Origin of the sequence: Iodobacter arcticus, assembly GCF_042664895.1 — a bacterium.
In the GTDB taxonomy this organism is placed as follows: domain Bacteria; phylum Pseudomonadota; class Gammaproteobacteria; order Burkholderiales; family Chitinibacteraceae; genus Iodobacter; species Iodobacter arcticus.
In genome coordinates this window covers 1,647-59,317 of the sequence record NZ_JBHTBQ010000047.1, presented here as the reverse complement: position 1 = coordinate 59,317, position 57,671 = coordinate 1,647, and the positions used below count along the sequence as shown (strand labels likewise).

45 protein-coding genes and 1 riboswitch are annotated in these 57,671 nt (G+C 49.6%); of the genes, 30 read left to right on the top strand and 15 right to left on the bottom strand.

All coding sequences use genetic code 11. From position 1 onward, the window contains the following. The first annotated feature begins 453 nt into the window (after positions 1 to 453). Entirely contained in the window at positions 454 to 2,169 is a 1,716-nt protein-coding gene (locus tag ACFQNF_RS20745; protein WP_380190312.1) for a glycoside hydrolase family 19 protein, read from the top strand. A gap of 139 nt (positions 2,170 to 2,308) precedes the next feature. Here ACFQNF_RS20745 and ACFQNF_RS20740 read toward each other — a convergent pair whose 3' ends face one another. Next, positions 2,309 to 3,934 carry a methyl-accepting chemotaxis protein gene (locus ACFQNF_RS20740; RefSeq protein ID WP_380190310.1) on the bottom strand — a complete coding sequence of 542 codons (1,626 nt, stop codon included), beginning with the start codon at positions 3,932 to 3,934 and terminating at the stop codon, positions 2,309 to 2,311. Positions 3,935 to 5,005: 1,071 nt separating this feature from the next. On the opposite strand from ACFQNF_RS20740, the gene ACFQNF_RS20735 reads away from it, so the two are divergent. Continuing rightward, on the top strand, positions 5,006 to 7,462 hold the full coding sequence (locus ACFQNF_RS20735) for an adenosylcobalamin-dependent ribonucleoside-diphosphate reductase (RefSeq protein WP_380190308.1): 2,457 nt from the start codon (positions 5,006 to 5,008) through the stop codon (positions 7,460 to 7,462). Between the two features lie 673 nt (positions 7,463 to 8,135). Here ACFQNF_RS20735 and ACFQNF_RS20730 read toward each other — a convergent pair. From ACFQNF_RS20730 to ACFQNF_RS20720, 3 genes are all read right to left on the bottom strand, one after another. Continuing rightward, positions 8,136 to 8,732, bottom strand: a complete 597-nt coding sequence (locus tag ACFQNF_RS20730) for a hypothetical protein (protein WP_380190306.1) — start codon at positions 8,730 to 8,732, stop codon at positions 8,136 to 8,138. Between the two features lie 134 nt (positions 8,733 to 8,866). Continuing rightward, positions 8,867 to 11,104 carry a PhoX family protein gene (locus ACFQNF_RS20725; protein WP_380190304.1) on the bottom strand — a complete coding sequence of 746 codons (2,238 nt, stop codon included), beginning with the start codon at positions 11,102 to 11,104 and terminating at the stop codon, positions 8,867 to 8,869. Between the two features lie 472 nt (positions 11,105 to 11,576). Continuing rightward, a complete protein-coding gene (locus ACFQNF_RS20720) occupies positions 11,577 to 12,356 on the bottom strand; it encodes a hypothetical protein (protein WP_380190302.1) in 780 nt (259 codons plus the stop codon). A 285-nt stretch (positions 12,357 to 12,641) separates the two neighbouring features. Between ACFQNF_RS20720 and ACFQNF_RS20715 the strand changes: the two genes are divergently transcribed. From ACFQNF_RS20715 to ACFQNF_RS20705, 3 genes are all read left to right on the top strand, one after another. Next, entirely contained in the window at positions 12,642 to 12,986 is a 345-nt protein-coding gene (locus ACFQNF_RS20715; protein WP_380190300.1) for a YnfA family protein, read from the top strand. 134 nt (positions 12,987 to 13,120) lie between these two features. Then, positions 13,121 to 14,536 (top strand): aspartate ammonia-lyase, encoded by a 1,416-nt coding sequence (aspA, locus tag ACFQNF_RS20710; protein WP_380190298.1) that lies wholly within the window; start codon positions 13,121 to 13,123, stop codon positions 14,534 to 14,536. A gap of 216 nt (positions 14,537 to 14,752) precedes the next feature. Next, on the top strand, positions 14,753 to 15,139 hold the full coding sequence (locus ACFQNF_RS20705; protein WP_380190296.1) for a VOC family protein: 387 nt from the start codon (positions 14,753 to 14,755) through the stop codon (positions 15,137 to 15,139). Between the two features lie 174 nt (positions 15,140 to 15,313). Here the strand turns inward: ACFQNF_RS20705 and ACFQNF_RS20700 are convergent, their stop codons facing one another. After that, a complete protein-coding gene (locus tag ACFQNF_RS20700) occupies positions 15,314 to 17,356 on the bottom strand; it encodes a S46 family peptidase (protein ID WP_380190294.1) in 2,043 nt (680 codons plus the stop codon). Positions 17,357 to 18,033: 677 nt separating this feature from the next. Here ACFQNF_RS20700 and ACFQNF_RS20695 point away from each other — a divergent pair. Then, positions 18,034 to 18,567 (top strand): DUF2087 domain-containing protein, encoded by a 534-nt coding sequence (locus ACFQNF_RS20695; RefSeq protein WP_380190292.1) that lies wholly within the window; start codon positions 18,034 to 18,036, stop codon positions 18,565 to 18,567. 296 nt (positions 18,568 to 18,863) lie between these two features. On the opposite strand, the gene ACFQNF_RS20690 is transcribed toward ACFQNF_RS20695, so the two are convergent. The 3 genes from ACFQNF_RS20690 to ACFQNF_RS20680 form a co-directional block, all read right to left on the bottom strand. Continuing rightward, on the bottom strand, positions 18,864 to 19,046 hold the full coding sequence (locus ACFQNF_RS20690; RefSeq protein ID WP_380190290.1) for a hypothetical protein: 183 nt from the start codon (positions 19,044 to 19,046) through the stop codon (positions 18,864 to 18,866). A gap of 58 nt (positions 19,047 to 19,104) precedes the next feature. Continuing rightward, on the bottom strand, positions 19,105 to 20,505 hold the full coding sequence (locus ACFQNF_RS20685; protein WP_380190337.1) for an L-serine ammonia-lyase: 1,401 nt from the start codon (positions 20,503 to 20,505) through the stop codon (positions 19,105 to 19,107). 372 nt (positions 20,506 to 20,877) lie between these two features. Further along, positions 20,878 to 20,962, bottom strand: a riboswitch (glycine riboswitch). Positions 20,963 to 21,132: 170 nt separating this feature from the next. Beyond that, positions 21,133 to 21,570 (bottom strand): nuclear transport factor 2 family protein, encoded by a 438-nt coding sequence (locus ACFQNF_RS20680; RefSeq protein WP_380190288.1) that lies wholly within the window; start codon positions 21,568 to 21,570, stop codon positions 21,133 to 21,135. Between the two features lie 354 nt (positions 21,571 to 21,924). Here ACFQNF_RS20680 and gspG point away from each other — a divergent pair, with 354 nt between their 5' ends. The 13 genes from gspG to ACFQNF_RS20615 all read left to right on the top strand — a co-directional run bounded on the left by gspG (position 21,925) and on the right by ACFQNF_RS20615 (position 33,984). Then, a complete protein-coding gene (gspG, locus tag ACFQNF_RS20675; RefSeq protein ID WP_380190286.1) occupies positions 21,925 to 22,341 on the top strand; it encodes a type II secretion system major pseudopilin GspG in 417 nt (138 codons plus the stop codon). Positions 22,342 to 22,439: 98 nt separating this feature from the next. Continuing rightward, entirely contained in the window at positions 22,440 to 23,612 is a 1,173-nt protein-coding gene (locus tag ACFQNF_RS20670) for a type II secretion system F family protein (protein ID WP_380190284.1), read from the top strand. After that, on the top strand, positions 23,609 to 25,309 hold the full coding sequence (locus ACFQNF_RS20665) for a GspE/PulE family protein (RefSeq protein WP_380190282.1): 1,701 nt from the start codon (positions 23,609 to 23,611) through the stop codon (positions 25,307 to 25,309). Before ACFQNF_RS20670 ends, ACFQNF_RS20665 begins: the two co-directional genes overlap by 4 nt. 528 nt (positions 25,310 to 25,837) lie before the next feature. Next, positions 25,838 to 26,620 carry a hypothetical protein gene (locus ACFQNF_RS20660; RefSeq protein ID WP_380190280.1) on the top strand — a complete coding sequence of 261 codons (783 nt, stop codon included), beginning with the start codon at positions 25,838 to 25,840 and terminating at the stop codon, positions 26,618 to 26,620. A 76-nt stretch (positions 26,621 to 26,696) separates the two neighbouring features. Beyond that, on the top strand, positions 26,697 to 27,221 hold the full coding sequence (locus ACFQNF_RS20655; RefSeq protein ID WP_380190278.1) for a hypothetical protein: 525 nt from the start codon (positions 26,697 to 26,699) through the stop codon (positions 27,219 to 27,221). After that, positions 27,218 to 27,763 (top strand): hypothetical protein, encoded by a 546-nt coding sequence (locus ACFQNF_RS20650; protein WP_380190276.1) that lies wholly within the window; start codon positions 27,218 to 27,220, stop codon positions 27,761 to 27,763. Before ACFQNF_RS20655 ends, ACFQNF_RS20650 begins: the two co-directional genes overlap by 4 nt. After that, positions 27,760 to 28,293: a hypothetical protein gene (locus ACFQNF_RS20645; RefSeq protein ID WP_380190274.1), complete on the top strand. Its 534-nt coding sequence runs from the start codon at positions 27,760 to 27,762 to the stop codon at positions 28,291 to 28,293. Before ACFQNF_RS20650 ends, ACFQNF_RS20645 begins: the two co-directional genes overlap by 4 nt. A gap of 106 nt (positions 28,294 to 28,399) precedes the next feature. Further along, positions 28,400 to 30,352 (top strand): secretin N-terminal domain-containing protein, encoded by a 1,953-nt coding sequence (locus tag ACFQNF_RS20640; protein WP_380190272.1) that lies wholly within the window; start codon positions 28,400 to 28,402, stop codon positions 30,350 to 30,352. Between the two features lie 2 nt (positions 30,353 to 30,354). Beyond that, positions 30,355 to 30,849, top strand: a complete 495-nt coding sequence (locus ACFQNF_RS20635) for a type II secretion system protein (RefSeq protein WP_380190270.1) — start codon at positions 30,355 to 30,357, stop codon at positions 30,847 to 30,849. A gap of 194 nt (positions 30,850 to 31,043) precedes the next feature. Next, positions 31,044 to 31,424, top strand: coding sequence for a type II secretion system protein (locus tag ACFQNF_RS20630; protein ID WP_380190268.1), 381 nt, complete (start codon positions 31,044 to 31,046; stop codon positions 31,422 to 31,424). Positions 31,425 to 31,558: 134 nt separating this feature from the next. Then, entirely contained in the window at positions 31,559 to 32,038 is a 480-nt protein-coding gene (locus tag ACFQNF_RS20625) for a type II secretion system protein (protein ID WP_380190266.1), read from the top strand. Positions 32,039 to 32,213: 175 nt separating this feature from the next. Continuing rightward, complete coding sequence (locus ACFQNF_RS20620; RefSeq protein WP_380190264.1) at positions 32,214 to 32,858, top strand: glutathione S-transferase; 645 nt, start codon at positions 32,214 to 32,216, stop codon at positions 32,856 to 32,858. 76 nt (positions 32,859 to 32,934) lie between these two features. After that, entirely contained in the window at positions 32,935 to 33,984 is a 1,050-nt protein-coding gene (locus ACFQNF_RS20615; RefSeq protein WP_380190262.1) for a LacI family DNA-binding transcriptional regulator, read from the top strand. A gap of 348 nt (positions 33,985 to 34,332) precedes the next feature. On the opposite strand, the gene ACFQNF_RS20610 is transcribed toward ACFQNF_RS20615, so the two are convergent. Together ACFQNF_RS20610 and ACFQNF_RS20605 are read right to left on the bottom strand one after the other, a co-directional pair. Further along, positions 34,333 to 34,962, bottom strand: coding sequence for a glutathione S-transferase N-terminal domain-containing protein (locus ACFQNF_RS20610; RefSeq protein ID WP_380190260.1), 630 nt, complete (start codon positions 34,960 to 34,962; stop codon positions 34,333 to 34,335). 125 nt (positions 34,963 to 35,087) lie between these two features. Then, entirely contained in the window at positions 35,088 to 35,297 is a 210-nt protein-coding gene (locus ACFQNF_RS20605) for a tautomerase family protein (RefSeq protein ID WP_380190258.1), read from the bottom strand. 189 nt (positions 35,298 to 35,486) lie between these two features. On the opposite strand from ACFQNF_RS20605, the gene mutL reads away from it, so the two are divergent. The 5 genes from mutL to miaA all read left to right on the top strand — a co-directional run bounded on the left by mutL (position 35,487) and on the right by miaA (position 40,320). Continuing rightward, positions 35,487 to 37,436: a DNA mismatch repair endonuclease MutL gene (gene mutL, locus ACFQNF_RS20600; RefSeq protein WP_380190256.1), complete on the top strand. Its 1,950-nt coding sequence runs from the start codon at positions 35,487 to 35,489 to the stop codon at positions 37,434 to 37,436. A 247-nt stretch (positions 37,437 to 37,683) separates the two neighbouring features. Then, complete coding sequence (locus tag ACFQNF_RS20595) at positions 37,684 to 37,929, top strand: AbrB/MazE/SpoVT family DNA-binding domain-containing protein (protein WP_380190254.1); 246 nt, start codon at positions 37,684 to 37,686, stop codon at positions 37,927 to 37,929. Further along, positions 37,930 to 38,268: a type II toxin-antitoxin system PemK/MazF family toxin gene (locus tag ACFQNF_RS20590; RefSeq protein WP_380190252.1), complete on the top strand. Its 339-nt coding sequence runs from the start codon at positions 37,930 to 37,932 to the stop codon at positions 38,266 to 38,268. It abuts the gene before it with no gap. A gap of 115 nt (positions 38,269 to 38,383) precedes the next feature. After that, complete coding sequence (locus ACFQNF_RS20585) at positions 38,384 to 39,151, top strand: hypothetical protein (protein WP_380190251.1); 768 nt, start codon at positions 38,384 to 38,386, stop codon at positions 39,149 to 39,151. Positions 39,152 to 39,384: 233 nt separating this feature from the next. Further along, positions 39,385 to 40,320 carry a tRNA (adenosine(37)-N6)-dimethylallyltransferase MiaA gene (miaA, locus tag ACFQNF_RS20580; RefSeq protein WP_380190249.1) on the top strand — a complete coding sequence of 312 codons (936 nt, stop codon included), beginning with the start codon at positions 39,385 to 39,387 and terminating at the stop codon, positions 40,318 to 40,320. Here the strand turns inward: miaA and ACFQNF_RS20575 are convergent. The 3 genes from ACFQNF_RS20575 to ACFQNF_RS20565 all read right to left on the bottom strand — a co-directional run bounded on the left by ACFQNF_RS20575 (position 40,317) and on the right by ACFQNF_RS20565 (position 42,836). Next, positions 40,317 to 40,778, bottom strand: a complete 462-nt coding sequence (locus ACFQNF_RS20575; RefSeq protein WP_380190247.1) for an MgtC/SapB family protein — start codon at positions 40,776 to 40,778, stop codon at positions 40,317 to 40,319. The two genes, miaA and ACFQNF_RS20575, sit on opposite strands and share 4 nt — an antisense overlap. 56 nt (positions 40,779 to 40,834) lie before the next feature. Then, positions 40,835 to 41,509, bottom strand: a complete 675-nt coding sequence (locus ACFQNF_RS20570; protein WP_380190245.1) for a MarC family NAAT transporter — start codon at positions 41,507 to 41,509, stop codon at positions 40,835 to 40,837. Between the two features lie 76 nt (positions 41,510 to 41,585). After that, complete coding sequence (locus ACFQNF_RS20565) at positions 41,586 to 42,836, bottom strand: 6-phosphofructokinase (protein WP_380190244.1); 1,251 nt, start codon at positions 42,834 to 42,836, stop codon at positions 41,586 to 41,588. A 226-nt stretch (positions 42,837 to 43,062) separates the two neighbouring features. Here ACFQNF_RS20565 and ACFQNF_RS20560 point away from each other — a divergent pair, with 226 nt between their 5' ends. The 5 genes from ACFQNF_RS20560 to ACFQNF_RS20540 all read left to right on the top strand — a co-directional run bounded on the left by ACFQNF_RS20560 (position 43,063) and on the right by ACFQNF_RS20540 (position 52,275). Continuing rightward, on the top strand, positions 43,063 to 44,157 hold the full coding sequence (locus ACFQNF_RS20560; protein WP_380190242.1) for an HD domain-containing phosphohydrolase: 1,095 nt from the start codon (positions 43,063 to 43,065) through the stop codon (positions 44,155 to 44,157). A 9-nt stretch (positions 44,158 to 44,166) separates the two neighbouring features. Next, a complete protein-coding gene (locus ACFQNF_RS20555) occupies positions 44,167 to 46,296 on the top strand; it encodes a PAS domain-containing protein (RefSeq protein WP_380190240.1) in 2,130 nt (709 codons plus the stop codon). Beyond that, the gene (locus ACFQNF_RS20550) at positions 46,293 to 50,204 is read left to right on the top strand and encodes a PAS domain S-box protein (RefSeq protein WP_380190238.1); all 3,912 of its coding nucleotides are present in this window, start codon (positions 46,293 to 46,295) and stop codon (positions 50,202 to 50,204) included. The genes ACFQNF_RS20555 and ACFQNF_RS20550 overlap by 4 nt, the downstream gene beginning before the upstream one ends. Positions 50,205 to 50,769: 565 nt before the next feature. Continuing rightward, positions 50,770 to 51,327, top strand: coding sequence for a hypothetical protein (locus ACFQNF_RS20545; RefSeq protein ID WP_380190236.1), 558 nt, complete (start codon positions 50,770 to 50,772; stop codon positions 51,325 to 51,327). A gap of 105 nt (positions 51,328 to 51,432) precedes the next feature. Beyond that, positions 51,433 to 52,275, top strand: coding sequence for a GIY-YIG nuclease family protein (locus ACFQNF_RS20540; RefSeq protein ID WP_380190235.1), 843 nt, complete (start codon positions 51,433 to 51,435; stop codon positions 52,273 to 52,275). Positions 52,276 to 52,617: 342 nt separating this feature from the next. Here the strand turns inward: ACFQNF_RS20540 and ACFQNF_RS20535 are convergent, their stop codons facing one another. Beyond that, on the bottom strand, positions 52,618 to 54,231 hold the full coding sequence (locus ACFQNF_RS20535) for a methyl-accepting chemotaxis protein (RefSeq protein WP_380190233.1): 1,614 nt from the start codon (positions 54,229 to 54,231) through the stop codon (positions 52,618 to 52,620). A gap of 235 nt (positions 54,232 to 54,466) precedes the next feature. After that, positions 54,467 to 55,930, bottom strand: coding sequence for an amino acid permease (locus tag ACFQNF_RS20530; protein ID WP_380190231.1), 1,464 nt, complete (start codon positions 55,928 to 55,930; stop codon positions 54,467 to 54,469). Positions 55,931 to 56,156: 226 nt separating this feature from the next. Here ACFQNF_RS20530 and ACFQNF_RS20525 point away from each other — a divergent pair, with 226 nt between their 5' ends. Further along, positions 56,157 to 57,470 (top strand): Na+/H+ antiporter family protein, encoded by a 1,314-nt coding sequence (locus tag ACFQNF_RS20525; RefSeq protein ID WP_380190229.1) that lies wholly within the window; start codon positions 56,157 to 56,159, stop codon positions 57,468 to 57,470. Positions 57,471 to 57,671 lie beyond the last annotated feature (201 nt).

Below are 57,671 nucleotides of genomic sequence, written 5' to 3'. Positions count from 1 at the left end.
CCAAGAGCTAGTGCTGCTCAGAAGTAAAAAAGGACCACAATTACGCTAAAAACAATACCACTTTACCCGCAGCAGGCGAAGGTATTCACCTTATCAGGGCAAAAACAAAATGCTTGCTCCGCACTTTTTTACACAGCCAAATCCAAGCTTAACCTTTTTTATCTATGTCTTTTAAAACAATATATTAGCGATTATTGGCATAAAATTGTGCTCGCAATCGCTATGCCATCAAAATAAAACAAAGGCAAAGTTAATCATCAAATACATGCGCGTAGTCATTGACATGACAACTACAGCTGCTACTATCCGCAAACCTTACAACTACAAATGAAGATACCACTTCATAGCAAAACAGATAGGCGAAAAGCCTGCAAACCTCTCTAAACCTGATCTGTACTGATGCTTATCCCAAGCATCAGGCCACAGACTTTATTTTGGATGGAGCAAGAGACAATGAAAGCAAAGATCCGAATCACGGCCCTATTGGCCGCGATGCTGATGAGCGCCTCCCTGATGGCAGCCGACTGGAGCGCCAGCAGCACTTACACAGCTGGCGTCACCGCAAGCTATAAAGGCCAGACTTGGAAAGCCAAGTGGTGGACACAAGGTAATGTGCCCGGCGCAGAACAATGGGGGCCTTGGCAATTAGTCAATGGCACGGCACCTGTACCTACCGCCGTGCCAAGCCCTGTTCCGACACCCGCTCCTACTCCCGCCCCAACAAAAGTACCCACACCGGCCCCTACTCCCGTTCCAACAAAAGTACCAGCGCCTGTGCCAACAGCCGTTCCAACACCGGCTCCTACCCCTCTGCCTACACCCGCGCCAACGCCAGTGCCTACTGCCGTTCCAACTCCGGCTCCGGGCACAAACACCTGCAAAGCAGCATGGGTATCCAGCAGCAGCTACACAGGGGGCAGCGTTGTAAGCTATGCCAACCACAACTACACCGCAAAATGGTGGGTCAACGCAGCTGAAGAACCTAGCAAGAGCGCTACATGGGCCGATAGCGGCGTATGTAGCGGTGGCAGCACAGGCAGTGGCGCAACACCACCCCCTACGCCTAGCGATGGTGTGCCTACCCTTAGCCAAGCCTTAACCCGTGAAGCCGACCTCACTAATAACGACTTTTTCCGCAAGGTAAAAGCATCGGTGCGCACCGCCAGCAACACCATTGTGGATGCGGTTGCTCCCGGAAAAAGCGATAACCCGCTGAACGTAAAACGGGTTGAAGCACTCGTTTCCGAGCAAAAGTTTCAGTACTATTTCTCGGCACGTCATCCTAGCTACACCTATCAGCGCTTCTTGCAAGCCATCGCCAAATTCCCCGGCATTTGTGATGACTACAGCGATGGCCGCAACGCAGACCAGATCTGCCGCCGCTCACTCGCTACCATGTTTGCTCACTTTGCCCAAGAAACCGGTGGCCACAGCGTCACACAGTACGGCATAGATGAATGGCGTCAGGCGCTGGTGCATGTGCGTGAAATGGGTTGCAACGAAACCGGTACAGGCTGCGGCTACAACACCGAATGTACCGACCCGGTGTTTAACGGCGTATGGACCTGCGGTAAGAACGCGGATGGCAGCTTTAAAAAGTACTTTGGCCGTGGCGCTAAGCAGCTTTCATACAACTACAACTATGGCCCGTTCTCGCAAGTGATGTTTAGTGGCGACCAAACCAAGCTACTTAACGAGCCTGATCTGATTGCTGAAAGCTGGTTGAATATGGCTTCTGCCACCTTCTTCTTTGTGTATCCGCAACCACCAAAGCCATCGATGCTGCATGTGATCGACGGAACATGGGTGCCTAATGCACAAGATAAGGCGCGTGGCTTGGGTAATGACTTCCCAACTACGATTCAAATTATCAATGCCGAGTGCCAGGACGCAACTCTTAAACCAGCAGCTAAAAATCGCATCGACTACTACACCGAGTTTGCGCGTGATTTAGGCTGGGATATCAAGCAAGAATCGATGAAGTGCACCGGCATGCAGCGCTTCGAAAAAGGCAGCTCCGCCGCCTACCCTATTTTCTGGGAAAAAACCTGGAATGCAGGGCAGGATAATCAGTGCCAGTTGGTCGATTATCAAACCCCATACAACGCGCTGATCGAAGGCAATTACGTGAAGTGCGTAGAAAAAAACTGGAATGTAAAGCTGAAATAAACACCACCGTTTTACTCCATACATTCATTCAAGCTTAAATTTTAAAGCCCCTGCGTCTTATCAGCAGGGGCTTTTTTTGTGAGGCTCATTAAGGATCAGGCTTAACGGACAGAGCTTGATCAAGCAACAATCAGCAAGCCTAAAGCTTAAATTTTGCAGCCGCGAGGGTAAGCTCACGCGCAAGCTCGTCAAGGCTGCGTACCTGTTCATGGGCAGCTTGCACAGAAGCATCGGATTCTTCCACCATCTGCGCGATCCGCTCCACATTGCCTGCAATACTATTACTCACCTGGCTTTGCTCCTGAGTTGCATTTGCCACATCACGGGTTTTCTCTAAAGTGGCACGTGTCACTGTATTGATCTCACGTAAGGCTAAAGCCGCTTTTTCTACCAGATCAACACCCAGTGCGACCTGAGTTTGCACGCCATCCATTGAGCCTGCAGCAATATCTGTATCCTCCTGCACAGCACGAATCGTACGGGTAATATCTTGTGTTGCACCGCTTGTACGCTCTGCTAATTTACGCACTTCATCGGCCACCACAGCAAACCCCCGGCCCTGCTCGCCAGCCCGTGCAGCCTCAATAGCGGCATTCAAAGCAAGTAAGTTGGTTTGATCGGCAATTTCTTTAATCACCGCACTCATACTATCAATTTCGCGAGAGCGCTCAACCAAACCACGAATCAAACCCGCTGCAGAGCTAATGTCACCTGAAATACGGCGGATCTCATCCGCGGCATGCTGCGCCATTTTTTCCCCCTCAGTAGCCAGCTCCGCAGCCTGCTGCGAATTAACTTCTGTTTCTCTGGCACTAGATGAAATATGGCTAATACTCACCGTCATTTCTTCAATTGCCGCAGCAGTGGAAGACGTAGCCTCCGAAGTCATCTGACTGCCTCGGCTGATTTGCTCCGTTTCTTTATTCAACTGCTGGGATGCATTAGACAAAGTGGACGACGCCTGATTAAAACGCTGCACCATATCATGTAAACCCTGCTGCATAGAGCGCATAGAGCCCATTAAGCTATCGCTACCTGCCTGTGTTTCAATCTGCCGGGATAAATCACCATTTGCAATGCCCTGCGCAATATCCGCTGCATCTTGAGGCTCCCCACCCAGTTGCCCTAAAATACTGCGCATCGTACCCAATGCCAGCATCCCCATCACAGCAAGAATCACCAAGCCTGCCACCAGCATTTTTATTGCACTATTCCAAAACAAACGGTCAATATCATCTAGATAAAACCCAGTACCAGGAATCCAGCCCCAAGGCTCAAATTGAATCACGCCGTTTAGTTTTGGATATACCGTTTTATCCTCGCTTCCTGGCCGTGCAACATAAGTTAAAGCAAACGCTTTTCCGTCTTTACTTTCAGCTAGGCCATCACGAATCACCTGCACTGCAGTTCTGCCATCCGGTGATTTTGCCCCCGGATCAGGCTTGCCCATACGCTTGGGATTAATATGAAATACAAAAGTATCATCTGTCATGCTACGAATAAAGAAATAAGTACTGCCCGCTCTTTGCGCAGCCAATGCCTCTTTAGCGCGGCTTTGCGCCTCTTCACGGCTCAGCTTTCCAGTGACCTCTAACTCCTGAAAGTGCGTTAATTGCGCTTTCGCCAAATCCAGCAGCTGAATAATTTGCGCCCGGCGTTCCTGCATCATGCTTTGACGCAGCTGGAATAAACTGCCAACGCTCACAATGATAATGCCCAAAAATGCGGCAATCACAATGATCCAAATCCGTGTTCTAAGTTTCATTTTTCGCGCATCCATCGGTGAAAATCATACATGCTAAAAAAAACAGCTTAAGATCAAACACAAAAAGACAATCAATATAACAATAGCCAAAATAAGGCAGCGTGCTTATCTTTTTTACGCAATACGAGAAGAGCCTAATTACCTTTATAAAAAATAATTTAGAACATACCCAAGGTCACGCCCTCTATTTAAATGCCGCAAAAAACAACAAAAGAACGACATACGCAAAATATCTTACCAAGCAGTAGTGTAATACTACCGCCTCAACGTCAAGGCCTTTATCCTTCGATATAAAACCACTCACCTGATATTTTTAGTAAAATAAACAAACCAGCATCATTAAAATACACCATATAAAAACACATCATTTATTATATATTTTTAATTATTAATCGTTAAAAAAACAAGCAGGTTATCGAAATTTATATTGTGTTTTTAGCGTGAGCAGCCGCATATCGCAGGGCTTTAAATCAGTAAATTTAACCTGATTATGCCGCTTGCTCAACAACATTATAAATATCGTAGGGCGGGTGAAACCCGCGTATTTATTCGGCATCGCTCGCGGGTTTCACCCGCCCTACAAATTCAAAAACTAAATCCCGCACTCAATAAATTCATCTACGTAGAGTCCATTGAGCAAGAGCCATAATCAGTAAATTTAAACTTAAAAAATTAGTTTTTTTAATAAATTAAATATGCAAAAAACACCTAATTAATTCAATGACCAATGTATTTATAAAAACCAGAAAAATTAATTACTATTTAACCAATAGAGTAGAATAAGCATAATGTCAGCAATACCAAAAAAAAGCACAAGCACTAATCAAGCTCAGCTAAAAGTCGTAATATATGCAGAACAAGCAACAAATAAACGATATTGGTACAAATCACACCGCCATCATGCCATCTGGCAAGAGCACAATTGAAAAGATCTCTATCTTGTTACACTGATCGGATATTGTTTTTGAGCAACATAAAATACAAAAAAATCTGCTATATTGCCCCGCCCCCAAGAACCATGATGCAGTACGCATGACACCGAATACGATCAATTATTTAGGAAATACCGACATGGCTCCGCAAGAAATTTCTCTGGATGTATTACTAGAAAAGTACGCCAAGGGCGAAGAAGCCTCGATTAGCGACGTACAGGCGCGGGTCGCCAGCGCTTTGGCCAGCGTAGAGCAGCCAGATTTTAAAGCGTACTTCGAAGAGAAGTTTTTGTGGGCGCAGCAAAATGGTTTTGTACCGGCAGGCCGGATTAACTCTGCCGCCGGTATGGATTTACGCGCTACGCTGATCAACTGCTTTGTGCAGCCAGTGGGCGATTCGGTTTCGGGCAGCACCGATGGCAAGCCAAGTATTTATACCGCGCTTTCTGATGCAGCAGAAACCATGCGCCGTGGTGGCGGTGTGGGCTACGATTTCTCGACCATTCGCCCTAAAGACTCCTTGGTGCGCGGCACACGCTCGCGCGCTTCTGGCCCGGTTTCATTTATGCAGGTGTTTAATGCATCATGCTCGACTGTTGAATCGGCCGGTGCACGGCGCGGCGCGCAAATGGGCGTGTTGCGTGGCGATCATCCGGATATTCTGGAATTTATCCGCTCAAAAGATCAGGGCGGGCTGACTAATTTTAATATCTCGATCGGCGTGACCGACGAGTTTATGGAAGCCGTCAACCAAGACAAAGACTTCTGCCTCGTGCACAAGGCCGAGCCTTGCGAAGAGAAGATCACAGCGGGCGCTTATCAGCGTGAAGACGGCCTGTGGGTGCACCAAACCATCCGCGCGCGCGCGTTGTGGGAAGAGGTGATGAAATCCACTTACGATCACGCCGAGCCGGGCATCTTATTTTTGTCGCGTATGAATGCAGATAACAATCTGTATTACTGCGAAACCATCGAAGCCACCAACCCCTGCGCCGAGCAGCCTTTGCCCGATTACGGCTGCTGCTGCCTAGGCTCGATCAACCTCACCCGCTTTGTGACGTCGCCGTTTAGCAAAGAGGTGAGTTTTGATTTTGAAGGCTTCCAAGCCGTGGTCAGCATCGCCATTCGCATGTTGGACAATGTATTGGAAGCCACCGCTTGGCCGCTGCCTCAGCAAAAAGCCGAAGCCATGTCTAAGCGCCGCATTGGTCTGGGCTATTTAGGCCTGGGTAGCACGCTGGTGATGATGGGCCTGCGTTACGATTCTGATGCTGGGCGTGCGCTAGCACAAAAAATCTCGGAAGTGATGCGCGATACGGCCTACCTTGCATCGGTAGATTTAGCCAAGGAAAAAGGCGCGTTTACCCTGTTTGATAGCACTCAATATCTAGCGGGCAACTTTGCCAAACGCCTGCCTAAAACAATTCGTGCGGCGATTGCCAAGCATGGCTTGCGTAACTCTCACCTCTTGTCCATCGCCCCAACCGGCACCATTACACTGGCCTTTGCGGACAATGCGTCTAACGGTATCGAGCCTGCGTTCTCTTGGGTGTATAACCGCAAAAAACGCATGCAGGACGGCTCAACGCAAACTTATGAAGTGGCCGATCACGCTTGGCGTTTGTATCGCCATATGGGCCACGATGTATCAGACGACAGCAAATTGCCTGAGCCTTTTGTCACCGCGCTCAATATGTCGGCTAGCGATCATATGAAGATGCTGGAAGTCGTGCAGCCCTTTGTGGATTCGGCGATTTCTAAAACAGTGAATGTGCCTGCCGATTATCCTTACGCAGATTTCCAAAACCTCTATATGGATGCATGGCGTGCAGGGCTAAAAGGCCTAGCGACTTACCGCCCGAATAGCATTTTGGGCAGCGTGTTGTCGGTCGCTGAAGCGCCGGTTGCTGTGGTAGAAGAAGAGCTAATCCCAGATGATGATTTGCTGCGCAAGCAGTTTGATCGCCGCCCGAATGGCGATCTGGAGTCGGTGACTTCTAAAGTGGCTTATATGACGTACGAAGGTAAAAAAGTGGTTTACCTGACCGTCAGCTTTATCCATATCACCGGCATGGTCGGCGGCGAGTTGGTCACGATTGAGCGCCCATTTGAATTCTTTATGCCTGCCAGCCAAAAAAGCGAAGATCAGCAGTGGATCACCGCCAGCATGCGCCTTTTATCCATGGCGGCACGCTCAGGCGGCTCGATCGCTAAATCGCTGGCCGATATGCGCGAAGTAAGCTGGGGCAAGGGCACGGTTCGTTGCGGCATGATTAATAAGGAAGACGGCTCGCAAGCGCCTTTATTCCACGAATCTGAAGTGGCCGCGATTGGCTATGCCTTGCAGCAAATCCTTACCAAACGTGGCTTCTTAGATGCGTCCGGCAATCAAGTGCCTACCAAACTACTCGCCACACGCTTTAAAAATAAGCATATGGCCTATGTGATAGACGATAGCCAGTATGAAGCCCCTTTGGCCCCAGTAAACCCCATCGCCACCGGCAAAAAATGCCCAGAATGCGGCGCTTACGCCTTGCAAAAAATCGACGGCTGCAGCCGCTGTGTGTCCTGCGGCTTTGTTGGAGCTTGTGGTTGATCTAGATAGTCTGTAAGCATAAAAGGCCCGCTATTTGCCAAGTAATTGGTTAAATAGCGGGCCTTTTTTGTGCCCTATTTTTAGATTTAGGGGATGTTGGGGAGGAAAAACCCCAGCCCCATCAATTTAAGCGACCTATTTTCGTAGGGCGGGTGAAACCCGCCGAGCCATGCTGAAAAAGACGCGGGTTTCACCCCATGTGCGCTAACCAAATTGGTTTTCCTTAGCAAACAGCGAAAAAAATAAGAACCTTGCTCTTCGCATAGGGCTTAAAAACCCCCTTGAAGCACGCCGAAGCGAGGAATAAGCGGCTCGGGGTTTCGGAAAAGGGGTAGCGAGGCAGCGAGCGAGCAGCCTTTTTCGCCGAGCCGATTATCCGCAGTGAGGGGCCTTCGTGCTGGTCGGGGCGGCCTTCTTTGGCTTCGTTTCTTGGCCGCGCAAGAAAGGAAGGTCCAGCGGGACGCCCGCACCTAAATCAACGTGCCGAAGGCACTAAAAAGATCTTTTTGACTTTGGTTAGCGCCTATAGGGTGAAACCCGCCGAGCAATGCGCTGAAATACGAAAACGGCGGGTTTCACCCGCCCTACAAAAGATGCAATACATGCCAATACATCGCTTTATACCTATAAAACCACCTTTTCTCTCGATCAAACCTTCGGTCATCACGTAACTCTAAGCACAAGCCAGCTCAAAAACGGGGGCGAGCGTAGATAAGACGGCTTCCATTGCGACGGTGGTTTTATCGCACAGCGCATCCAGCGACTCGGCCTCTTGTGCCAAAAAATCATGACTTAAAACAGGCAACTCATCGCCTAGCGCCTTGCGGGCCTTTTTATGCTTGGCTTCAATGGCTGCGGCTCTTTCTAAGCTGGCGGCTAGCTCTGGATGGCTTGCTTGAATTGCACGGAGCACAAACAGCTGGCCGCCCTTACCTTCGCACTTATCTTGCTTTAGCAACAGCGCCGCGCCGACTAAGCAATGGGCTTTATCCATGCTGGCTGCAAGGCGGCACAAGAAATATTCTTCGTGATAACGATAAATGGCTGCGGCATTGGCCACGCTTGAATCGATATCGCGAATCAACGCCACGGCAAGGCGCATGGTTTGTAAATCGTGCTCTAGCTCATTCATCCTGATCAGCAAGGCATGAGCATAAGCCTCTTGTGGGCTGGCCTTAAAACGCTGGCCTTCATCCAAAGATTTCAGCATCGTTTGGTAAGAGGCCCAATAGGGAGCAAGGCTTTGCAAAGCAGGGTGTTGGTTCAGCATAGCTTCTTCGAAAATACGTAAAGCGGTGATTATCCAGTGCCGCACAATAAAAAAGCCAAATGAATTAGAAAATCTAATCCATTTGGCTTATTTGAGTCGCTGAGTGACTCAGCGTTTAGGATAACTAGCGAAGATTAAGAACCGATACGGCCGCCATCGTTTTTAGTAATCACAATCGTGGCAGAGCGTGGGCGCTTACCAGCACCGTAGCTTGCGTTGGCTGGCCATTGACTGGTGTACAGATCTGGGTTAGCCAGATCAGCCAGTTTAGTGTTTTCACCTGGATGCTGGATATTGATAAAGATCGCCTTGCCATCTGGTGTTTCGCACAGGCCGGTAATTTCGCAATCTTTTGGGCCAACCAAGAAGCGTTTCAGCTTATCAGCCGCAGGTACCGCGCCGACCTGTGTGACCACATCCAGCTTCGTGCCGTCTTTCTTAGGGTGGCTCAGTGTTTTAGCACCGCCATCACCTACTCGGCCTGGAATCGCAGCCAACATCATGCAATTAGTCACATCGGTGTAAGCGCCATCATCGGTCTGAATCCAGCAAATACCGGTGTTCGGGCTAAATGCCAAACCATCTGGGCTAGAGAAATCTTGCTCTTCAGTCAGATTAGATAGATTAATCAGACCCTTGTCTGCGTCGGCTTCTGCACCAAACAAGTAAACATCCCAGATAAATGCGCCCACTGTTGCGCCTTCTTTGGTGCGCAGAATATGGCCGTTTGGATTGCCCGTGCCTTTCTTGCCATCTACGTCGGCATAAGCACGTGGATTAGCATTATCTGGAGCCAGCTGGGATGAGCCTGTTGGGTCCACATTGCGGTTGCTGTTGTTAGTCAGGGTTTGATAGAACTCGCCTGTTACTGGGTTAACACCACCCCACTCAGGGCGATCCATCTTGGTTGCGCCTACTGCATCGCCAGCCAAACGTGTGTTAATACAAATATCAGCCAAATCAGCAAATTTATAGCCAGCAAAGCCAGTGATCTTGGCATTGGACATCGACAACTCAATCCACTCGCCCGTGCCATCAGCGTTAAATTTAGCCACGTATAAAGTACCTTCATCAAGATACTTATCACCCATCGCCATACGATCAGCTGGGTTGGCATCAGCCGCTACCCATACCGCTTTTGACACAAACTTGTACATATATTCATTGCGCGAATCGTCGCCCATATACACAGTCAGCGGCTTGCCCACAACTGGGGTGCCAAATGCTGCGCTTTCATGAGCAAAACGGCCTAATGCGCTGCGCTTTTTCAGTGCTTTAGTTTTGTCGTAGGCATCCATCTCAATGATATAGCCCTGGCCGTTCAATTCATTACGATAGTCATCGCTGCCATTGGTCGATGCGCCTGTTTTGCTGATATTCCAGCGTGCGTATTTATCATCCGTGCCGCCGGTTTCCCAACCGTGACGTGAGGTGCCACCTGCACTACGGCCATAACGCTTGAGCGCAACCACGCTCTTATCGCCACCGCGAGCGGTATCATCGGCCGCAACACGAGTAAAGTAACCAGACCAGTTTTCTTCACCAGACAGGAAAGTGCCCCAAGGCGTTTTACCTGTACCGCAGTTATTAATCGTGCCACGGGTTGTTTTACCGTCTTGCGAGTATTTGGTAATCAACTGCGCATTGCCACGAGCAGGACCTGCGATTTCAACTGGGGTCAGCGGGGTAACACGGCGGTTAAATGCTGAGCTTTGAACGGTTGCCCATTTTTTATCAGTGACTTTTACTTCCACAACCGACAAGCCGTGGATAGCCACTTCTTTATCTACTTCAGCGGCTGGGCGTGGCAAGGTGGTTGTGCCGCCGTTAGCATGAATAAAATGAGATGAGAGTTTTTCATCTGTGGTCGCTTCATGGTTCATCGCCAACAAGCCACGATCTGCAGCTGATACAGATGGCTTACCTGCAGCATCCAGACCAAAGTATTCCATACCATCATGGTGATCACCGGCGCGATTATCAAAATCGCCATCCGTACCATCATTTTTGTATGCAGGTGTTGCGGTGCTCAGTGGATCGCCCAGAGCATAAATAATTTGAAAGCTATAGCCAGTCGGAATAACCACCTTGTCTAGCAAGCTTTTACCCACGGCGGTAAAGCCAAGCGCAGCTAAAACGGGGTTCAATGGTGTAGGCGGTGTTGTAGGTGAAACTGAAGCGGTAACATCATCATCACCACCCAAGCTACAGCCCGTCAGACCCAAGCCCATACCACCCACCATAGCCACGCCCGACAAGCTCATCCCCAAAAAGCCACGACGGCTCATCACCCTTTGCTCAAGGATAGAATCGAAAGTTGGATTACAGGAGTGGTTAGAATTTTCTTCGTTAAAATTATTTGACTTAGACATGGACTTAAATCACCAGTGGGGGAAGTAGGGCCACACTCTAATAGGTAAATATGACAGTTTTTCGTTAAAAAAATTACACAAAAAGAAAGTAATCGAAAGAAAAAAACTATTTTGTTTTAAACAAACTAAATATTTACTTCAGTAACATTGCCAACTAAAGCCCAAACCTTAGACCGCGGCGAAAAAGGGAAACACGTAACTCCACGGAGAAAAAACAATATAAACAAGGTGTTATGCGTAAAAGACCGTACTTTCTGTGGCATCAAGGTTTCAATAGTGGGTTTTATGCTCAACCCTATCAACTTGAGCTTATGTCATTGGATAAACCGGTGTTTATAGGGTGTATAACGACAAAGTCGTTGCTCACGACAAGCTGATGTGCAAGAAAAACAATTTGCACACCCTACGCAAAACCATACTTTGCTTTAACCATAAGTTGACAGGATTGGGGTGGAATGCTCGCGGCGGTGTACTAGCGCTCTTTAGATACTTTCAACCAGCCAATTTCCTGCGCTGTTTTCTCGCCAATTAATGTGCGGCTTAAATCCTCAGGAATTTTTGCCAATACTTCACTCAACGGAATTCTACCGCCCATTATTTCTGCATAGCCTTGAGGATAGCGCGGTGCTTTATCTGGCTCGGCAAAGCCATCCGGGTAAAGAGGCAGATTGCTATTTAAATCGTATTTATCGGTAGCATTCAGCGTATGCAGTAGCTCGTGCCCCACAATCACTAAGTTTTGCTTGGCATATGCTTTAGCTGCAAATAAATTAATCCGCCCGATGCGGCCTTTATTCAGCGCAGTAGAATGGCTGAGCTGCGGATGCGTGGCCGGGTCGTAATACAATAAATACAAGCGGATATCCGGTGGCACGCTGACTTTAGGGCTGTTATTCCATGCAAAATATCTGAATTTCAAACTCCAAAGTATCGTATTTAAAACATGGCCATCGCTCGGCGGCACAGGGGGAATCTCTTTCACTTCTGCCCCCAATTGAAATTCAAAGGGGCGGTGTATATTTAGCTGATATTGCTTAGCCTCTGCGGCAAAATATTGCGTTAAAGGCTCAAAATCATCTTTATTTAAGCTCTGCAAATAAGCGCTTACTTCGGCGCTACCGCTTACATTCACCGGATATACGGCCACATATAAGTTTTTCTTCCATTCCAGCGCACCTTTATCCAGCCACGTGAATTGCGCCACCTTAGCCAGAATCAGCAATAAAACCACGATTCTTATTTTCTTCCACATACAAAACCTGTTTTTTTATTAAAAAAGGAGCAAACCAACATAAGCTTTGCCTTCGTATTTATTGCAGCAGCCATTCTTCAAAACGCACGGGCTGGCGTCTGGCATGCAATGATAAAAACCCTGATTAAGTCTTTTCACGGCAATAGTAAGCTAAATAGGAGGATCGTTTACGATTGATCCAATAAGCAGCGGCAAAGCGCAATATCAAGCATGGCCCGGCTCCACTATAATCATTGCCTTTTACCTATACATCCTGATACACGCAAGATGCAAACAGGCCCCAATATGGATCAAAGCTCCTTTTTTCTAAAAACCCTCGCCCTATTCACCGCCACCGCCATTGCAGAAATCATCGGCTGCTACCTGCCTTATCTATGGTTACGTAAGGGTGGATCGGTGTTTTTATTACTGCCAGCCGCACTCAGCTTAATGATTTTTGTTTGGCTACTGACTTTGCACCCCGCGGCCACTGGCCGCATTTATGCCGCTTATGGCGGTGTTTATGTCTGTATGGCGGTGCTATGGCTTTGGCTGGCAGACGGCATTATGCCGGATCGCTGGGATATCATCGGTAGCCTGATTAGCTTAATTGGCATGGCGGTCATTTTGCTCGCCCCCAGAGCAAATTAAATCAAGCGCCATTCATTTAATGCCGAATACATACCCCCCCTATCCAGCACTTCCCTATTAAGCAAGATATTGAGTAATATCATCATTACAAAAGCACTCACTGCTAATATCATTCTTTGTGGAGGTTTTATCTAATGAAAAACGTTAGAATCGAGCACGATTTATTAGGCGAAAAAGAAGTTCCTTTTGATGCTTACTATGGTATTCACACGCAACGTGCCATAGAAAACTTCAAAATATCGCAAGCCAAAATCAGCGATAACCCCATTATGGTAAAAGCATTAGCCAAAACAAAAAAAGCCTGCGCTTTGGCCAATGGCGAAATTGGTACCATAGAAAAGAAAATTTCAGAGGCGATTGCTAAAGCCTGCGATGAAATCATTAATAATAACCGCTGCTTAGATCAATTTCCCAGTGATGTATTTCAAGGCGGCGCAGGCACTTCAGTGAATATGAATGCCAATGAAGTCATTGCCAATTTAGCCTTAGAATTACAAGGCCATGCTAAAGGTGAATATCAATTTATTCACCCCAATGATCACGTAAACAAATGCCAATCGACTAATGATGCCTACCCAACGGCATTCAGAGTGGCCCTGTACGAGCACCTGCTGATTTTAATGCAGCATATGGAAACACTACAGCAAGGCTTTATTCGTAAATCAATTGAATTTAAAAATGTGCTTAAAATGGGCCGCACCCAGCTACAAGACGCGGTGCCCATGTCTTTAGGCCAGGAATTTCACGCCTTCGCCACCTTAATCAAAGAAGATATCCGCTTAATTGGGCAAATTAAAAACCTATTGCTCGAAATTAACCTAGGCGCTACCGCCATTGGCACCGGCATTAATGCACCCGCTGAATATCGCCCGATTGCGGTAAAAAAACTCTGCGAAATCACCGGCTATGCCTTTACCTCATCCGAAGATTTAATTGAAGCCACATCTGATTGTGGCGCTTATGTGATGGTTTCTAGCGTATTAAAGCGCACCGCTACCAAGCTATCGATGATTTGCAATGACTTACGCTTATTATCATCCGGCCCGCGGGCGGGTTTAAAAGAAATTAATCTACCCGAATTGCAAGCAGGCTCTAGCATTATGCCCGCCAAAGTAAACCCCGTGATACCAGAAGTGGTGAATCAAGTTTGCTTTAAAGTGATCGGCAATGATTTAACCATTACCTTGGCAGCAGAAGCAGGGCAATTGCAACTCAATGTAATGGAGCCGGTCATTGCATCGTCTTTATTTGAATCCATCCATTTACTACAAAACGCCATGCTAGGGTTAAAAGAAAAATGTATCGACGGCATTAGCGCCAATATAGAAACCTGCCGCCGCAATGTACTCAATAGCATCGCCATTGTGACCTATCTCGATCCCGTGCTAGGCCATGCAAAATGCGATGAAATTGGCAAAATTTGCGCGCAAACAGGACAAACCGTGATCGAAGTGTGCTTAGAGAAAAAACTACTCAACCAGGCACAATTAAACGATATTTTCTCAAATGAAAACCTGCTTAATCCGCAGTATTTGGGTAAGCGGTATTGATTCTATAAAGTATTAATACAAAGGTGTTGATTAAAAACCCCACTCAGCTGAGTTGGGGTTTTTTTGTTTTAAAACATGAAGCAGAACCCATAGCGGCCGCATGTGAACGAAAAACCACAAAACAGAACGTTCGTTCTTTTTTTATTGAAGCCCCCCATAGCCCCATGCCATACTCATCAGCACATCTTGGGTTAAACTCAACGTAAGGATTAAATCATGCAAAACTATGTCACTTTAGGAGCCAATGATCATGAAACATCATGCGCTTTCTACGATGCGGTATTAGCCACCATCAATTGGCGCTCGCATATGAACTTTCCTAGCTGGAAGGCGTATTCAAGTGAAGGGCTAGGTGAAGGCTTAATTGTCTGGGTGGCTAAACCGTTCAACTCCGCGCCCGCCACAGCGGGCAATGGGGCGATGGTCGGCTTTGCCGCCAGCTCACGCGAGCAAGTCGATGCTTTTTATGCTGCTGCTATTGCCAACGGCGGGACAGATGAAGGCGCTCCAAGCGTACGGGCTTATGGCCCAAATTGGTATGCTGCCTACGTGCGAGACCCTGTAGGCAATAAATTAGCGATTGTTTGCACAGAGGCTGTCTGAGTTTGAAACGCTTATAGCGTATTCATCTTTAGAGCGTAATCAACTTGTTTTTTTAACAGACCCATTACTCTATGACCATATTGAATTGATAGCAAAAATGTTGGGTTGGGTGGATAGGGTGAATTGGTTTGGCGTACTGCGCTTCGCTTCGAGTACGCCCTACTCATTTCGCCGCTAATTCACCCGCAATTCCTTAGCCAAATGTGGCGCTGCGTAGACTTGGTCTAAGGAATATAAAATAGCCTGCGCGTCCACGGATAGGGCTCTGGCGGTTTCGTCGGTGTAGACAAAGCGCCCGCCTAGGCTTTCTAGATTGCCGTCAAAAATCAGCCCTACCCATTCGCCCTTACTATTAACCACGGGGGATCCGGAGTTGCCGCCGATAATATCGGCGGTGCTGACAAAATTAAGCGCGGTGCGTGGGTCGAGCTTGCTGCGTTTTTGGGCAATGGTTTCAGCCAGATCAAAAGGCACCTTACTTGCAAAGCCATCGGCTCGGGCGAGCAGCCCGCCAAAAGTGGTTTTCCAAGGTGTAGCAATGCCGTTCGAGGTATAAGCTGCGGCCTTACCGTAAGACAGCCTTAATGTACCTGTGGCATCCGGCGGCAAAGTCTTACCGTAAAGCGCAAAGCGGGCTTGGCCTAGCTTTTCTGCGGCTTGTTTAATTGGCGTTTCTATCTGCTCTTCTTTAAATTTCAGCAGCTCTCGGCGTAAGGGGTAGACGGCAAGCGCGATTTTGATCAGTGGGTCTTCTGAGGCTTCGATCGCTTTTACGCCGCCTTCCAGTAAGCGCACCCGCTCTTTTACCTCATTGATGTGACTTTTCTTAACCACCGCCTCTGCCCAAACAATGGGCGATTTTCCGCCCAGCGTGGCTTGAATAAAGGGATGATTTTCTCCCAATAAATCGAGCGCTTCATTAATCCCTGCGGCAAGGCGTATCGCTTCTAACTCTTTGTAAATCGGCACATCGGCACGTAACTGTCGCTCCAACGCGGTAATTCGCGCATCGCGGTAGGCACTTAGCCGCACGGAGTCGGGCAATTGCCGCTCAAAGGCTAGCTCAACTAATTTGCCCGCCTTATCAAACAGGGTGTAATGGCCATAGCTCACCGCCCAAAATTCTTTAGCTTTTGCGATACCTTTAGCCGTTGCCGCGTCGATATCCGCCCATGGATCGCCTGCTAAGCCTTTCTCTTGATACGCCTGACGAAATTTCGCCTCGTCAGCTTCTTTACGTGCAATCAAGAGCGGATCTTTCAGCGCTGCATATTCGCCAAGTAAGGCTTTTTGCCAGTTTTCTGTGCCAAACAATACGTCTAGTGCCTGTCTTGTGGCTTCGGGGGAGCGTTTAGAAAACGCATGCAGTAGCTGTTGCTGCATTTTTGCACTCGCCAGCTGGATCGGCATATTAATATCGCGCAGCGCTTTCAGTTGTGCCAGCGTTTGTAAGCGATCGGTGTTCCCTGGATGCCCCATCACAAATACTGCATCGCCCTCGCCTATCGGCTTATCGGCTAATTTCAAGTAGTGCTTTGGCGTAACAGGCTTGCCATGTTCATACACCCGAAACAGCGCAAAATCGAGGGCAAATCGGGGATAAACAAAATTATCTGCATCCCCGCCAAAAAATGCGGCCTGATATTCTGGTGCAAAAGCGAGGCGTACATCGTTCCATTCTTTAAAGCGATACAGGTGATAGAGCGAGCCGTGATAAAGCGAAACCACCTCGCACTGCAAAGCTGTGGACTGCTTACAATTACTTTCTAAATCGGCAATTACCGTCTTACGCAGCGCCGTGCGTTCTACATCATCTTTACCTGCTGCTACGGCTGTGCTTACTACTTCACTCACGTCATCGCTAGAAATCAGTACCCGCGCCATGCCACCGGGGCACTTTAATTCATCGCTGGTTTTTTTTGCCACATAGCCCTTTTTTTGCAAATCGCGCTCTGCGGTGGAAAGCTTATCGATGCAACTCATCGCCACATGATGGTTGGTGAGCATCAGCCCATCTTTAGAAACAAAAGAGGCTGACGCGCCAAAATTCACTGCGGACTGTTGCAAATGCTCGAGTAAGGCGGGGCTTAAAGTGCTGCCATAGCGCTGTTGCACCAAGGCGCTAGGCGGATTATCAAAGGTCCACATTCCTTCATCGGCAAAGGCCGACATAGCAAAAACCATCAAGCTGCTTAAATAAGCGTAGCGCTGCTTCATTTTGTATCCCCTGTTAACGGCCCTTATATTTAGAGCCTAAGATTTGCTCATTATTGACTTCCCGATTCCAAAACAACGTCATTCCCGCGTGCCTTTGGCGGGAATCCAGTAGCGCGACTGGATCCCTGATAACAACATTCGGGGATGACGGATTACCATACTGGGGAGTTATTTCAAGCCGTTATAGGCATCAAGTTAGGCTTTTGTCATGCCCGTGACCACTCATTTGCAAGCATTTCATCATTCGTAGGGCGGGTGAAACCCGCCGTTTTCCATAGTGTTTCATGCCAAATTCTGGCGGGTTTCACCCGCCCTACAAAAAAATCCGGCATGTCATTGGCTTAACTTGATGCGCATAGTGGAGTTATTTCAGGCCGTATCCCTATCTATCGACTTACACAATAGTTAAGCAGTCTAAGTATATAGAGGGATACGAACAAGCAAATGTCATAATAAAATCATCAAATACTTACCGCAACTTGAATTAAATCCATATATTGAGCTATCATCCCCCTCAGGTCTGCAGCTCACCTAGGCGTCGCCAGTTCATATGAACCACGCTAAACCTGCCATGGCGAAAAAATCATCTAGTTTTTGCTTGGCCCGAACCCTAGTGCCAAGCCGTAACGGCGACCAGCGGCAGTCTTTCAGACTTAGGCACGACAGGAGATTCGACCATGTCGCGCACTACCTACCCTTTTTATACTTCCGATATTTCGGCTCTCGCCCGCTCGCTCAAACAGCAATGGGCACTCGAGCCTGCCGCCCCTGGCCACTTGCAAATCCTCAATATGCTGGCACGCGCCGCTGGCTTTAGTAATTTTCAGCATCTCCGTGCGGCAGCAGAAGCGCCAACGCCGGTAAGCAATATCTACTCCCCGCTGACCAAACGCTTGCTTCGGTATTTTGATGAGCAAGGGCGTTTGATGCGCTGGCCTACTAAGTTTTCTGAGCAACTACCCTGCATCTGGCCAGTCTGGGCCAGCTTCCCCGCCCAGCTAGAAATGGACGAGAAAGCTGCCAATGAATGGATTAAAAGCGCAGAAGCCATTGGCGATCACGTGCTGCTGCGCCGCGAGCTGGTGAATTACAAGCTGATCACCCGCACGCCGGATTGCCGCGTTTACCAGCGGCTGGAGCAGGATATTCCGGAAGAGTTGCGGGAGTTTATGGCAGAGATTGAGCGGCGTAAGGCGGCAGTCGGAGCTTAAGCCTACCGATCAAAAGCACACCTTGTAATACAACAACAGGTTTCGCAGGGAGCACAACGATGAAGTCGTTGTGCTCCAAAGCGGTGCGCAAGAAAACCGACTTGCACACCCTATAAAAACTGTAGCTATTTGTAGGGCGGGTGCAACCCGCGTACTTTTCAGCATCGCTCGCGGGTTGCACTCTCCCTACGAAAACATTTACTTAAGTTGATAGGATTGCCCCTAATCTCCCGCCAAAGGCGTTAAATCTGCGGTATTCACGCAATTAAAAATACCCACTGCCCAGTAATTTTGGCTCAGCCAGGCTCTAGCGTATTGATGGATATATTCAGAGGTGAAGCTAGCAAAATCAGACGTTGTTGCAATAAGATACCCAACATGCCGCGTTTAGAGTGGCTAAACGCCGCATCTGCATCACTCATCGATTCTGCAGGTAAAGCCCAGCCCCATACCGCTTGTGGGTGAGCAATGCCCGGCACATCGTGGTGGCTAAAAAAACGGCGGGTTTCCCCGCCGTTTTCTAGATACTCTAAAAAATCAGCACTCCACGATATTTACCGGCAATTCAATCATATTAATTGCCAAGCCACCGCGGGCGGTTTCTTTGTATTTGGTGTTCATATCGCGGCCGGTATCGCGCATGGTTTTGATCACGCGATCAAGCGATACAAAATGTTGGCCATCGCCGCGCAGCGCCATACGGGCGGCGTTAATCGCTTTAATTGATGCCATGGCATTGCGCTCAATACATGGCACTTGCACAAGGCCGCCAACCGGATCACACGTCAGGCCCAGATTATGCTCCATGCCAATTTCTGCGGCGTTTTCGACTTGCTCAGGCGTACCGCCCAAAACTTCTGCCAGCGCACCTGCGGCCATCGAGCAAGCAGAGCCCACTTCACCCTGACAACCCACTTCTGCGCCAGAGATAGAAGCATTCAGCTTAAACAAAATACCTATCGCGCCCGCAGTCAGGAAAAATCGCACAATGCCATCATCACTCGGGTTCGGTGTAAAGCGAGCGTAATAATGCATTACGGCAGGGATAATCCCTGCTGCGCCATTGGTAGGCGCAGTCACCACCCGACCACCCCCTGCGTTTTCTTCGTTGACGGCCAGTGCGTATAAATTTACCCAATCGAGCACGGTAAGCGGGTCGCGCAGCGCGGCTTCAGGGGATGCCAGCAGTTTTTGATACATATCGGCAGCGCGGCGTTTTACTTTTAAGCCGCCAGGTAAAATGCCCTCATGCTCGCAGCCCCGTTTTACACAGGCTTGCATCACCGCCCAGATCTCCAGCAGACCAGCGCGAATTTCATCTTCGGTGCGCCAGGCCAGCTCGTTTTCTAACATGATCTGGCTAATGGTTTTACCGTGACGCTCGCACAGAGCGAGTAGCTCGGCACCGCTCTTAAACGGGTGCTTTAGCGTCGTCACGCCGGGCGGATTAAAGCCCGCATCCACGGCGGCTTCATCCACCACAAAACCACCACCTACCGAGTAATAAGCGCGCTTAGAGAGACTCTCGCCTGTCACATCAAAAGCTTCGAAAGTCATGCCATTCGGGTGAAATGGCAGTGTTTTGCGCTTATGCAAAATGAGGTGTTCGGCCTCAATAAATTGAATTTCATGCTTGCCAAGCAGATTTAACTTTCGGCCTTCACGAATGGCGGCGACCATCTCATCCACCTTTTCGGTGTCCACAAGGCGAGGTGATTCGCCCTGCAAGCCGAGTAAAACCGCGATATCCGAGCCATGGCCTTTGCCCGTGGCACCTAGGGAGCCAAATAACTCGCTTTTTACTTTGGCGACTTTCTCAAGGATGCCGTCTTTCTCTAAACGACGAGCAAAGGTACGCGCAGCCCGCATCGGGCCAACGGTGTGCGAGCTGGATGGGCCCAGGCCGATCTTAAATAAATCAAATACGCTAATTGCCATTTTATGTATCTCGGGTAATGCCTGCTGCTGCGCTGAGTGCATGCTCGAGTCGCTTGCAGGCTATTGTTAGATCTGTTTTTTAATAGATTGTTTTTACGGTATATCGTTCAGCTTAATCGCAAAATGAAGCGACTAAGCGTTGTTGTTTTTCACATGCTGGTGAGCAAGCTTCACGACTTAGCGGATGTAATCCATGGTTAGAAGTGCAAAGCGGCTACGTTTGAACAGGGCGTAGAGGATAACAGTGCCCGCTCAGCGTAAGCCGAACGATGCCCCTCTGTCCTTTTGCCTGAGAGATTGCGGCACGATGCAGCACATCGGCCATGCTTCCTTCGGCGAGGCAGGCTAAACCTACCTTCTCTCCAGATTGCCAACGCCATCACAGTTCTTTTGCCTGAGAGTTTCTGGGGCGATTCCCCTTCGGCGCTGTGCTAACAGTCTCTCCTGCAATGGCTGCGGCAAGTCTTGGCGATCAAACCAAGCATGGCCGCGTGGCAGCAGCCAATCTATTGAAGCTTGCACTGGCTGTCAATTCATGATTAGTACTAAGCTCAATAAAAAGCCCCACGCTGACAATAAGCATGGGGCTTTTTAATAAATAAGCAGCAATACGGCTGCTTAAATCACTTAAAACATACCATTGCCATTGGCATCTTTCTCTGGCACGGCCTGAATCACATCCCAATGCTCGATGATCTTGCCATTTTTAACGCGAAAAATATCCACAATCGCCACGCCACGCTCACCGGCTTTATCTTGGGAGTGAACATGCAACATCACCAAATCACCCTCTGCAATCACCCGCTTAATCACAGCACGGGAATTCGGTGAATTAGCTTTTATATAACGAATAAAATCCTGCAAAGGCTGCACACCATTCGCTACTTCCGGATTATGCTGAATATAATCTTTAGCAATAAACGGTAAAACACCCTCGGTGTCCAGCTTATTAAATGCAATATCGTAAAACTTAAGCACCAGCGTTTTATTTTTCTCTTCCTTAGGCCCGGCCATTGCCGTTGCTGCCAGCAAACCTAATATCATCGTAATAAGTAATTTTTTCATCTTAAATATCCTTTAGCTGCGTATTTAAACAAAAAGCAAAAAATGAAGAGCGCCCGCCCTGCAAACTATAGCTATTTCTTAAAAACATCACACTCTATCACCCAGCTACGGTAACAAAAATTAGCCTCCCATAGCCAGTACTCATACCACCTTACTAACTAGCAAATTAGTCAATTCACAGCCACACAATCTACTCTACTCAGCCAGTCGTAATGCGTACCTCAAGCCCGGTATTTTTCCATCTAGGCAAAAGCCGTGAAAAAGGCTTGATCCCGCAAGAAGCGCCGTATTACGATGCGGGGATAGAAGATGAAAGGCGGCTCCTGCTAGCCTTCACGGGAAGAGACAAAAAAAATGAAAAATCATCGCCTGTCCAAAGGTTTCACCCTGCTGGAATTACTCGTTGTTTTGCTGATTATTGCCCTGCTTGCCGGTTACGTTGGCCCCAAGCTGTTTGGTGAGGTAGGCAAAGCCAAGACTAAGACTGCGGCAAGCCAGATGAAATCGATTGCCGATGCGCTCGATCATTACCGCCTTGATACCGGCCACTACCCAAGTACCGAGCAAGGCATCAATGTGCTGACCAAAAAGCCAAGTGACGAGCCAAAGTGGCAAGGCCCTTATTTGATGAAAGACGTGCCGGCAGATCCTTGGGATAGGCCTTACGTTTACAACAAACCGGGGGAAAACGGCCGCGACTACGATTTGCTGACCATGGGCGCAGACGGCAAAGCCGGTGGTACAGGGGAAGATAGCGATGTTAGCTATTAACGCTTAAGGCGGGTGCAAGCCGCCAATGCACGCTGACTTATATTCCTTTACAAAATGGCGGGTTTCACCCGCCCTACGAAGCCCATCTAGAAGCCCCCATGCGCTACACCGTTAAAGCCTTGCAGGCAGGCAAACTGCTGCAGCTGGATATCGACGCCGCTAATGAAAGCGAGCTAAAGGATAAGCTGACGGCGCAAGGACAGCAGTTTTTATCTGCCAAGGCGCACAGCAGCTTTAAACTCTCCACCAAAGCATTTGACCTATCGCTATTTACCCAAGAGCTGATCGCGCTTTTGCAAGCGGGGCTGACGCTAGTTGAAGCAGTAGAAACGCTTAAAGAAAAGAGCGCGCAAGATACGAATGGCGATGTATTAAGCCGCATGATTGAAGGCCTGTACCAAGGCTTACCCTTATCTAAAGTGTTGGCACAAATGAGCCAGCACTTCCCGCCTTTATATATCGCCACCGTTAGCTCAGCAGAAAAAACGGGCCACCTTGCCGATGCGCTGGGGCGTTATCACCATTACGAATCTAGGCTGGCCGCAGTTAAAAAGAAGGTCATTTCGGCGGTAATTTACCCGCTGGTCGTGATTGGTATTGGCGGCGGCATTATGCTGTTTTTGCTGTTTTATGTGATCCCAAAGTTCAGCCAGATCTACGCGTCGATGACAAACCTACCTTTTGCGGCACAAATGATGCTGTGGTGGGGGGATTTGGTGCACAAGCACGGCTTGATGATGTTTGGCGGCTTGGTGCTTAGCGTGGTGTTGGCGGTGTTTTTGCTGCGTACCGATGCAGCCAAAAGTGCTTTACGTGAAGCCTTTTGGCGCTTACCGCGTTTAGAGCAATACCGGCGCTTATTTTCACTGACGCGTTTTTACCGCACCGTGGGCCTGCTGCTGGCTGGCGGAATTTCGGTGGTGCATGCGATGGAGCTGGCGGCGCAGTTATTGCCACTAAAAATGCAGCTTGGCTTACAGCAAGCCTTGGTCGATGTGAAATCGGGCCAGGCCCTTTCTCAAGCCCTACCCCGCTACCAACTGACAACGCCTGTGTCGGAACGCTTACTACGCGTTGGGGAACAAAGCGGTGAGCTGGCCACCATGTGCGAGCGCTCGGCGCAGTTTTGCGATGAAGAGCTAGAACGCGCCATCGATATGTTTACCCGCCTTTTTGAGCCCATTTTAATGTTGATTATTGGCGTATTGATCGGCGGAATTGTTTTTCTGCTGTATATGCCGATTTTTGAGCTGGCTGGGAATATGCAATGACAGATGCCACATATATGCCAGCGATGACTGAAGCGATCACAATCTCTTCACCCAAGCTCAGCCTAGAACTGATCCAAACATTACGCCAAGATCAGGCCCCGCTTGCTCCGCGTTTGCAGCAGGCGCTATCCCTAAGCGATGCCGATTACGGCGAGCAGCTTAGCCGCTTTCTGGGCTTGCCGTTTTTAAGCCTCGATGCCATCAGCGCGCTTAGTCCGCGTTATGATCTGCTGCCTTACGGTGAAGCCGTGGCAAGACAATGCCTGCTACTCGATGGCACAGATGGGCTATGTGTTGTGCTGGCCGATCCTTTCGATGCCGCTCTGCGTAACTGGCTACGCCAGCGCTTATCTGTAAGCTATAAAACTGCTTTTGCCCATCATCAGGCGCTACGCACTTACTTAGAGCAGTTTGAAACCTCACACCGAGCGATGGATCAGCTAGGGGTTGGCGAGCAAAGTGAAGTCAATCAAGACGGCATCGTTGAAATTTCACTGGCGACCTTGGCGGCTGATAAAAAGCCAGTGGTCAAACTGGTGAATTCCACGCTGTACGACGCGCTCAAGGCCAAGGCATCTGATGTGCATATGGAAAGCACGCCAAATGGCTTAACCATTAAATACCGTATCGACGGTGTGCTGCTGCATATTGGCGGCGCAAACGGCTTGGAGACCGCCGAGCAAGTCATCTCTCGGATTAAGGTGCTGGCCGATCTGGATATTTCAGAGCGCCGCGTGCCGCAAGACGGACGCTTTAAGGCAAGGATTAATGGCCGGGAAGTAGATTTTCGCGTCTCCATCATGCCGTCGATTTACGGCGAAGATGCCGTGCTGCGGGTATTAGATAAGCAAAATGGAGGGGATACCTTTAAGCAGCTGCGTTTAGATATCTTAGGCTTTGATGACGGCACGATGGCGCGGATCAGAAGTTTGGCGCGTGAGCCTTACGGCCTGCTGCTCGTCACCGGCCCTACCGGCTCAGGTAAATCGACCACGCTTTACGCCACTCTTTCTGAGATTAATACCGGCGAAGAGAAAATCATCACCATTGAAGATCCGGTGGAATACCAGCTGCCCGGCGTATTGCAAATTCCTGTGAACGATAAAAAAGGCCTGAGCTTTGCCCGTGGCCTGCGCTCGGTGCTGCGCCATGATCCGGATAAGATTTTGGTGGGTGAAATTCGCGATGGCGAAACCGCCAATATTGCGGTGCAAGCGGCGCTAACTGGCCATTTGGTGCTCACTTCTGTGCACGCCAACAATGTGTTTTCGGTGCTCGACCGCTTTATTCATATGGGCGTAGAGCCGAATAGCTTTGTGGATGCGCTGATCGGCGTGGTGGCCCAACGGCTGATTCGTAAAGTGTGCCTGCATTGCGTAGTGGATGACGAGCCCGACGAAGAGCTACTCGCCACATCGGGCTTAAACAGCGAAATAGTGAAAGGCTGGCGATTCCGTAAAGGCGTTGGTTGTAAGGCTTGCCGTAATACCGGCTACCAAGGGCGTAAGGCGATTGCCGAGGTATTACGGCTAAACGACGAGCTAAAGCAAGCCATTGCCAGCCGCGCGCCAGCCGTAGAACTCAAACAACTCGCCGCACGCTTTGGATTTTTGTCGATGCGTCAGCAAGCTTTGGCCGTAGTGGCCAGCGGAGAAACCACCCTACAAGAAATCAATCGTGTGACTTTTGTGGATTAAACGATAAAAACCTTAGATCTGTAGACACAGAGAACACGGAGTTTAAAAGCAGCACACGGAGAAAAACGAGGAAACGTAGGGCGTAATGCGTCTGGATAAAGCACCACGCCCTACGTGTTGTAGTTTCATAGGGTGCAAAACGCCGTAGGCGTTACGCACCGCAACAAACTTAAAAGAACCTTAGATCTGTAGACACAGAGAACATGGAGTTTAAAAGCAGCACACGGAGAAAAACGAGGAAACCCTAGTGAAATCAATAGGTGGTTTTATGATTTTGATCTGATTTTAGATAGGTTTTTCCGTGAAACTCCGTGTTCTCTGTGGCCTCCGTGTTTCAAGACTTGGGTTTTAGACATGGACTGCCAATGGAGTAGGCGCGTGGGCATAAAGACTTGCCCACCCTGAATGGTTATATACCTTTGTTTTTCTCTGCGTGCTCTGTGTGCTCACTGGTCTCTGTGTCTACAGACTTTTTAGCATTTTTAAAGATTTGAATTTATTGCCTAACTACTTTGCAGGAAAGCAATCGTGCCCCCTTTATGGATTGAGCATAGCGTTTGGCTAGCGAGCAAGAAGCTGACTTTGGCCAGCCAGCCGCGCTTACAAAAAGCAGATACTGAATGGGCGTCGACCACGGTTGATGTGCAATCTGCTGCGCTGGCTTTGCAGCAGCGGCTAGAGACTCGTCCTAAAAGCAGCATCAGCACATTGAATATACTGCTCAGCGGGGATTGGGTACGTTACGCCGTGCTGCCTTGGCAAGATGGCTTGTATCAGCCCGATGATTGGAAAGCTTACGCTCGGCTAACTTTAGCCCAGCAATTTGGTGGCTCTACCGAAGGCTGGCGGCTGTGTATCAACCCAGCGGGCTATGGTGAATCGCGCTTGATCGCCGCCATGGATGAATCCATTTACCAAGTGATCATCGAGCTGGCGCGCGTGAATAAGCTGCGCTTAAGCAGTGTGCAGCCGCTCTTTTCGGCAGTACACCAGCAGCATCGCAAACAACTCAAAGCTACCGAATTTGCACTGGTGATCACCGAGGCCGATCAGCTTTGCTGTGGTTTTTGGCGGGATACGGCATGGCAAGGCATCGTCAGCCTGCCGCTTAATCAAGATTGTGAAGCACTGCTCGATGGCGGTATGGCGGCGCTATTGCGTCAAGCGGCCATGCTGGCGCAAGTGTCTTTGCCACCGCAAATTTATATCAGCTCGTCCAACCACCCGCTCGCCAAACTCAGCCTACCGCAATGCGAAGTCAACTATTTAGGCGCGGTCCATCCATTATTTGCTGGGGATTTGGCGATATGAGCATCGTGCAAAAATACACGGGTTGCACCCGCCCTACGATATTGCCCCCGCATCGCGATCAACCGGACCTTGCCGCATGAAGCCTATGCAACTCGACTTTCATCGGTCCCCAAGCTCAACGCCCTGGCTGGGTTTAGCCCTTGTTGTAGCGGCAGTGATTGCCCTACTGTGGGTGATGACCCGCCTTGATATTAGCGATCAGGCACGCCAGCAGTTGGATGCTCGTGAAGATGAGATCAGCTGGCAACGCCGTCGCTTGGATGAGGCACAGAACAAAGAGAAAAAAGAAGCACCAACCAATGCCAAGGTATTGGCTGCGCATCAGGCACAGCAGCAGGCCATCGGGCCGGTACTGGCGGTGCTCGAGCAAACTTGGCTGCCCACCATTGCCTATACCCGTATCGAGCTAGCCAGCAGCGAGCATCTGATCAAGCTGGATTTAGAAGCCAAAACCCTCGCCGATGCGCTGGCCTTGGTCGATCGCCTCGGCAGCAGCAAGGGGGTAAAAGCCGTTTCTTTATCCCGGCATAATTTGCGCGCCAGCGATCCTTTTCACCCGGTGCAAGTGAACCTAGATATCGTTTGGGAGCCGCGGCTATGAATGCGCAGCGACTCATACAACAGGCCATTTGGTATCTGCGCCAATGGCGGCAATATGCGGGGATTTTGGCGATTGCAGGCTTGGTTTTGCTGCTACTGGCTGGGGCGCTTTATGTGCAAAAACTACAACCCATCCAAAAAGATTTAGAGCGCCGCGAGCTGAGCTTGCTAGAGGCGGCAAGGAAACTTAAACAATCGGCATCCAGCGCATCTGCTACCGCCAGCAGCGTGGCCGAGCGCCTGCCGCAATCGAATCAATTTACCGCGTTTTTACTCAAGCTCAATGAGCTGGCCGAGCAAAAACACATTGTGTTGCAGCAAAGCGATTACAAAGCCACGCCCGAAGTGGGCGGCCAGCTATTGCGCTACGGCTTACAGTTCCCAGCAAATGGGCTGTATCCAGACGTGCAGCAATTTATTAGTGAATTAGAAAAAATACCCGGCGTGCGTATCGAAACTTTAAATTTATCGCGCCCGCAAATTAGCGACGCCATGCTGAATGTGCAGATTGAAATGTCGTATTTAAGCGAGGTGCAGCCATGATCTCGCGCCCGCTGCAAATTGTTTTGGCGATTACTGTTTTACTCACGCTTTACTCTGCCTGGCAAGATAGCCAGCCCGATGACACGCCTGCCCGCCGCCAACAGCGTGCGGCAACGGCCAGTGAAGCCAGCGCTAAAGCGTCGGCCGTTGCGGCGCAAGCATCGGCGGCGTCTGCGGCCAGCAGTGTGGCGGTGAATTTATTCCCGATCCAAACATGGCAGCCGCCTCCACCGCCGCCACCTAAACCCACACCGACTCCTAAACCGACCCCAACCCCGCCACCGGTTGCGCCGCCTTTGCCGTTTAAAATAGTGTCGACCTGGCACGAAGGTAAGATCGATTACGTGGTGCTTGAAGCAAACGGCCAGCAAATGGTGGTCTGCCAAAGCTGCAATGCCCTTGGCCGCGTGCAAAAAGGGGAAGTTTTACTAGGCTCGTGGCGAGTAGATCAAGTCACCCGCCAGCAAATTATTTTTACATTTATGCCGCTCAATCAGCAGCAGGTGCTGTCCTTGGGAGCGACGCCTTGAAAACGCGCTCTTTGTGCCAGTTCAATCAGCAACCTATTTTTCCCCTGCCGCTCAAGCAGCTGCGGATGCTTTCTATTGGAGCAACACTTTGAAGCGCGCTTTTAGCATGACTCTTATTGCAGCCAGCTTGCTGACTGGCTGTGCTGCCGACATGGCCCGCAAGCAGGGTGAAAGCCTCATTTATCAAGGCGAAGTAGAGCAAGGCTTGCAGCTTTTAAAAGAAAAATCCAAGCTTTATCCCGATGATATTATGCTGCGCGCCAGCTTTCAGCGGCAATTAGACAGCACGCTTAATCTGCTGCTGAAAGAAGCCGACAATGCCCGTGCGCGTGGCGATATCGAGCTGGCCACAAATCGCTATCAGCAGATGCTTTCGCACGACAAGGGCAATTACCGTGCAACCGAGGGGCTACGGCTGGTAGAGATCGCGGCGCGTCAGGATTCCATGCTTAAATATGCGCGTGAAATCAAAGACAATAAGCCCGAAGAAGCGCTGGATGTTTTAGCGCAAATGCTGATCGATAATCCGCGCAATACGCAGGCGCTCAGACTGAGGGATGAAATAGAAAGCCGTAAAACACGCGAAGCCACGCTACGCCCCGGCTTGGCGCAATCTTTAAAAAATCCTATTTCTTTGCAATTTAAAGATCAAAGCCTCAGCAGCGTCTTTGATATTATTTCGCGCATTGGCAAAGTTAATTTTATTTTTGATCGTGATGTTGCGCCCAATTTACGCACCACCATTTATGCGCACGATAGCAGCGTTGAAGATGTGATCAATTTAATTTTGACCACCAATCAACTCGATAAAAAAATATTAAATGAAAACACTATTTTAATTTATCCAAAACGCCCCGATAAAGATCGTGATTACAAAGATTTGGTGATGCGCACCTTTTATTTATCCAATGCCGATCCTAAGCAGGTATTAGCCATGATTAAACAAATGGTTAAAACCAAAGATGTGTATATCGACGAGCGTTTATCCATGCTGGTAATGCGCGATACGCCAGAAGCCATTGCCGTGGCTGAACGCCTGATTGCTGCCCAGGATTTACCACAATCAGAAATCATTCTGGATGTAGAAATTCTGGAAGTCAGTAGCACCGATGTGCTGAATATGGGGATTCAATATCCAGATACGATCTCCGCCTCTTTAGCCCCCATCAACAATATTACAGCCATCCCAATCGCGGCGGGCGCAATAAGTCTAGATCGCCTCAGTAATCTAAATAAGAGCGATGTGCTGGTTAATTTGGGATCCCCCATGATTAGCGCTAATTTTACTCACCAGAAAGGCAATACCAATATTCTGGCCAATCCAAAAATTCGCGTTAAAAACCGGGAAAAAGCCAAGGTGCAAATTGGTGAACGTGTTCCTGTAGTCACCACCACCAATAATAACGGCACCACTTCTGAATCAATCACCTATTTAGATGTGGGCCTTACGCTAAATGTAGAGCCAACGCTCACCATCGATAACGACATCAGCGTAAAAGTATCGCTCGAGGTTTCTAATGTCACCGGTAGCATCACCACCCGCAACGGCTTGATCGCCTATAAAGTAGGCACGCGCAATGCCACCACCAATATGAGCGCTCGTGATGGCGAAACACAAGTATTAGCCGGTTTACTCTCGCGTACCGATCAAGCCAATGGAAATGCACTACCGGGGCTGGGCGAGCTACCGGGCCTGGATCGACTATTTGGTAGTAAGAAAGATGATAATAGCAAAACTGAGCTGATCCTCCTGATTACGCCTCGTGTGGTGCGCAATCTGGCGCTGCCATCGCCGCATATCACCACCTTTGACAGCGGCACTGAAGGTGCAATCAGTACTAATCCACTGCGTCTGCGCACCAGCTCCAGCATTAAAATCAATAGCAATGCAACTGGCAGCGTCATGATGCAAGCGCCTCCGCCCATCATGCCGCAAGCCGTGGCGGAGCCAATACCACAATCCGCCCCAGCGCCTAATCCAGTGCCGCAGACAACAGAAGACAACACCCAACCTGTTGCTCCGCCGCCGAGCCGTGGCAATGGGATGGGACGCCGCTAAGCATGCTCTTTAAGCAATCACGCCATCGGCTTGCTCACGGCTTTACTCTGATTGAGCTGATGGTCACCCTCACCATTCTGGCGGTACTGGCAACGGTGGCGATGCCGCTCTCGCAAATTGCCGCCACCCGCCAGCGGGAAGAAGAATTGCGCCGTGCGCTATGGCAAATACGCTCGGGTATTGATGCTTACAAACAAGCGGCAGACGAGGGACAAGTTAAAAAAAACATCGATGATAATGGCTACCCCCCCAATCTGAGCGTTTTAACCGCCGGGGTAAAAGACGCCAAAGACCCCAATGGTAAAATGATCTACTTTTTACGCCGCCTGCCCAGAGATCCTTTCTGCGATTGCCCAAGCAGTAGCGACGAAAAAACATGGGGCCTGCGCAGCTACACCAGCCCCCCCGACGCCCCGCAAGAAGGCCGCGATGTGTTTGATGTGTATTCACTCAGTAGCGGAATTGGGATGAATGGCACGGCTTATAAGAAATGGTAGTTAATATGAGCCACGCTTGAAACACGGCATTTGTAGGGCGGGTGAAACCCGCGAGCAATGCTAAAAAGTACGCGGGTTCCACCCGCCCTACGATGATTCAACGCTTTTTGATTGTGCGGCAGCATCTATAGAAGATATTTTTTTGACTTTAGTTCTAGCACAACAAGTAAAAACCCATCATCAATAGGACCACCATGGCGCATGTGTCGTCTTCAAAACAGGGCTTCACCCTGATCGAGCTGCTGGTCGTGCTCGCCATTATGGCCAGCCTGCTCACCCTTGTTGTACCACGCTATTTTCAGCAAACCGAGCGCGCCAATGAAACTGTACTCAAACACAACCTCGTGGCCATGCGTGATGCCATCGACAAGTTTTATGCCGATACGGGCCACTATCCCGCCACCATTAATGAATTAGTCAGCAGCAAATACCTGCGTGAAATGCCGATGGACCCAATTACCGGTAAAAACGATGGCTGGCAGATGATCCCACCAGAAAACGCCAGCGGCGTGTATGACGTAAAAAGCAGTGCAGAAGGAAGCGGCAATGATGGCTCGGCCTACAATAGCTGGTAAGGGTTTGCTTCGTATCTACTCCTCTTTGCAAAACATCGTCATTCCCGCGTGCCTTTGGCGGGAACCCAGCTTTGCTGCTAGATCCCCGATAAAAACACACGGGTATGACGGTATGCCAATCGGGAGCTTATTTCGTGCCATATTCTAAGAAACAATCAGGCTTTGCTTACGCATGGGCGCTGATGGCCGTGTTGATCATGGGCATTTACCTCGCCCAAGTCGGCGAAGCATGGCAAAACCGTGCCCAGCGCGCAAAAGAAGAAGAACTGCTGCGCGTAGGTGCTGAAATCCGCCGGGGCATCAAGCTCTATAGTGAGCAAAATATGATGCAAGGCACGCAATACCCCAAAACACTAGAAGAACTGGTGCTTGATCCACGCACCCCTGCGCCAAGACGCTTTATCCGCAAAGCCTATAAAGACCCCATGACAGGGGAAGACTGGGCCTATATCACAGCTCCCGGTGGTGGCTTTATGGGCGTGTATAGCAAAGCCGCTGGCAAGCCCTTAAAGCAACACCGCTTCCCCGGCGACTTTGCCAGCTTTGCCAACCAGAATACTTATCAAGACTGGAAATTTGCCAATTGGCCCAATGGCAAGGCACTAAAAAAGTAAAACGCAAAGGTAATAGCGAGTTAATTTAACGAAAAGATATGTGAAATACAGCAAAACTTGGCCCTTTAGTAGTCAATCCGTCTTTCATCCGGCAAGCTGCTCACATCTGGCAAGCTGTGACTCCACAAACAGCCTGCAATCTGTATCATCACGCCAAAATATTAAATCTAATTCTATGCTACCTATTCTTTATTCCTTCCGCCGTTGCCCTTACGCCATGCGTGCCAGAATGGCCATTCAATATTCTGGTATTCAAGTTGAATTACGCGAAATTGTGCTGCGTAATAAACCTGCCGCATTACTCCACGCCTCGCCCAAAGGCACGGTGCCTGTCTTAGTATTAAATAACGGACAAGTAATAGAGCAAAGCCGCGAAATTATGCATTGGGCATTAGAGCAGCACGATCCACAGCAATGGCTTTGCAAAGAGAATGAAGCTTTAAGTAAGCAGATTGCAGAATTGATCAACCATAATGATCAGATATTTAAAATTCATCTTGATCAATATAAATATGCAGACCGCTACCCCGCCCACCCTCAAGAATATTATCGCAGCCAAGGCGAGCTCTTTTTACACGATTTAGAAACACGGCTGGCGCAGACTTCTTTTTTACTGCTTCATCAAATATGCCTGGCGGATATTGCGATATTTCCGTTTATTCGCCAATTTGCCAGCGTTGATCCGGAATGGTTTGACACCGCCCCCTACCCAAAGCTAAAGCAATGGCTGGCTTTTTTATGTAACAGTGCTGATTACCAAAGCGTGATGCAAAAATTTTCTGTGTGGCAATCCGGTGATCTGCCTTTTATTTTTCCCTAAATCACAAATACGCAATCCAAGCTGCTGTTTTTTCGGTAACCTTGCGACTTGAATGTGCATTAGAAACTGAGTCATTGTGAGCCAATTTATACGCCTAACAATGGATGACATTGCCCGTCTGGCTAATGTATCCAAAACCACGGCTAGCCTCGTACTAAATGGACGCTCTGCAGAATACCGCATTGCAGAATCCACCAAGGAGCGCGTGCTGGCGATTGCCCGCGAGCATCATTTTCAACCCTCGCAGTCGGCCAAAACACTAAGATCGCGCAAAAGCGGCACTTTAGGTTTGCTCGTGCCCGAGCTAAGCAACTTTGCCCACGCCAGCCTCGCGCAAGCTTTAGAACCACTATGCAGGGAGGCCGGCTATCAACTACTCGTAATGAGCAGTAATGAGCAAGCGGCGATGGAAACAGCTGGCATCGAGCATCTGCTCACCCGCCAGGTAGATGGCCTGATTGTGGTGCCTTGCAGCAGCGATGCCACACAATATTTAAAATGGTCTCTGCGCCTGCCGCTGGTCTTTGTCGATCGCCACATCAAAGACTGCCCAATTCCATTTGTTGTCACCGATGCCATCGATGCTGTCACATCCCTCGTCGTGCAAACCACCAAGGGTGGCAGCAAGGAAGTGGTGTATTTAGGCGGACAAGCCGATTTATCCCCAAGCCAAGATCGCCTTGCGGGCTATCGTAAAGGCCTTGAATTAAGCGGTGTGGCAGAACAAGAACACTGGGTCTGGCAAAGAGATTACCTGCGCCCATCGGGTTACAGCATGATGGCAGAATGCTATGAGCGCCTTGGCCACTATCCCGACAGCCTGTTCACCGGCTCGCTCACCCTACTGGAAGGTGCGCTGGCCTATATCAACGAAAAACAAAATGGCATGCCCAAGCATTTAATGACTTTTGACGATCATAATCTGCTCAACTGCCTGCCTTGGGGTATTCAATCCGTCGTGCAAGACAGCCAGCAACTCGCCAGCGAAAGCCTTGCCCGAGTGTTAAAACTGATGCAAGGTGAAGCGGTAGATTCGATCTGGGTTCCGGCAAGCTTGCATCAGCGCTTAGACACAACACGGAGCGAGCAAGCTCCCCCGCTTAACATCACCTGCGCGGCCAACTGACCGGCAGCCCCCCAGCCTTGATAAAAGCCCACTTCTTGTATAATGCCGTTCACTTAAGGTATTGGTTTTGCTTCCCCCTTAGAAAAAGGGGGATTGAGGGGGATTTGCCTTGAGTTTTTTGCTTATTTTAAGCCCAACATCAACTGCAAATCCCCCCTAGCCCCCCTTTACAAAGGGGGGAACTCAAACAAAACCGCTTAAGTGAACGGCATTACACTTCTCGTGGGCTTTTTTACCTGCAGCACCCCAACTCTGCACCGTGCTATGTTTAAAGCGCTCCTGAATCAAACACAGCACAGAAAATATTTAATCAAAAAATAAGGGAACAAATGCCCCCTTTAGAATTAATTAGTCAATTTCTTTCGCCAAAGCATAAGCCCGCTGCACGGCTGGCCGCTCTGAGAGGGTATTAAACCAGCGTTTTAAGGCAGGGAAATCATCCAGATTTTGCCCTTGCTGAGCATAGGGCACAATCCACGGATAGCAGGCCATATCGGCGATTGAATATTCACCTGCAATAAAATCTTTATCGGCCAGATGTTTATTCAGTACCGAATAAAGCCTTGTGGTTTCGGTGCTATAGCGATTAATTGCATAGGGGATTTTTTCTGGGGCGTAGAGCGAGAAATGATGGTTCTGCCCTGCCATTGGGCCTAAGCCGCCCATTTGCCAGAATAACCACTGCTGCATGATTTGCTTAGCACGAAAATCCACGGGCATAAATTGGCCGGTTTTCTCCGCTAAATAAAGCAGAATCGCTCCCGATTCAAATAGCGCAATTTCTTCGCCGCCATCGGCCGGATCATGATCCACAATCGCGGGGATACGGTTATTTGGAGCGATGCGCAAAAAATCTGGCGCAAATTGCTCGCCCTTACCAATATTGATAGGGTGGACGCGATAATCCAAACCCGATTCTTCCAAGAAAATTCTAACTTTATGGCCGTTTGGCGTAGTCCAGTAATATAAATCGAGCATTGATTATCCAGAGGCAAGGGTTTTATGGAAAAACCGTCATCCCCGAGTGCTTTTATCGGGGATCCAGCAGCGCAGTTGGATCCCCGCCCAAGGCAAGCGGGAATGACGAGGGTTTGTAGTAAAGCCTAACTCCCTTTCGCCAACCCCCTTAATTGCGTCACACTTTTACCTGCGTGGCCCCAGTTATCGGTATCTACCTCATCAATAATCACAAAGGTAGTTGCCGGGTCTTTGTTTAAAACACGCACTAACACATCGGTCACGCCTGCAATCACTTCGGCTTTTTGCTCAGCCGTCGCGCCATCGCGCGTAATTTGAATATTTACTACGGGCATAGTGATTCCTTTCAATGAATGAAGTAGGTTCTAAATAGATCAGGGCACTCCGTAAAATTGCAACGCCCAGCTCAGGCATACAGCAAAATCCAGCTCAGGCATACAGCAAAATCCAGCTTGTAATCATGCCAAAGGCTTACAAGGCATACACAGGTATAATCGGCTCTCACTCTATTACCGCCTGCTCCTATGCCCCGTATTCAGCAACTGCCCGATCATCTAATCAACCAAATTGCCGCTGGCGAAGTGGTTGAGCGCCCTGCTTCTGCATTAAAAGAATTACTGGAAAACAGCCTTGATGCAGGCAGCCAGAATCTCAGCATCGAACTACTGGCAGGCGGCACCAAGCTGATTAAGGTGATTGACGATGGCTGCGGCATTGCCAAAGATGAGCTGCCGCTCGCGCTGCACCGCCATGCCACCAGCAAAATTCGTGATCTGGACGATTTGCAAAAAGTGGCCACGCTGGGTTTTAGGGGTGAAGGGCTGGCGAGTATTGCTTCTGTTTCTAGGCTTACGCTGAGCAGCCGCGAGCAAGGATCAGATTACGCATGGCGGGTAGATGCAGATAATGGTCATGTCAGCGAGCCAGAGCCTACCTCGCTCAGCCAAGGCAGTACCATTGAGATTCACGAGCTTTACTACCAAGTGCCTGCACGGCGTAAGTTTTTAAAATCAGAATCCACCGAATTCGCTCATTGCAGCGATATGGTGCAGCGCTTGGCGCTGGCCAACCCCGGTGTGCAATTTACGCTCAGCCATAATGGTCGCGCCCAGTTGCGCCTGTTGGCGGGCGATTTGGCCAAACGTGCGGCGGCGATTTTAGGCGATGCTTTTGTGGCATCCGGCGTGCAAGTTGATGAGGGCTTCGGTGGGCTACGGCTATGGGGCATTACCGGCTCGCCCACGCTGGGGAAATCAAGCCGCGATGCGCAGTATTTCTTTGTAAATGGCCGCTTTGTTAGGGATAAAGTGGTGCAACACGCCCTGCGTGAAGCCTACCGCGATGTATTGCACCACGACAAACACGCGGCATATTGCTTGTTTTTAGAGCTGGATCCTGAAGGCGTGGATGTCAACGTTCACCCCACCAAGATCGAAGTACGCTTTAGGGAATCGCAAGCGATTTACCGCTTTATGCTCACCAGCCTGAAAAAAGCGCTGGCTGGAACACGCGCTGGCACCGTGCCGGCGGGGATTGACCCTGAAACCGGCGAAATCGCCGCGCCAGACTCTAGTGTCATGGCCCCCGCCCCCGCGATGACGCCTAAAAATTACGCCGAGATGGCATATAAACAGGGAAATTTCCAGCCGCAGCCGCGTGTGCAAGCGCCGATGGCTTTTTATGACACGATGTTTGCAGATTTAAAGCGGGCACCGGGGGAAGCAAGCGCAAGTGACTCAAGCAGCTGGACACCAGAACCCACGCCTTCATTCAGTAACGATTCTCAAGAACGTAAATTCGCCCCAGCCGTTCCGGCCGGAGCACTGATGCCCGCCGCTGCAATCTCCCCCGCTGCCACAGCGCCTTCCCGCGCTAGCGATTCGGAAACCGTGCCGCCGCTAGGCTTTGCACTCGGCCAGCTGCACGGCATCTATATCCTTGCGCAAAATGCCGAAGGGCTGATCGTGGTAGATATGCACGCCGCGCACGAGCGAGTGGTGTACGAGCAGCTGAAAAACGCGCTCGATCTGCATCAAATGCCCACCCAACCGCTGTTGATCCCGCATGTTTTTGCGGCCGATAAACACGATGTGGCCACGGTTGAAGATCACGCAGAAACACTAGAGGCAATTGGTTTTGAGATCTCGGTGCAATCCCCCACCCAGCTCGCCATCCGCTCCCTACCCATGCTGCTGAAAGACGCAAACCCCATCGAGCTGGCGCAAGCCGTGCTCAAAGATATCCGCATGGTTGGCGCGAGTGAAGTGCTGGCAGGCAGACAAAATGAGCTGCTCGCCACCATGGCCTGCCACGGCTCGGTGCGCGCCAACCGCAGCCTCACCATCACCGAAATGAACGCGCTCTTACGCCAAATGGAAGCCACCGAACGTAGCGGTCAATGCAACCACGGCCGCCCAACTTGGTTCCGAATGACGCTCAATGAATTAGATAAAATGTTTATGCGTGGGCAGTAGGGTGTGCGTAATAAGCCATACCAAAACCCAAACCTTAAACCACGGAGAAAAATGAGAACACGGAGGGCCACGGAGAAAAGCATCATAAATATGATTCTCTCCGTGCAACTCTGAACTCTCTAGGTTCAAGATTTTGGTTTTATACCTCACTCAAATATCCATCCAGCAGGCTGAAACCAGCAAAAAGTTTTACTTTTGTATAACTATATGTTTTACTTTAGTAAAACAAGTCCACAAGGAGAAGGTGATGGGAACTGCTGCTTTACGTCGCTCCGGCGGCTCGCTGATCATGGTAATTCCTCCTGCTTATGCTGAGCAAAATCAGCTAGTGGCCGGTGATTCTGTACGCTTTAAAATTGAAGGCCAGCGCCTAACGGTCGAGCCTAAGCGCCAGCGTTTTGATGCTGCGCAGCTGCTGGCCGAAACCCCTGCTGAATTTATGAGCATGCCTGAATGGGATACGCTTCCCCCTGTAGGGCAGGAGATTTGGTAAATGTTTGATCCCGGCGATATTATCCATCTCGACTTTGATCCCGCTGCCGGACAGGAAATGAAAGGCCCACACTTCGCCTTGGTGTTATCTATTCGAGCGTTTAATCTATCAGGGCTGGTCGTGGTTTGTCCTGTAACGCAAGGTCAGCAACCCATGGCACGAAGCGCTGGCTTTGCGGTTTCCCTGATGGGCTGCGGCTCTGAAACACAGGGCGTTGTGTTAAGCCACCAAGCTAAAACACTGGATTGGCGAGCACGCAGGGCCAGCCGCAAGGAAAGTGTGCCAGATGATATTTTGCAAGACGTACTTGATCGATATCGCTCTATTTTTCCCGAATAAACATGACCAGCAATATATCCATGGCACATAAAACCCCGTGACCTCAAGGATTCAAAATTTTGCTTATGTAACATCTTTTTCATCTCTGACACCCCTGCATTCAAAACGAGCCCCTATGCCCTCCAGTGCCCTGTTGGTTAAACTTTTTGCCGCTCCGCTGCTTATCGGCGCGGCCAGCCTTGCTGGCCGGCGCTGGGGACCGCAGATTGCGGGTTTGCTGGGCGGCTTGCCGCTAGTGGCGATTCCGATTGTGCTGGCGCTATGGCTGGAATACGGGTCTGAGTATGCAATCAAAGTAGCGGGGGCCGCATCGGCGGGGCTTTGGGCCAATGTGGTGTATATGCTGGTATTGGCCCATGCCAGCCGCTACTTTTCATGGCAGGGCACCATCCTGTGTGGCTGGGCAGCTTATTTGCTCACGGCTTTGATTTTGGTCTGGAGCGGCCTTGCTCTATCCCCCATTGCCGGCATCAGCGTACTGGCGGGGCTATGGATTGCGATTTACTTTATTCCTAGACCAGAGGCTATCAATAGCTCATCGCTACCCAAGATCGAGCTTTATGCCCGCATGGTGGCGGCGCTGTTGCTGGTGTTGGCGCTTTCTAGCCTCTCTTTACTCTTAGGCAGCACCATGACGGGCGTATTAGCTGGCTTTCCTGTTGCCGCTACGGTGATTCCTGCATTTACGCTGGCCAATGCGGGCCGCAATGCACTATTACTGCAATTACGCGGCTTTTTAATGGGGCTAACGGGGTTTAGCATGTTCTTCTTGGTCTGGACACCAATGGCAAGCCATATCGGCCTGCTGGCCTTTATTCCCGCCGTAATTACCGCGCTTGCTACCGGCATGCTGGTCAAATTTTTAAGTCATCGTTTTCATTGAAAACACAAAAACCTAAAGTCTATAGACACAGAGAACACTAAGTTTAAAAGCAGGACACTGAGAAAACCGTAGGGTGGGTGCAACCCGCCGTTTTTTGTCGTATTTCATAGCAAAGTCTGGCGGGTTTCACCCGCCCTACAAAAGCGGCATTACATCTTTGCTTTCCTCCGTGTTTCAATATTTGGGTTTCCCCAAGCCGTATTCATTTTCAATTTTTATAAAGTCACATCGCCATGCCGCATTCTTCCCCCGCCATTTTCTTAATGGGCCCTACCGCCAGTGGCAAGACCGCTAGTGCGATTCATTTGCTGGAAAGCGGCTTGCCGGTGGAGTTGATTTCGGTTGATTCGGCGCTGGTATTTAAAGATATGGATATCGGTAGTGCTAAGCCAAGTGCGGATGAGCTAGCCCGTGCGCCGCATCATTTGATCGATATTATTTCGCCGGAAGAAGCCTATTCTGCCGCGCAATTTCGGCGTGATGCGCTGGCTTTAATAGCCGATATTACAGCGCGTGGCAAGGTGCCGGTGCTGGTGGGCGGCACTATGCTGTATTACAACACCTTGCAACACGGCATTCATGAATTACCGCAAGCTGATGCGGTGCTGCGGGCGAAAATCCATGAAGAAGCTGCGCTGATCGGCTGGCCAGCCATGCACGCCAAACTGGCCGCCATCGACCCGATCACCGCCGAGCGGCTAAAGCCCGCCGATGCACAGCGCATCGAGCGCGCTTTAGAAGTGTGCCTACTCACCTGCAAAAAGATGTCAGATTTACTCGCCGAGCCAGCCAGTGGCGCACTGCCCTATCGCCTGCTTAAAATCGCCCTACTGCCGCAAGACAGAAAATGGCTGCACGACCGCATTGCGCTGCGCTTTGATCAAATGCTGGAGCTGGGTCTGCTCGATGAAGTGAGCCGCTTGCGGGCAAAATATGATTTATCACTTGAGCTGCCTTCGATGCGCTGCGTGGGCTATCGGCAGGCTTGGGAATATCAGGATGGCTTGGTGGATTATCCAACCATGCGCGAAAAAGGCATCGCCGCCACCCGCCAGCTCGCTAAACGCCAGCTGACTTGGATGCGGGGAATGGATGATTTGCTAGAGATTAATTGCCAAGAAGGCGATTTGGCAGAGCGGGTAAAGGCAGCCGTTGCGGCTTGGCTTTAATGTGGCGATTTATCATCACGCCAGCGCTGCATTCGTCTTTCGGCCCAGCGCTCTAATGGCCCACCCAGATTAATTACCAGCAGCGCTAAAATCACTACAAATACGGCAATATCCACGTAGCCAGCACCACAGGCCAAACCGATCGCCGCCGTAAGCCAGATTGATGCGGCGGAGGTCAGGCCCTCCACCATATTATCGCTGCGATGCACAATCAAGCCCGCTCCCAAAAAGCCGATACCCGTAATCAAGCCTTGGGCCACACGGCTAAAGGCTTGGGCATCGTCATGGCTGATCACGCCATTTAAGGCAATCATCAGCGCCGCGCCCAAGGAGACCAAGGCATGGGTGCGTACACCGGCTGGCTTTTTATGCATAAAACGATTAATGCCAATCAGTCCGCCCAAAAACACGGCCAAAATCAAGCGCAAAAAAATATCAAAATCTAAAAGCATCCTCATAAAACTTCACCGCCACTGATTGAGTAAGCCAGATACCAAGATAAAGCATACAGCGCTTAACGCGGCATAAAGCTTGCGTCGTGCAGCAATTCTCCCACGCCATTAATAAAAAACTGCACACCAATACAAATCAGCATAAAACCCATAATTCTCGATATGGCACTAATGCCTTCATCCCCAAGCACTGCAAATAAACGGCTAGAAGCGCGTAAGGTGAGCCAGCAGATAAACGCGGTGGCGGCAATGCCGAGTATCAAGAGAAAATAGCCAGCCAAAACGGGAATATGCCTTTGCGAATGCAAGGTAGAAGACATTGAAATCACCACCGCAATCGAGCCCGGCCCTGCCATCGAAGGCATGGCGAGCGGGGTAAAAGCAATTTCACGTCTGGCGCCTAGCTCTGGCTCATCGTCAATTTTTGGTTGAGAAGCAGGAAACAACATCCTGAACCCCAAATAAATCACCACCATCCCGCCTGCAATACGTAAGCCTGGAATAGAGATATTAAAGAAATCCATAATCAAGCCCCCCGCCATCAAGAAGGTGATTAAGATTCCTGCCATATAGTAGCAAGCCAGTTTGACCTGCTGCTTTCGCTCTATATCAGATAAATGCACTGATATCCCAGGCAAAATAGCAGCGGTGGAAAGGGGATTAATAATCGGTAGCAAAGCCGTGACCGTAGTCAGGATGTAAGACAGGTACTCCAGTACCAAGCGAAATAAGGTCATCTTGTCCACGCAAAAAAGGGAAGCGTACACTTGAACAGTGCCCTTCCCTTTTATTTAGATCAAGAATAGAGAAAGTTTACGCCGCCGTATTAAACGCCTCTAGCTTGGCCTCTACTAGGGAAAAATTCCACACTGGGTAAGCTGGCAAGCCATTTGCGTAGGGTGGAATCGCCTCGCCCATAATCAAAGGTGCAAAATAGGTGCGCGCTGCTGGCGTGATATGAAAGCCATCGGCGCGGATATATTCAGCAGGCAGGTGCTTCTCGTGATTCGCTACTTCTTCCAGCTTCACCGAGCCTATCGTCCAAGCATAAGGCGCGTCACTGGTGCGAACGATGGTAGGCATCACGCCACGCTCACCGGCCAGTGCAAACTTCACGGCGGCAGTGCCGACGGCCATGGCTTGATCCACATCGGTTTGAGACGCCATATGGCGCGCGGCACGTTGTAGATAATCAGAGACTGCCCAATGGCATTTATGGCCTTGAGCCGTTTTAATCAGCTGCGCCAAGTAAGGCGCTACACCGCCCAGCTGCGCATGACCAAAAGCATCGGTGCCACCCGCTTCGGCAACAAATTTGCCTTCAGCATTTTTAATCCCTTCCGCAGCCACAATCACGCAGTAGCCTTCACGGGCAATGGTTTCTTCAACGGCAGCAAGGAAAGTCGCCGCGTTAAATGTGACTTCCGGCAGCAAAATCAGGTGCGGTGGCAAGTTGCCTTCACCAGATGCAAGGCCGCTACTTGCCGCAATCCAGCCAGTGTGTCGCCCCATGACTTCCATAATAAATACTTTGGTGCTGGAGCTGCACATCGACGCCACATCCATACCCGCTTCGCGAATCGATGTACCCACATATTTAGCCACCGAGCCAAAGCCTGGCGAGCAATCAGAGTGCGGCAAATCGTTATCAATGGTTTTAGGCACGTGAATCGCGGTGAGATCGTAACCAAGATATTCGGCGTGCGCGGCAATTTTTAAGCAGGTATCCGCAGAATCGCCACCGCCGTTATAAAACAGATAGCCGATATCGTGCGCAGCAAACACTTCAAACAAACGGGTCAGCTCGCGGCCAAAGCGCAGCTTATGGCGGCAAGAGCCAAATGCACCGCCAGGGGACGCGGCCAGCGCGGCTAAATCGGCCTCGCTCATACATGCGGTATCAATCAGCTCTTCGGCCAACACACCTAATACCCCACTTTTGGCAGCAAACACACGGCCAATCTGATCTGGATGAGCACGAGCAGCCGCAATGACCGCAGCGGCGGATGCATTAATCACAGGGGTTACACCACCCGATTGGGCGTAAAGCGCGTTTCTGGCCATGAGCGTTTCCAAAAGATAAATTCTAAGCGCGTATTTTGCGCGTTGCAGCATGTTTAGTCATCGGGGCTTTTTGCATTAGGGTTTTTCAGCATGGCAAAAACGCAACGCCAGCTGCCTTATTAAAATGCCGAAGAGCGGCTAAGCGCTACGAGAGGCAAAAAACTCACCATCTTTTCTCTTCTGATAAATCTATACTGCAAATCAGCGCCTTTTCAATGGTGGCCGTATGTTTAATGAAAGCAATTACACGATATTAGTTGTTGATGATCTAGCTGAAAATTTACTAGTAATTAGCAATTTGCTTTCTCCACACTACCGTGTGCTTGCTGCACCATCGGGTGAGAGATGCCTGCGCATCCTTGCCACCCAAGCTTTACCCAGCTTAATTTTGCTGGATGTCATGATGCCGGGCATTGATGGCTATAGCGTACTCAAGCAGCTACAGGCCATGCCAGAAACACGGGATATTCCCGTCATTTTGCTTACCGCTCTGGCTGATACAGGCAGCGAGGAGCTGGGCTTGCAGCTGGGTGCCGTCGATTACATCATTAAGCCGATTAAACCCAACATTGTATTGGCAAGAGTGCGCACCCAGCTGGAAGCCAAACAGGCACGCAGCTGGCTTAAAAATCAAAATGCGGCGCTAGAAGCAGAGATTTCACGCCGTATGGCTGAAAATGAGATTACCCAGCAAGTGAGCATCCGCGCGCTCGCCCATCTTGCCGAAACCCGCGATCCTGAAACGGGCAACCATATTCTTCGCACACAAAGCTATGTGTACTTATTAGCGCTCAAGCTGCAAGAACACCCGCGCTTTGCCGAAACCTTAACCCCACGCTATATCAATTTACTCAGCCGCTCAGCTCCACTGCACGATATTGGCAAGGTAGGGATTCCTGATTATATTTTGCTCAAGCCCGGCAGCCTAAGCGCAGAAGAATGGCTAATCATGAAAACCCACGCCCAACTGGGTAGCGAGGCCATTGAACAAGCTGAACGCGATATCGAGCAGCCCGTCGCTTTTCTTACTTTAGCGAAAGAAATTGCCCACTGGCATCATGAAAAATGGAATGGCAGCGGCTACCCAGATGGATTAGCGGGCGATGATATTCCACTCTCGGCACGGCTGATGGCGCTGGCAGATGTATTTGATGCGCTGATTTGCCGCAGAGTTTACAAGCAAGCACTGCCTTATGAGGAGGCTAGGTTGATGATTAAATCGGGGAGTGGCAAGCATTTTGATCCTGATATCGTGCAGGCTTTTCTTGATCACTTTCCAGAATTTACCGCCATTGCAGATCGTTATACAGACTGTGTCTAGGATACAGCGATGCAAAAAGAATTTACTCAAACCTTATCTCACATTCTCAAGATTGCACTCACTTATGCTGCAATCGCAGGGCTGGGTGTCGTACTCAGCAGCAAAATAATAGAAATGCTGTATGCCCCGACACATCCCTTTGAATGGCTGACAACGCTCAAAGACTGGCTGCTGATCGTTTGCAGCGTATTACTGCTCTATGTGATGTGGAAGCGCCTGCCCGAAAGTGAAAACGGGCTCAATCCAAAACAACATACCAGCTATGGCAACAAACTAGGTATCTCATTCTCACTGTTAGCGCTGGTGATTCTATTGCTCAGCGGCGCGGGCATTGCCTATCGGGTCAGCCAAGTAGAAAAAACAAATGAAACCAGAATACAAATTGTGACCGACGTAAAGCTCAAGCAAATAACGGATTGGTTAAAAGAGCGGGAAGGCGATGCAGAGCTGCTCAAAACCAGCCTGATCTACGCCACGCTCTATCAAAACTGGCGTCAGACAGGGGATCTAAGCAGCAAATTAAAGCTGCTTACCCGGCTGGAGCAAGTTGGCAAAATCAAAGGATTCAGCGCAGCCAGCCTGCTAGATTCTGAAGGAAAACTACTCTGGAGCTCATCGCTACCCGTATTACAGAATTTGCCCAACTATCAGGCTACGCTGCACACTGCGGCTCAATCAAAAAAAGTGCAGAGAATTGGCCCCTACCCCGACGCTAAAGGCCAGCCCAACTTAGATTTTATTGCCCCGCTTACCGCCATCGCCGGGCCAACACCCTTTATTGTTTTGCATAGCCATACCGATCACTGGCTCTCTGCCATGCTGCAAACACAGCCCCTCCCTAGCCCACTCAGTGAATCTTTATTATTTAGTAAAGAAGGCAATCAACTGGTTTTATTAAACGGCCCTCACTTTGGCCTAAAGATACCCGCCATCAGCCCACTGCAAAGCACCCAGCTTTTACCCGATAACCTACCTCTGAGCAAAACGCTCAGTGGCAAAACCATGGGCATCCTTCGTGCAGTGCCCAATAGCAACTGGTTTTTGCTCACCCAAATTGATCAATCCGCACTTTACAGTGAGATCATCAAAGATTCCCTGTGGATTAGCCTGGCCGCACTATTAGCACTGCTGATGACGCGTACCGGCTATGTGATTCTGAAGCAGCAAGAACAATTAATTTTGGCCACCAATATCCGCCAATTACAAACCGAACATTTACAGTCTGTAAAACTGCTCTCCACCATTGCAGATAGCTCTGAAGACGCCATTTTTGCCAAAGACCTTGAAGGCCGCTACATTCTATTTAATCGCGCGGCCTGCCGTTTTATAAACCGGCAAAGCCAAGATGTTCTGGGGCAGGATGACAGAGCAATTTTTCCGCCTGATCAGGCGGAAATGCTGATGGATCTTGACCGGCAAGTCATTCTCCGCAATACCATTATCACGCAGGAAGAAGTGCTTGATATGCCAAATGGCCAGCGCATTTTTCTGGGAACTAAAGGGCCACTTTGCGACGAGAAAGGCAATACCATCGGTGTTTTTGGTATTTCACGAGATATTACCGAACGCAAACAAGCCGAAATGGTGCTAAAAGAAAACGAAGAGCGTTTTCGCGCTTTGGTAGAGCAATCACTGGCCGGCATTTATATTATTCAGAAGCACCGCCTAAGCTACGTTAACCATGGCTTTGCCAGAATATTTGGCCACGAAGATGCTCAGGCCCTGATCGCCATGGGGCAAATTGAAGAGCTAGTCAGCCCGCATGATAAACAGCGAGTGAGTGAGCTGATCTTACAAGCGGAGAATGGCGAGCTTAGCGATATTCACTTCACATTCACCGGTCTTCAACGCAGCGGCGCGCCAATTGAAGTGGAATTTTATGGCCGCAAAGTCGATGACAAAGGGCATCCGGCACTGATTGGCTTACTACTGGATATCACCGAGCGCAAAGCGGTAGAACACACACTCACCCGCCAGTCAGAAGAATTGCTCCAGCGCAATGCCGAGCTGGAGCGTTTTAACCAAGCCATGGTAGACCGAGAGCTGGAAATGATTGAGCTCAAACGGCAGATCAAGGAATTAAACCTTCATCAAACTGCAAATAACAGCCCTGATCCTCTTTTGGCCAGAAAATCATGAAAGGCCTGAACCATTACAACGTCCATGCTCTGTACTCAAAGCGCCACTTGCTGCTGATCTACCTACTTGCCATTATTTTGCCTTTGCTCATGCTGCGAGTAAGGAATGAAATTGCAATTTCTTTTGGCGAACGGCCCTTACTCATTCTTTTTATCTTGCCCATTACCATCAGCGCCTACTTGGGCGGCTTTGTACCTGGCCTGCTTAGCACCTTGGTTGCAGCGGCTTGTGCTGCTTACTTTATCCCCCCCATCGACAGCTTTGCAATAAACACGCCTCACGATCTGATGCAATGGGGAATACTGCTTGCCAACGGCACTTTATTAAGCTTTTTTAGTGAATTTCTGCATCGCTCCCGCCGCAATGAAACTGAGCGCTGGCGGGAAATGAGCGCCATTCAAGATCAATTACTCCAAAGCGAGCTGCGCTTTCAAGCCACTTTTGAACAAGCGGCAATGGGCATTGCAATGGTATCCCCCAATGGGCAATGGCTACGTGTCAACCGCAGATTGTGCCAAATCACAGGCTATAGCCAGGACGAACTTTTATCGCTGACATTTCAAGACATTACCCACCCAGCCGACCTGCAAGATGATCAGCATTTTGTTGAAAGAATGCTGGCAGGCCAGCTGGAAACGTATGCCATGCAAAAACGCTACCTATGTAAAGGAGGAGAAATCACTTGGGTAAACCTAACCGTTGCCCTCGCCTGGAAAAAAAACGGCGAGCCCGATTACTTTATCTCGGTCATTGAAGATATCCAGGCACGTAAACAAGCCGAAGCCGCACTCAAAGAAAGCGAATCCATCTTAAAAGAAGCACAGCGGCTGGCTAGAGTTGGCAGCTGGAGCTGGGATATTGTGAGCAATACACACCTTTGGTCAGAAGAGATTTATCACATTTATGGCCGGGACCTCGCCTTACCCGCCGCCGTGTTCCCCGAAGTACAACGCTACTTCAGCACTGAGAGCTGGATAGAGCTGGTTAAAGCCGTTGAGATCTGCCTTGCAGAGGGAACGGCTTACTCTTGTGATGCGGAGGTGATTCGCCACGATGGAAATCATCGCTGGATCACCGCGCGAGGCAAAGCAAAGCGTGATCAAAGCGGAAAAATCATCGAGCTACACGGCACGATACAAGATATTACCGAGCGTAAACGCGCCGAAATAGCCCTGATCAATAGCCAGAACGAAGCTTTAGAAAAACAAGGCCGGGCTAGGCTAGCAGCGCTTAATCTGATGGAAGACGCCATGTCTGCCCGCTCGCATGCCGAAATAAGCAATGCCGCGCTCAGAGAAAGCGAGCAGCGTTTACTAATGGCACAAGAAGGCGCGCATGTGGGCATCTGGGATTGGGATTTATCCAGTAATCAAATTTACTGGTCGCCAGAATGCGCCAGACTCTATGACGTAGCGGCCAATACCCCGATCACAATCGCGCTCTGGCGAAGCAAAATTTATCCCGTTGACTTAGCACGCATTGACGCCAAGCTTAAAAATCACCCTGCCAATGAAGAAGCGTTTGAAGTGGAGTTTCGTATCCGCCAAAACTCTGGCGAAATCCGCTGGCTGGTTAGCAAGGGGCGAGCCCAGTACACCCACTACGGCAAAGCCATCCGTATCTCTGGCATTGCTTTAGATATCACCGAAAGTAAACAAACTGAAGAGCAATTACGTAAATTATTCTTGGCCGTAGAGCAAAGCCCGGAAAACATCATCATCACCGATGCGGATTCATATATTGATTATGTAAATACCTCTTTTGTACAAACATCGGGCTATGACAGAGACGAAGTGATCGGCCAGCCCGCACGCATTCTGCAATCCGGCCACACTCCGGAAGCCACCTATGCCGCGCTGAATAAAGCGCTGCTGCTGGGCATACATTGGCAGGGTGAATTTATTAACCGCCGCAAAAATGGGGACGTCTACACTGTACTGGCCTCGGTTTCCCCTATTCGTCAGGACGATGGAAAAATCACCCATTATCTGGGGATACAAGAAGATATTACCGAGAAAAAACGCCTGAGCGTCGAGCTGGATCGGCACCGATTTCATCTTGAAGAGCTTGTTTCAGAGCGAACTACCCAACTTGCCGAAGCGCGTGAAAAAGCCGAATCAGCCAATCATGCCAAAAGTGCTTTTCTGGCCAATATGAGCCATGAAATCCGCACGCCCATGAATGCCATTCTTGGCCTGACTCATTTACTCAGGCGGGACGGCGTCACCCCGCATCAGGCCCAGCGGCTCAGTAAAATTAATAATGCCGCCCAGCACCTGATGTCGGTGATCAACGATATTCTTGATTTATCTAAAATTGAAGCGGGCAGGCTAGAGCTGGAGCAAAGCGACTTCTCGCTTATCGCCCTCTTTGATAATGTGTGCACACTGATCAACGATGCAGCGCTTGATAAAGGGCTAAATATCGAAACCGATACCGGCCAAGTGCCTGCATGGCTACATGGCGACGCCACCCGGCTACGCCAAGCGCTGCTTAATTACGCCAGCAACGCCATTAAATTTACCGAACAAGGCCATATCATCCTGCGCGCTCGCGTAGAAAACGAGCAAGAAAACAGCCTGCTACTTTGCTTTGAAGTAGAAGACACCGGCATAGGCATTAATGCGGAGCAAACCAGCAGACTATTCCAAAACTTTGAACAAGCCGACGTGTCCACCACGCGCAAATACGGCGGTACCGGCCTTGGCTTAGCGATTACCCGGCGTCTGGCAGAAAGAATGTGCGGAGAAGCAGGTGTAAGGCCAGCAGCAGGCCAAGGCAGCATCTTCTGGTTTACCGCCGTACTGGAAAAAGGCATCAGCCCGCAGATCACCCCCATCGAGCTTGCCTCCGGGCAGATGGAGGCCGAATTACGCAACCATGCTGGCGCGCAATTATTATTGGTTGAAGACAATGACATCAACCTAGAAGTCATCCTTGATCTGCTCAATGAAAGCGGCCTGATCCTTGATACCGCAGTAAACGGGCAAGAAGCACTAGAAAAAGCCAAAGTAAATCACTACGACCTCATTCTGATGGATATTCAAATGCCGGTCATGGATGGCCTTGAAGCCACCATCGCGATTCGCGCTCTACCTAATGGAAAAAACACCCCGATCATCGCCCTTACCGCCAGCGCCTTTGATGAAAACAAACAAGCTTGCGAAGCCGCGGGTGCCAATGGCTTTATCAGCAAGCCCGTCAACCCGGAAGCCTTATTTGAAGTACTGCTCAAATGGCTGCCCCAATGCCAGCCTATCGATTCGGCGTCTGCGCCTGATGTCAGCCGGGCAAAACGGGCCAGCGAGCATATTTTTTACGAGCGCGAGCTGGCCGAACTAGCATCTCATCCGGGGCTTAATATTACAGAAGCACTAGAAAGGCTAAAAGGAAACGCTGCGAAATACCTCGATTTACTACGCCGCTTTCTGGAATCGCACGCTGGCGATATGGCCTTACTTGAGGAGCATCTGCTCAAACAAAATAACAGCGAAGTCTTGCTGATCACACACACACTAAAAGGCGCAGCAGCTGTTTTAAGTATAGAGAGCGTGGCTAGCCTAGCCGAGCAGCTGGAATTCGCTTTACACAACAAAGCCCCCGCAGCAGAGCGTGATCAATTAATCCATGCCATCAATCATGAGCTCACCCAGCTAGACAGCTTACTTAATCCCCCGCCAGTGCAACAAACCTACCCGCTGCCCCAGCTGCTCACCAAGCTGGAAAACCTACTCAGCCAGAACGACACCGCAGCCATTCCGCTTTTTGAGCGGCACGCCGAACAATTTTTTAAAGCACTCGGCACCGGCGTTCAAGCGCTTGCCCGGCAAATTGGCCAGTTTAATTTTGAAACGGCCCTGGACACCTTACACAGCCTCATCGCCGCAGCACAGCTTCAAGATGATTAAGCAGCCGCACTTTACTTAAACAAGATGAGGCGAAGCCAGATTTCTCATGATCTGGCTGTGGTGGAATGATTGGCTATGGGGGTACGAAGCAGAGTTAAGAAACGCCCCCTATCCAGCGAGCTTTGCACACCCAGACCGCCACGATTTAAAGCATGTTTATAAATCATGGTGGTGCGCACATCGCTATAGCGAGTCACCCAACCCGATAAGCCTGCTCGGCACGCAAACTGTAGTGCAATGTACGCAGTCCATCACACCCCTGATTCAGCAACACATATCCCAAACCTCGAGTCAATTCGATGTAATATAGCGATAAAAAAACGTCAGGTGGTTTCCGGCAAGGCACTTCACGGGGCTTGGTTTTTATACACCACAGATGCTGGTTTTTCTGCCGTTTTAGGGGCCTTTTGTTAGAGCAAACACAATAGGAATACCCACTGATTTTGTAATCGCCAAAAGCCAAGAGCACAGTTACTTCAGGTGCTTCTACACTTTTATGATGCCACTTTAAGCTCTAACCATTCACTCAACCGGCTGCAACATTAAGCGCCTCTAGGCTAAGTCAATGAGCTACGAAGAAGAAACCGAAGACATACCGTTCACAGCCGAAATGGAAGCTGAATTTCGGCAGATCGCTCGAGGCCGCGCTCCTGCTAGGCTGGCACAACTTGCAGAAGCCCTAGGCGACACCGACGCATTTACTCACCTACCCTCTGCAGCAGCAGCGGCGTTCCATCTTGAGCAGTTTGGCGATGCCAAACAATTTGCTGAACGTGCGCTAGCCTTAGCACCAGCCTTCAAAGAGAACTGGAATTATGGCAACGCCATTCACTGCGGGCACACAGTGCTTGGTCTTCTCGCGATCAACTCTCAAGACGATGCCGCCGCGATCAACGAGCTATATAAATTAGGCAAAACGCCAGGTTCGCCACAGCTCAATACTTTTGGTCCGACGATGCAGCTTGCTAAGGCACTTCTAAAAATCGGCCATATTGAGCCAGTGTTGACCTACCTGAACCAATGCCGGGCGTTCTGGGAAATGGGAGGCACTTGGCTTGATCTGTGGGAGCGCAAAATCCGAGAAGGCCATATCCCTAACTTCTTTCAGCACAGCCGTGTGTGAACGAACTCGCAATATGGCGAACAACCTCGCTCCCTTCGGCCGTTGGACGCTGCACGATAAAGCCTCGTAGCGCCCAGTGACCTCTACGTTATACGGATTCATCATATGGCTAGCGCGACAATTAAAATATTTCTTGCTCATGGTGACCCAAAGCGGTTACGAACCGCAGAGCTGTCAAACTGGACAGGCAAGGCGGTTGCAGGCCCTCGCACAGAATTCGACAGCATTCTCGCTCGCGAAGAGGCAACGAATGCAGGTGTGTATTTTCTTACGGGAATTGATACCGAAACGGGGAAGCAAGCTCTATATATTGGAGAGGCTGAGTCAATTAAGAATCGCCTCAAAAGCCACCTTGAAAAGGACTTTTGGAATCAAGTTGTTTTCTTCACAAGCAAAGACGAGAACCTGACCAAAGCACATATCCGATTTTTAGAAGGCCGCCTCATAGACGAAGCAAAGCAATCTGGGCGTGCCGTTCTGAAGAATGCACAATCTAGTGGCGCGAAGCTCCCTGAGTCCGACAGAGAGGATATGGAGGTGTTCTTAGAGAAAATGCAGCAACTTCTTCCAGCACTCGGCGTAGAGGCTCTAGTTCCCACTACCGCAATACTCCCGCCTAGTTCTTACGAAATGTTTTTCTGTGAGCTAAAAGGGCTGAAAGCATCCGGATACTTAACCTCAAACGGAATTGTTGTGGTTTCTGGCTCCAATGCAGTATTGCAAGAGCGTGATTCGGCCCCCAAATATCCTTGGGTTATGGCGCTACGACAAAAACTAAAAGATGATGGCACCCTCGTTCCTGATGGCGAGCGATTGCTTTTCACAAAAGATACAGAATTCGCGAGCGCAAGCGCTGCGGCCGTAGTTATCCACGGAGGAACAACCAATGGACTTACTGCATGGAAAAACGCACAAGGAAAATCGCTCAAGGAAACCGAATCCGTATAACAAGTCGTTCCAGCGGACCATCAAAAAGCGGCTCTTTTTCCTGTTCGCAGAACTCCAACGTTAGGTCTCTCCAGCCCTGTAGGGCGGGTTAGGTTTATCAACCCGCGCTGAACTACATTGCCAAGCACAAACCACCTGCTTACCGCGCAGCTTACAATCCTGTCTGAATCGCGGGTTACGCCTGTGGCTAACCCGCCTACACAACTGCTCAGCTTCAGCGTTATCCCTTCAACAGCGTAGCAATAGCCTAAATAGCTTTAGCTAAATAGCGTGGCCAAATAAAAATAAGTAATGACAGGCCGTGCATTTCACATCAAATGCAAGGCCTGCCCCTATCGACTTTTACACCCGATAATAAGCAATCGCCGCATCCAGCTCACTGCTTAGCTGCCGCAAACGCGCACCTTCATTGGCGGTATTTTGAGCAACAGAGCTGCTTTCCTCCGACATCTGCGCCACTCGTTCCACCTGCTGCGCCATCATATGGCTAGCCGAACTTTGTTCACGCATGGAGTCGCTGATTTCACTGACCTGCTCCACCACCTGATCGGCATTCTGACGAATACTGGCAATCGCCGTGCTCGCTGCTTGAGCGCATTGCACACCATGTTCAACTTGTTTAACCGCGTGTTGCATACTCAAAACTGTCGCATTCGCTTCACTTTGAATCGCACTCACCGTAGAGATGATTTCTCGCGTTGAAAGACTTGTTCGCTCGGCAAGCTTACGGACTTCATCGGCTACCACAGCAAAGCCGCGGCCTAGCTCTCCCGCTCTCGCCGCTTCAATCGCGGCATTAAGCGCTAATAAATTGGTTTGATCGGCGATATCTTTAATCACATTCACAACGCTATTAATGCTAGCTGTGCGCTCTTTCAGCGATTCAATTTGCTCTGCTGAAACACGTACATCCGCAGCGATTTGTTGAATACTCTGAATGGTGCTTTCAATCACATCGCCACCACTTGCGGCCATCTTGCCTGCTTCACGCGCTGTGCGATCACATTCATTAGTCCGATCTGCAACCAAGCCAATACTAACGGTCACCTCCTCTACCCCTGCAGCCATACTCGATGCCGCCCCGCTCACATGCTGCGATGCGCTAGATAATTCCTGGCTGCTTAAAGACAGCTCACTCGCCGTGCCTGTTACATCACGGCCAATGCGATGTAGCTGCTGCAAGCTGCCTTGCAGTGTATCGAGCAAGCCATTTAAAGCATTCAACGATTCAGCAATTTCATCATTTCCTATCACTTTCATACGCTGGGTGAAATCGTAATTTGTCCCTAAATTAACTAAAAACTGACGTAAATCCTGTAACGGTTTTTTAATGCCTTGGGTAATCCAAACACCCAAAACAAAAGCCAAAAGTAATAAGACCCCACCCACAGTTAATGATGAAGTAATTGCATTGGATATCTGGGCTTTTACATCACTACTGGCCTCTTTGGAATAATCACGGTTATGTGTTTTTGCAATCTCTAAGGCAGCAAAAAACTTTTCAGCTTGTGGGGTAACGCTTTTAGAAATATAACTGCGCGCGTCCTCTGGGGGCAGGGTCAGCGAAAAGCGTGCGCCTTCTGCAACCAGTGGTTTTAAAATGGCAAACTCTGCCACAGCGCTGGCTAGATTTTTACGATCAATATCATCATCAACAAATTTTTCATAGCTTTGTAAAAGGCGATCAACGTCTGCCAATAAGCTTTGCATTTTATTGATGTGTATCTGCTTTTGCTGGGGATCGGCTTCAATAATGTGGCTTAATTCCAAGCGGCGTGCGCCCATAAAGGCAAGCTCGGCATCATTAAGTGTCTCTAAAGAGGGGATGACATTTGCCACCACCTCGTCAACCCGCACATTAATTGTATTCAGCTTTAAAAAGCTGACCGTAATGAGCAGCAAGATGGATATTGCTGTAGTTGCCACTAATAAAGTGAGCCGGTGAGTAATTTTCAAGGTTCTTTCCAAAAGTAAATGATTAAAAAACAGCTCACAATCTAATCTTAGCTTTTTAGACTTTCCCTGCAAGATATTTAATTGCACAGTGTGTGCTGCGGTGCGGGCCTTTTCTTAAAATATTTATCCACCTTATTTAAGAATAGGATAGGTAGCTCTGAGAGAATTATTTAATAAGATACTAAAAAAACGCCCCAATCAAAGATCGGGGCACTTTTGGAGCTATTTTTAGCGCTTAATCCCGCTGGCTATCTAAATCCATTGCCGCTAGGGTTACAAATTTGCTTTTATTCTTATAGCGATAAGCAAACCAGATTGCGAAGAATAAAGGAATGCCGATATAGGTAGCGGTAACACTAGCCCAATCGATGTTACCTGCCATAAAGGCTTGATAATTTTGGCCCAGCATAATCACCATACAAAGCGCAAAAGCAAACAGCGGCCCAATCGGATAAAAGCGGGAGCGATAAGGTAGCGCTTTTAAATCACGGCCTTGGGCGATATAGCCTTTGCGAAAGCGATAATGGCAAATGGCAATGCCTAGCCAAGCAATAAAGCCAGTCATACCTGAGGTATTCAATAACCATAGATAGACTGTTTTATCGCCAAAAATAGAGGCAAAGAAGCACAGCATACCCACTACCGTAGTAGCGTAAAGCGCGTTTCTTGGCACGCCATTATTAGATAATCTGGCAAATATCTTAGGCGCTTTGCCTTCGGTGGCTAAGGAATACAGCATGCGCGTGGAGGCATACATGCCTGAATTACCTGCTGATAAAATGGCGGTTAAAATCACGGTATTCATTAAGCTGGCGGCAAAGGCAATACCGGCGTTTTTAAATACCAAGGTAAATGGGCTTACGCCAATATCAGAGACATCGCCCTTTAATAGATTAGGATCGGTGTAGGGAATCAACAGACCAATAATCAAAATGGCAAATACATAAAACAATAAGATTCGCCAGAACACTTGTTTAATAGCAAGGGGAATATCTTTTTTTGGATTGGCCGATTCGCCAGCGGCAATACCAATTAACTCGGTGCCCTGAAAAGAGAATCCGGCAATCATCGCCACCCCAAGCATGGCGGGGAATCCCCCTACAAAAGGCCCGTCGCCCATGGTGAAGTTTTCCAGCCCCACCGCGTGGGTACCTTTCATAATGCCAAATACCATCAAGAGGCCGGTGCCGATAAAGACAATCACCGTCACTACTTTAATAAGAGAAAACCAGTATTCCGCCTCGCCAAAGCCTTTGACCGAAATAAAGTTCAGCGCAAACATAATTCCTAAAAATAAGGCGCTCCACATCATGCCGGAGCTATCGGGAAACCAAAATTTCATCACCATACTGGCCGCAGCCAGCTCAACCGCAATGGTTACCGCCCAGTTGTACCAGTAGTTCCAACCCAAAGCGAAGCCAAAGCCCGGCTCAACAAATTTAGCACCATAAGTAGAAAAAGAACCAGAGACCGGCATATAGGCGGCCATTTCGGCAAGACTGGTCATTAAAAAGTAGACCATCAGCCCGATCACAGCGTAGGCAAGCAAAGCACCACCAGGACCAGCTTGCGCAACCGTTGCACCAGAAGCCACAAATAGCCCCGTACCAATCGATCCGCCAATGGCGATCATGCTGAGATGGCGGGCGCGTAAATTACGCTTTAGCCCATGGGCCTGACCTGTATCTTCTCCAATCATTACTTCTTCCTTTTCTAGCATTAAAGCACTTTAAAACATTGCAAAATACAACAGAAAATACCACCCAATAGGCAGCGGCGCGTGATACTAGCACCAGAAAAGCATTTCTTACACAGATAAATAGCTGATCGGGAATAACACCGTTTTGCGGAAAGTTCACCATTTCTTGCAGCAAAAATTCCCATCGCGGGTTAAAGTCCGGTTTTTTTCCCCACCGAATCCACTTATGAATGCCGTCTTAATTGCCGTCACCCTGATGCTGGCCCTCTCTCTTAGCCGCGTTAATGTGGTGATCAGCATCCTAGTGAGCGCAATGGCAGGTGGCCTGTTTGGCGGGCTGAATATTGCAGCAACGCTTGCCGCCTTTAATTCTGGCCTCGGTGGTGGCGCAGGCATTGCGCTGTCTTACGCACTTTTGGGTGCCTTTGCACTGGCGCTGGCCGAATCAGGCCTGCCGCACGCCATGGCCGATGGCCTTGCCAAGCTGGCGCGGCAAAGCAGCACCGGTACAAAAGTAAAATGGGGAATTATTCTGGCGCTGCTCGGCCTTGCCATTGCCTCGCAAAATATTCTGCCCATTCATATTGCCTTTATCCCGCTAGTAGTGCCACCGCTGCTCTACACCTTAGCCAAGCTGAAAGTAGACCGCCGTTTATTAGCTTGTATTCTGACTTTTGGTCTGGTAACGCCCTATATGGTTTTCCCTGTGGGCTTTGGTGAAATTTTCCTACAGCAGATTTTGCTCGGCAGTATTGCAAAATCGGGCTTAGATGCCAGCCATGTGGATGTGATGCGCGCGATGGCGCTGCCCGCACTGGGGATGGTGACAGGCTTACTGATTGCCGTATTTATCAGCTACCACAAACCCCGCCAATACCATATTGATGCCATTGCCGCCGTCGAGCGCGAAGACATTCAATACAGCCGCCGCAGCCTTTGTGTGGCTGGCCTTGCGATGGTGGGCACGTTTATCACCCAGCTTTATGCCGATTCCATGCTGTTTGGTGCGTTGGCTGGTTTTGTGATTTGCGTTTTGGGGGGTGCCGTGCCACTCAATAAAGCCGATGGTGTGTTTGCTGAGGGCATGAAAATGATGGCGGGGATTGGCCTAATTATGATTGCCGCCTCCGGCTTTGCCGAAGTGCTCAAAGCCACCGGCGATGTCTCCAGTCTGGTTGAGCACTCCATGCAATATATCGGCGGCAACAAGCCACTGGCGGTGTTCTTAATGCTGCTGGTGGGCTTGGTCGTCACGCTGGGTATTGGTTCTTCTTTCTCTACCGTGCCTATTCTTGCCACCATTTATGTGCCGCTCTCCATCCAGCTTGGGCTTAGCCCAGAAGCCATTGTCTGCCTGATTGGTACGGCTGGGGCCTTAGGAGATGCGGGTTCTCCTGCTGCGGATTCCACTCTGGGGCCAACGGCGGGTTTAAATATCGACGGCCAGCATGATCATATGTGGGACACGGTTGTACCGACTTTCTTGCACTTTAATTTGCCGGTACTCGCTTTTGGCTGGGTAGCAGTGATGAGCCTTTAAATATTTACATGCAAGACGGGCACAAAAATATTCCTGACTATGCCTCTTGCTCAATGAACCCTGTGTAGATGGATTGCTTGAGCGCCAGGCTTGGTGGTTGAATTTGTAGGGCGGGTGAAACCCGCGAGCAATACTGAATAAATACACGGGCCTCACCTCAACCCTATCAACTTAAGCGAAACCCACCAGAGTGGTGCTCCC

Coding starts and splice junctions, on each gene's coding strand:
- ACFQNF_RS20745 (WP_380190312.1), top strand. CDS start 454: ATGAAAGCAAAGATCCGAATCACGGCCCTATTGGCCGCGATGCTGATG.
- ACFQNF_RS20610 (WP_380190260.1), bottom strand. CDS start 34,962: ATGCTCGATTTATATTACTGGACTACGCCAAACGGCCATAAAGTTAGA.
- aspA (WP_380190298.1), top strand. CDS start 13,121: ATGAAAAACGTTAGAATCGAGCACGATTTATTAGGCGAAAAAGAAGTT.
- ACFQNF_RS20640 (WP_380190272.1), top strand. CDS start 28,400: ATGACTCTTATTGCAGCCAGCTTGCTGACTGGCTGTGCTGCCGACATG.
- ACFQNF_RS20700 (WP_380190294.1), bottom strand. CDS start 17,356: ATGAAGCAGCGCTACGCTTATTTAAGCAGCTTGATGGTTTTTGCTATG.
- ACFQNF_RS20570 (WP_380190245.1), bottom strand. CDS start 41,509: ATGACCTTATTTCGCTTGGTACTGGAGTACCTGTCTTACATCCTGACT.
- ACFQNF_RS20680 (WP_380190288.1), bottom strand. CDS start 21,570: ATGAAAAAATTACTTATTACGATGATATTAGGTTTGCTGGCAGCAACG.
- ACFQNF_RS20630 (WP_380190268.1), top strand. CDS start 31,044: ATGGCGCATGTGTCGTCTTCAAAACAGGGCTTCACCCTGATCGAGCTG.
- ACFQNF_RS20665 (WP_380190282.1), top strand. CDS start 23,609: ATGACAGATGCCACATATATGCCAGCGATGACTGAAGCGATCACAATC.
- ACFQNF_RS20735 (WP_380190308.1), top strand. CDS start 5,006: ATGGCTCCGCAAGAAATTTCTCTGGATGTATTACTAGAAAAGTACGCC.
- ACFQNF_RS20670 (WP_380190284.1), top strand. CDS start 22,440: ATGCGCTACACCGTTAAAGCCTTGCAGGCAGGCAAACTGCTGCAGCTG.
- ACFQNF_RS20655 (WP_380190278.1), top strand. CDS start 26,697: ATGAAGCCTATGCAACTCGACTTTCATCGGTCCCCAAGCTCAACGCCC.
- ACFQNF_RS20730 (WP_380190306.1), bottom strand. CDS start 8,732: ATGCTGAACCAACACCCTGCTTTGCAAAGCCTTGCTCCCTATTGGGCC.
- ACFQNF_RS20650 (WP_380190276.1), top strand. CDS start 27,218: ATGAATGCGCAGCGACTCATACAACAGGCCATTTGGTATCTGCGCCAA.
- ACFQNF_RS20705 (WP_380190296.1), top strand. CDS start 14,753: ATGCAAAACTATGTCACTTTAGGAGCCAATGATCATGAAACATCATGC.
- ACFQNF_RS20565 (WP_380190244.1), bottom strand. CDS start 42,836: ATGGCCAGAAACGCGCTTTACGCCCAATCGGGTGGTGTAACCCCTGTG.
- ACFQNF_RS20740 (WP_380190310.1), bottom strand. CDS start 3,934: ATGAAACTTAGAACACGGATTTGGATCATTGTGATTGCCGCATTTTTG.
- mutL (WP_380190256.1), top strand. CDS start 35,487: ATGCCCCGTATTCAGCAACTGCCCGATCATCTAATCAACCAAATTGCC.
- miaA (WP_380190249.1), top strand. CDS start 39,385: ATGCCGCATTCTTCCCCCGCCATTTTCTTAATGGGCCCTACCGCCAGT.
- ACFQNF_RS20605 (WP_380190258.1), bottom strand. CDS start 35,297: ATGCCCGTAGTAAATATTCAAATTACGCGCGATGGCGCGACGGCTGAG.
- ACFQNF_RS20620 (WP_380190264.1), top strand. CDS start 32,214: ATGCTACCTATTCTTTATTCCTTCCGCCGTTGCCCTTACGCCATGCGT.
- ACFQNF_RS20595 (WP_380190254.1), top strand. CDS start 37,684: ATGGGAACTGCTGCTTTACGTCGCTCCGGCGGCTCGCTGATCATGGTA.
- ACFQNF_RS20560 (WP_380190242.1), top strand. CDS start 43,063: ATGTTTAATGAAAGCAATTACACGATATTAGTTGTTGATGATCTAGCT.
- ACFQNF_RS20525 (WP_380190229.1), top strand. CDS start 56,157: ATGAATGCCGTCTTAATTGCCGTCACCCTGATGCTGGCCCTCTCTCTT.
- ACFQNF_RS20575 (WP_380190247.1), bottom strand. CDS start 40,778: ATGAGGATGCTTTTAGATTTTGATATTTTTTTGCGCTTGATTTTGGCC.
- ACFQNF_RS20720 (WP_380190302.1), bottom strand. CDS start 12,356: ATGTGGAAGAAAATAAGAATCGTGGTTTTATTGCTGATTCTGGCTAAG.
- ACFQNF_RS20635 (WP_380190270.1), top strand. CDS start 30,355: ATGCTCTTTAAGCAATCACGCCATCGGCTTGCTCACGGCTTTACTCTG.
- ACFQNF_RS20645 (WP_380190274.1), top strand. CDS start 27,760: ATGATCTCGCGCCCGCTGCAAATTGTTTTGGCGATTACTGTTTTACTC.
- ACFQNF_RS20590 (WP_380190252.1), top strand. CDS start 37,930: ATGTTTGATCCCGGCGATATTATCCATCTCGACTTTGATCCCGCTGCC.
- ACFQNF_RS20695 (WP_380190292.1), top strand. CDS start 18,034: ATGTCGCGCACTACCTACCCTTTTTATACTTCCGATATTTCGGCTCTC.
- ACFQNF_RS20530 (WP_380190231.1), bottom strand. CDS start 55,930: ATGATTGGAGAAGATACAGGTCAGGCCCATGGGCTAAAGCGTAATTTA.
- ACFQNF_RS20545 (WP_380190236.1), top strand. CDS start 50,770: ATGAGCTACGAAGAAGAAACCGAAGACATACCGTTCACAGCCGAAATG.
- ACFQNF_RS20715 (WP_380190300.1), top strand. CDS start 12,642: ATGGATCAAAGCTCCTTTTTTCTAAAAACCCTCGCCCTATTCACCGCC.
- ACFQNF_RS20585 (WP_380190251.1), top strand. CDS start 38,384: ATGCCCTCCAGTGCCCTGTTGGTTAAACTTTTTGCCGCTCCGCTGCTT.
- gspG (WP_380190286.1), top strand. CDS start 21,925: ATGAAAAATCATCGCCTGTCCAAAGGTTTCACCCTGCTGGAATTACTC.
- ACFQNF_RS20550 (WP_380190238.1), top strand. CDS start 46,293: ATGAAAGGCCTGAACCATTACAACGTCCATGCTCTGTACTCAAAGCGC.
- ACFQNF_RS20685 (WP_380190337.1), bottom strand. CDS start 20,505: ATGGCAATTAGCGTATTTGATTTATTTAAGATCGGCCTGGGCCCATCC.
- ACFQNF_RS20540 (WP_380190235.1), top strand. CDS start 51,433: ATGGCTAGCGCGACAATTAAAATATTTCTTGCTCATGGTGACCCAAAG.
- ACFQNF_RS20555 (WP_380190240.1), top strand. CDS start 44,167: ATGCAAAAAGAATTTACTCAAACCTTATCTCACATTCTCAAGATTGCA.
- ACFQNF_RS20725 (WP_380190304.1), bottom strand. CDS start 11,104: ATGTCTAAGTCAAATAATTTTAACGAAGAAAATTCTAACCACTCCTGT.